A 57406-nucleotide genomic window follows, 5' to 3' on the forward strand; every position below is an offset into this window, starting at 1 on the left:
GCCTGGCCGGGACCGTGATGCGCTTCGTACCGCTCGCTGGCGGCGCCGCGCCACGGCGACGTGCGCTTCACCGGTGACGACGCCGCGCTCGTGCGGCCCATGGACGCGGTCGTGCAGGTCTCGCGCGGCCAGGGCGTCGAGGTGACCGAGCACGGCGAGCCGGGCCGGTCGCCGTTCACGGTGCACGGCCGGGGCACGCGCCCGGCGGCCGTGTCGAGGTGGACGCCTCGGACTCCAGCCAGTTCATCTCCAACGTCTTCGCTGGTCGCGGCGCGGGCGGAGACGGACCTCGAGCTCGTCCATGTCGGGAAGGAGCTCCCCTCCCTGCCCCACATCGACATGACCCTGGAGACGCGCGCCGCGCCGGGGTCGACGCCTCGCACGAGGTCGACGCCGAGGGCCGTCACTCCTGGAGAGTCGCGTGCGGCCCGATCCGTCCGCTCGAGGTCGTCGTCGAGCCGGACCTCTCCAACGCCGGGCCGTTCCTGGCGGCGGCGATGGTCACCGCCGGCACGATCGCGGTGGACGACTGGCCGGAGACCACCACCCAGCCCGGCGACGCGTACCGGGAGCCGCTGACGCAGATGGGCGCCGAGGTGTGGCGCGAGGACGAGGCGGTGGTGGTGCGCGGCACGGATGCGCCGCACGGCATCGAGGCGGACATGTCGGCCGTCGGCGAGCTCGTCCCCACCGTCGCGGCGCTGTCCGCGCTCGCGGACTCCCCGTCGCGGATCACCGGCGTCGCGCACCTGCGCGGGCACGAGACGGACCGCCTCAAGGCGCTGGCGACCGAGCTGACGAAGGTCGGCGCCCGCACCGCGGAGTCGCCCGACGGGCTCGTGATCACGCCGGGCCCGCCGCACGGCGCCGTCTTCGAGACCTACGAGGACCACCGCATGGCGACCGCCGGCGCGATCATCGGCCTGCGCGTCCCCGGCGTGCAGGTGGTCGACGTCGGCACCACGCAGAAGACCCTTCCCGACTTCGTGGGGATGTGGCTGTCGATGCTCCACCCCGAGCCGGCGGAGGACGACGCGTGAGCCTCGTGCCGCGAGGGTCGGGTGCGCCCCGGCACGGGTCGCCCTGGCACGGTGCGCCCGGGCCAGCGCGGGGCAAGGAGGGCACCTCGTGGTGAGGCGGTCCGTCCGCGACTTCGACGAGTCCGACGTGCGGGTGCGCCCGAACCGACGCGGCTCCCGCCCCCGGACGAAGGACCGTCCCAAGCACGAGGACGCGATCACGGCTCGCGTGGTGTCCGTGGACCGCGGCCGCTGGCGCACCGTCGTCGGCGAGGGCACCGAGGATCAGCGCGCGGTCACTGCGATGCGTGCCCGGGAGCTCGGCCGCTCCCCCGTTGTCCCCGGCGATCTCGTCGGCCTCGTCGGCGACACCTCGGGGCGCGAGGGGACGCTCGCCCGGATCGTGCGGATCCAGGAGCGCGGCTCCTTCCTGCGCCGCGCGCCGACGACGACGACTCGACCGAGCGGCCCCTGGTCGCGAACGTCGACGTGATGGTGATGGTGACGGCGCTGGCCGATCCCGAGCCGCGCGGCGGCATGATCGACCGCTGCCTGGTCGCCGCCTACGTCGCCGGCATCGACGCGCCGCTGGTGCTGACGAAGGCGGATCTGCGCGCCCCCGAGGAGTTCCTCGCCGCCTACGCTCCGCTCGGGCTCGAGCACGTGGTGACCCGGCGCGAGTCCCCCGCGGAGGCGGAGGATCCGGAGCACCCCGGCATCATCGGCCTCGAGCAGCCTGCGCGAGCGTCTCTCGGGTCGGATCAGCGTGCTGATCGGCCACTCCGGGGTGGGCAAGTCGACCCTGCTGAACGCCCTGGTCCCGGGCGCGGACCGCGCCACCGGCGTGGTCAACGACGTGACCGGGCGCGGCCGCCACACCTCCTCCTCGGCGCTCGCGATGCGGCTTCCCGGAGACGACGGCTGGGTGATCGACACCCCGGGCGTGCGCTCCTTCGGCCTGGGGCACGTGGACCCCGACGAGCCGCTGGACGCCTTCGACGACCTCGCCGATCTCGCCGAGCAGTGCCCGCGCGGATGCACCCACCTCGAGGACGCGCCCGACTGCGCCCTCGACGATCTCGTGGAGCGGGGCGAGGCGGGGACCGCCGGTCCCGCGCGCCTGGCCTCCTACCGGCGCCTGGCCGAAGCTCTGCGCCGCAACGACCCCTGGGACGTCTGAGCACCGCGTCGCTGCGGCCCGCCAGGGGCGCGGGACCCTATCGTGGACCCCATGTCCAGCCACTACGCCGATGACCTGCGCCTCGCCCATGTGCTCGCCGATGCCGTGGACCAGCTGACCACCTCCCGGTTCAAGGCGCAGGACCTCGAGGTCTCGACCAAGCCCGATCTCACCGAGGTCACCGATGCCGACAAGGCCGCCGAGCGGCTGGTGCGCGCCCAACTCTCCCGCTCCCGCTCGCGGGACCAGGTGATCGGCGAGGAGTTCGGCTCCACCGGCGCGTCCCCGCGCCAGTGGGTGATCGACCCGATCGACGGGACCAGCAACTTCGTGCGCGGCGTGCCCGTGTGGGGCACCCTCATCGGCCTGATCGAGGACGGCCGGCCCGTGGTCGGCCTGGTCTCCGCGCCGGCGCTGGGACGCCGCTGGTGGGGCGGCGAGGGTGCCGGCGCCTGGACCGGCTCCCGGCTCAGCAGCGCGACGCGGTCGCAGGTCTCCTCCGTGAGCACGCTCGAGGAGGCCTCCCTGTCCTACTCCTCGTTGCACGGCTGGGCGGACCACGAGCCGCTGCCCGAGATGCTGAACCTCATGCGGCGCTTCTGGCGCACCCGCGCCTACGGCGACTTCTGGTCCTACATGCTCGTGGCCGAGGGCGCCGTCGACGTCGCCTGCGAGCCCGAGCTGAAGGCGCACGACATGGCCGCGCTGGTCCCGATCGTCACCGAGGCCGGCGGCCGCTTCACCTCGCTGGACGGGGAGCCGGGACCGTTCGGCGGCAATGCGGTGGCGACGAACTCGCTGCTGCACGAGGAGGTCCTCGAGGCGCTCGCGCCCCGGGAGCGCTGATCCCCGTCCCGCCGCCCGGCGCTCCGCTGTCCACCGGGACCCGCGCGGCGTCATCCGGACCGGGCGCTCGGTACGATGGCGGGACCCAGCGTCGCGGGATCGACCCTGTCCTCCCGTGCGCCCGTTTTCGTACTCTCGGAGGTTCCGCCCTATGACCGTCAAGCGCGTCGCACTGCTCACCGCCGGGGGCTACGCCCCGTGCCTCTCCTCCGCCGTCGGCGGACTGATCGAGCGCTATACCGAGCTGTTGCCGGACGTGGAGATCATCGCCTACAAGCACGGCTACTGGGGCCTGCTCTCCGGGGAGAAGATCGTGGTCGACGACGAGGTGCGCGCGAAGGCGGGCATCCTCCACAACTACGGCGGCTCCCCCATCGGCAACTCCCGCGTGAAGCTCACCAACACGAAGGACCTCGTCAAGCGCGGCCTGATCCAGGAGGGCGAGAACGCCCTCGAGGTCGCCGCGAACAAGCTCAAGGACGACGGTGTGGACGTGCGCACACCATCGGCGGCGACGACACCAACACCACCGCCGCGGACCTCGCCGCCTACCTGCACGAGCACGGCCACGAGATGCAGGTCGTCGGTCTCCCGAAGACCATCGACAACGACATCGTCCCGATCCGCCAGTCGCTCGGCGCGAAGTCCGCCGCGGAGCAGACCAGCATCTTCGCGCAGAACATCATCGCCGAGCACGGCTCGAACCCGAGGATGCTGATCGTCCACGAGATCATGGGCCGCGCCTGCGGGTATCTCACCGCGCAGGCGGCGGAGTACTACCAGCAGTGGCACTCCCAGCAGGAGTGGGCGCCCGGCATCGGCCACTCCGCCGACCGCTGGGACGTGCACGCCGTGTTCCTGCCCGAGCTCAAGCTCGACATCGAGGCCGAGGCCGACCGTCTGCGCAAGGTCATGGACGAGACCGGTCGCGTGAACATCTTCCTCTCCGAGGGCGCGGGCATCCCCGAGATCGTCGCCGAGATGCAGGCGCGCGGCGAGGAGCCGGAGAAGGACCCCTTCGGCCACGTCAAGATCGACACGATCAACCCCGGCCAGTGGTTCGGGAAGCAGTTCGCCGAGAAGCTCGGCGCGGAGAAGGTCATGGTCCAGAAGTCGGGCTACTTCTCCCGCTCCGCGAAGGCGAACCCCGAGGACATCCGCCTGATCAAGTCGATGACGGACTACGCCGTGCAGGTCGCCCTCGAGGGCGGCTCGGGCCTCATCGGCCACGACGAGGAGCGCGGCGACGTCTTGCGCGCGGTCGAGTTCGACCGCGTCGCCGGCCACAAGGCATTCGACATCTCCCAGCCCTGGTTCGCCGAGGTCATGGAGCGCACCGGGCAGAAGATCGTCCCGGCCGAGGCGCACTGAGCCGTCGATGACCGACGGGCGGAGGATTTCGTGAGCACTCCCCGCCCGCGCGTGCGCACCTGGCGCCGCACCCTGCGCGCGCTCGCCCTGGAGGGGCGGGCGCGCGCGGCGCGTCACGGCGCCGACGAGCGTGCCCGGAACCTCGCTCGGCCAGGCATTCCGGGCGGCGACACCGGCGTGGCGGCCCACGCGATCTCCGGCGCAGACGGCGTCCTGCACCTCTCCCCCTGCCCGCACGCCACGGCGCTCGCCCTGGACCGCGGCCCGCTCGCCCCTCCGGTGCCGCTGCGCCCTCGGCAGGGACGACTCGGCGACTGCTGGCTGATGGCGCCGATGCTCGCCCTCCACGAGACCGCGCCCGAGCGGTCGCGGGCACTGATCGGCGAGGAGAGGGACGGGATCGTGAGCGTCCGCCTCCCGGGCCTGGAGGAGCGGCGCGGGTGGACCGTCGCTTCCCCGTCGATGCGCGCGGGGTGTTCCAGTACGGCAGGCGGGACGGCGCGAACCCCGGCTGGGTGGGCGTGCTCGAGAAGGCGATCGCCGGTCACATCGCCGGGGACTACGCCTTCCTGCGGCGGGGCCTGGCCCGCTACGGCTTCGCGCTCGCTGCTGGGTGAGCGGGTGCGCACGAACCTGCGCCTGCCTGATGCGGGGCAGGTCCTCGCCTGGCTGGCCGAGGGGCGCGCGCTCTGCGCCTCCACGCATCCGCTGAGCCCGCGGGTGCCGTCGGCGGCCGGTCCCCTGCCGCCGAACCATGTCTTCGCCGTCGTGGGCGCCGACGCGACGAGCGGACATCTGCATCTGCGGAACCCGGTGCGGCCGGCGGAGCTTCTCGTGCTCGATGCGCGCTCGTTCCGGCGCGGGTTCCTGTCCGTCGACGTCACCGCACCGTTGCGGTGACGGGGCGGGCCGTCCGCTCCTGATGATGGGCTCCGCGGTGATCGAGGTCGACGAGGGCGTACCCCTGCACGTCGTGCAGTGCCAGGAGTCGTTCTCGCCACCGACGCCGTGCACACTGCCCGCTCCGCGGTCGCGCCGTGGGATGGCAGACCCGATGCCACCCTCGATCCCCGCGAGCAGCGGGCGGAGCGTGTCCCGGACAGGCCGGCCCCACCGGCCGGTCGACGACTCGGCGCACCCTCCGGCTGTGACGTAGCCTGCAAGGATCCGAGGCCATGGAAGGAGATCATATGGGCGCCAGTCCGACGTCCGGGGTGAACGTCTTGCTGGTGGCCGACCCGGGCCTACCCACGGCCCGAGCGCGATCGATCCAGGATGACCTGCAGGAGCCGCTCGACGAGGCGTTCAGCCCCCGATCACTCTCAACGTCCAGACCGCGATGCTCCGTCTGCGGCCCGACAACTCCCTCGATCTCTCCGACGCCGTCGAGCTGGCACGCGAGTACGGATCACCGGAGGCTGTGCTGCTGCTCACCGAGATCCCGCGACTGGAGGATGGCCATCCCTTGATCGCAGAGATCTTCCCCGACGAGAAGATCGCCGTCGTCTCGTGCCCCACGCTCGGAGCGTTCTTCAGCCGCCGCCGCATCCTCGACACTCTGATGGCGTGCACCGTGCGGCTGAAGCCGACCAGCGAGCCCCGGGACGCCTCGAGGTTCGACCGGTCCTGGCTCCGCTGGGCCCAGAGCCCGGACGGCAACGACCATTCGACACTCAGGGCACGCCGGTTCACCGGCGGTCTCCGCACCGTCCTCGGGATGGTCGCCGGCAACGAGCCCGTGAAGACGGCGCCGCGCCTCTCGAGCGCCCTCGCAGCGGCGGCGGCCACCGGCGCATTCGGCATCTTCTACAACTCGATCTGGGTCATGTCCACCTACCTGTCGACGCCGCGGCTCATCGGCGTCGGGCTCCTCGCGATCGCGGCGATGACGGCATGGCTCATCGCCAGCAACGGGCTCTGGGATTCGCCGGAGCGGGAGAATCTCGCACGGGTGGTCCTGCTCTACAACCTCTCCACGGTGGTCACTCTGGTGCTGTGCGTCTTCGTGCTCTATGCGGCGCTGGTCCTGCTCATTCTCGCCGGAGGCCTGATCGTCATCGCTCCCGAGTACATGGAGGACGTGACCGGGCGACCTCCCGTCTTCACCCGTTACCTCGACATCGCGTGGCTCAGCGCCGCCATGGGCGTCGTGGCCGGCGCGCTCGGCTCGAGCTTTGACCAGCGCACCGACCTCAAGACGCTCACCCATGGGCAGAGGGAGCGCCAGCGGAAGTACACCGAGGAGGGCTCGTGATCGTCGGCGGTGGGTCCTTCAGCCGCTAGCAGGTGCTGGGCAGGATGCCGGCGCTGGCGGGGAGGTTCTTCTCGCCGGTGAGCGGGGAAGCGTCGTCCTGGGTCAGGTCGAGGCCTGCCTGGTGGAGGCGGCTTCGGCCGAGGTCGAGGTGCTCGGCCGCACCGACAGGATCGCTGACGAGCCCCCGGCGCTGAACACGGCAGAACACGAAGGCCCCCGATCCGCATTTCTGCTGATCGAGGGCCTTCACTTCGTAGCGGGGGCAGGATTTGAACCTACGACCTCCGGGTTATGAGCCCGGCGAGCTACCGAACTGCTCCACCCCGCGGCGACATCACTAACTCTAGGACGCCCCGTCCCCCGAGTCCAGCCGAATGCCCTCCGACGTGGGCCATGCCACGTTCACGGGCAATTCACCAACGCTCTCGTGCCTGGAAGGCCCCGCTGCGACTCTCGCGGCCCGCCTCGCGCACCACGTCCGCGGCCGCCGCCGCGCGGCTCCGCGCCCCTCCGACGACGAGGACGCCCGCCGCGCACCGGCCTCAGCCGGCGCCGCGACGGGCGTCCTCGGATCCGGGATGCTCCCGGCGGTCGAAGGCGGAGGGTCAGCCCTCCCCGCCGCCGTCGGAAGCCGCCGGCGTCCCGGACCCGCCGAGCTCCTGGTTGGCCTGGACAGCCCGGTTCAGCGCATCGGCCAGACGGTCCTGCGCATCGCCGTAGGCGGCCCAGTCCCCCTCGGCCATCGCCTTCTCGGAGTCGGCGACCGCGGTGTCCATGTCGGTCAGCGCCTGATCGAGGCGTCGCTGGGGGTGCCGTCGGCGGCGGGAGCCTGCTCGCTCACCGTCGGCGGGCGGCTCCTCTCCCTCGGCGGGGGCCTCCCCGTCTCCCTCCTCGACGGTGCCCTCGCCGGTCTCGGCGTCGGCCGTGCCGCTGGGGGCATCGGAGTCGGAGACCTCCGCATCGCCGGCGGAGGCGCCCGAGTCGCCGCCGAAGACGAGGTCGAGCGCCTCGTCCAGCGTCGGCGCGAAGCCGATCCGGTCGCCGAAGGAGACCAGCACCATCTGCAGCAGCGGGTACTGGGTGCCGCCGCCGGTCTGCGAGGACTGCAGATAGACGGGCCGCACGTACAGCAGTCCGCCGCCGACGGGCAGGGTGAGCAGGTTGCCGTTGATGACCTCGGAGGCGCCCTGCTGCAGCAGGTTCAGCGCCTGGGACACGTTCGGCTCGGCGTTGAAGGTCGCCTGGACCTGTCCGGGACCGTTGACCGGGTTGGAGGTCGGCGGCCGCAGCAGCGTCATGTCGCCGTAGCTGTCCGCCGGGTTCCCCTCGGTGCCGCCCGTCTCCGAGTCGACCGCGAGGAAGCCGGTGAGCACGTTCTGCCCCTCGGAGGGGATGAAGCTCGAGGAGAGGGTGAAGCGGGGCCGCTCCTCGTCCGGCATCTGCATGGTGAGGTACATCGGCGGTCGCGGGGCCTGCTGGCCGGCGCCGCCGTCGGGGTTGGTGGGGGCCGGGACCGTCGGGTCCGGCGGCACCTGCCAGAAGTCCTGCTGGGTGAAGAAGTCGTCCGCGTCGGTGACGTGGTACGTGGAGAGGATCTGGCGGCGCGCCTTGAAGTAGTCCGCCGGGTAGCGCAAGTGCGACATCAGCTCGCCGCTGATCTCCGAGGCGGGCTGGAGGGCGTCCGGGAACACCTCGGACCAGGACTTCAGGATCGGGTCCTCGGTGTCCCAGGTGTACAGCGTCACCGAGCCGTCGAAGGCGTTCACGGTCGCCTTCACGGAGTTGCGCATGTAGTTCGCCGAGCGCTCGCGGTTGCTCGCGGTGGCATTGGGATCGGTCTGGGAGTCGTCGACCGTCGCGTCGAGGTCGACCGACTGCGCGTAGGGGTACTCGGCCGTGGTGGTGTACCCGTCGACCACCCACACCATCTGGTCGTCCACGACGGCGGGGTACATCTGCGAGTCCAGCGACAGGAACGGCGCGACCTCGCGGACACGCCGCTGCGGGTCGCGGTCGTAGAGGATCTGCGACTCCTCGTTGAGGTAGTTCGAGATCACGATGTTCGGGTCGCGGAACTTGATCGCGTACAGCGCCTGGTTGAAGAAGGCGCCGACGGCGGGCCCGCCGTCGCCCTGGAAGGTGTTGTAGACCTGCTCGCCGCCCTGCTCGTCGTCCGTCTTCGCCCTGCTGGTAGTCGAACTCCTGGGGGTCGGCACCCTCGGGCGCTCCGACGATCGAGTAGTCCGGGGAGTGACGGCCGAAGTAGACCCGCTCCTCGTACGCGCCGAGTGCGCCCTCGCCGGGCACGCCCGACTGCAGGAAGCTCGGCTCGCCGTCGGAGTTGCGACGGTTGCCGTGCGCGGCGGCGGCGCCGTAGCCGTGGGTATAGGTGATGTGCTGGTCCACCCAGGAGCGGTCCGAGAGGCCGAACTTGTCCGGCCGCAGCTCGCGCACGCCGATCACGGTGTCCTGCGGCTGGCCGTCGATCTCGTAGCGGTCCACGCTCAGGACGTCGTCGAAGCCCCAGTAGCGACGGTTGGCCTCCTCGCGCCGCTCGAAGGTGGGCGAGATGACGTTGGGGTCCATCAGACGGATCTGCGCCGTGGTCGAGGCGTCCTCGCGCAGGGCACCCGAGGTCGCGTCCGTGCTGGCCGTGTAGGGCACCTCGGTGACGTCGTCGAGGTTGAACGCGGTGCGGGTCGCGTCGATGTTGTTCTGGATGTAGGGTCGCTCGAGCGCGCGCTCGTTGGGCTGGACCTGGAACTGCTGGATGGCCCAGGGGTAGAGGTTGCCCACGGCGAGGGTGGACAGGATCATCAGCCCGGCGCCGATCGCGGGGATGCGCCAGTCGGAGCGGAAGATCCACACCACGAACAGGGCGGCGACCACGACCGCGGCGATCGCGAGGATCGTCTGCGCGGGCAGGATCGCGTGGACGTCCGCGTAGGAGGCGCCCTCGAAGCGGGTGTGGGAGGCGGTGAGCAGGTCGTAGCGCTGGAACCAGTGCCCCGCCCCGAGGAAGAGCACGTAGATCGCGGCGAGCACGCCGAGGTGGCGACGCGCGGTGCGCGTCACCTCGAGCCCGCTCTCCTGACCCCAGCTCACGCCGCCGTAGACGAAGTGGCCGATCAGGGCGCCGACGATCGAGACGAGCGGCGACGAACTGCCCGAAGGAGACCAGCACGTCGATCACCGGCAGAGTGAAGACGTAGAAGGAGATGTCGTTGTCGAAGACCGGGTCGGTCTGCCCGAAGTCCTGCGGGTGCAGGAACAGGCGCACGTCCTGCCAGCGGCGGGACAGCGCGAGCCCGCCGAAGGCGCCGATCACGATCGGCGCGCCGTAGGTCAGGCCGCGGCGCAGCGGGTCCACCGCGGCGCGGAACTGCTCCAGCGCCTCCTGCTCCCGTGTGATCGGCGGGTAGACGGGGCGCTTGGTGTAGGCGATGCGGAGGCTGAGGAACAGCGGCACGGCGAACACCACGAAGCCGGCGGCGAACAGCGGCGCCTGGGTGATCCACCGCGTGACGAGCACGTCGGTGAACTGGAGCTGGTCCATCCACAGGTACTTCGTCCACACCTCCGAGGCGAGGACGAGGAGCGCGATGAGCACGCCGAGCGCGATCACCGTGATCATCAGCGGGGAGATCCTCCGGGGCTCGCCGGAGCCTCCATCGGGGGCCGGTCGTGGGCGCGGCCGCGGCATGTCGCCGAACTGGGCGGAGAAACTCACAGATAACCTCTGGTGCCTCGGAGTCGGAGCGCACACGGGGCCCCCGACGTCGTGGGGTCCCAGAACGCGGCCCGGGTACAGTGTGGTGCCGCCGTGCCGCACGGCGGTCACCCCATTCTGTCAGGCCGAACCTGTAAGGGACCTCTCGATCCGATGACGACTCCTGCCCAGGACCCGCTGGACGCGCCCACGGCCGCGCTCGCCGCCGCCGTGCTCGAGGTCGCCCGCCATGTCGAGGACGGCCCGCCGCCCGCTCCGCGCCTGTTCGCGCTCGCCCGCGGCGCCGAGCTGATCGCCGCCTCCCCCGCCCTCGCCGCGCCGCTGGGCGCCGAGGGCGAGGGCGCCCACGACGACCTGCACCTCACGCCGATCGACCTCGACGAGGGCGCCGCGCCCTCCGGTCCGTCCGGCGGGCAGGAGGATCCGCTCGCGGCGCTCGAGAAGGTGCAGTGGCCGGACATGGCCGCCGGCGCCGCGATCGCCTGCGATCTCGCGCCCGCGGCCTGGTCGGTCCGCGACGGGGAGCAGAGCGCCGGCGGCGCCGCGCCGCCGTCGGGGCGTGTGTCGCGCGTGGTGGTCGCGGCACTGGGAGACGGCACCACCTGGTCGGCGGTGCACCGCGGCGACGAGGACGGCTACGTCCTCGGCGCCGCGCTGCCGCCGGAGATCTCCGAGGCGCTGGTGCAGACCCTGCAGTCCGGGAACTGACCGCCTCCCCCGCCTGGATCCCCCGACGGGCCCGCTCCACGGACCGGGTCCTGTCGGCCGACCGCCTCCCCGCACCGCGGTGCGGCTCAGAAGGCCGGCGCGAGCGAGTCCTCGCCCTCCGACTCGTCCGCGTCCTCAGGGTTCGCCGAGCTCGCCTCGGTGAGGATCTCCCCGAGTTCGGGTCGACGTTCGGGACGTCCTGCGCGCGCGCGGCTTGGTGAACTGGGAGGAGCCGTAGGTGAGGTCGTGGCCGATGGACTCGGCCTGGAGGTTCAGGGAGTAGCGGGTGATGCCGTCGGTGCCCTGCCACTCCGAGGTGTTCAGCCGGCCCGTGACCAGCAGCGGCTGTCCCTTGTGGATCGAGCGCATCACGTTCTGGCCCAACCCGCGGCGGGCGAAGACGGTGACGAACTCGGTCTTGCGGTCGGCGAAGTCCTGCGTGGCGGTGTTGTAGTAGCGGCCGGTGACGGCGATCCGCGGCTTGACGCTGGTGGATCCGTCCTCCTGCCGGTGCTCGGTGGGATCGGCGGTGACGTTCCCCATCAGCGTGGTCTGGATGTCGCGCATGGCGCTGTCCTTCCTGGTCGCCGGGGAGCTCCCCGGCCTCGGCACCCTGCCGAGTGACCTCAGCGTCGCCGGGCGGTGCCGCCCGTTCCAGCGTGGGGCTGATCCTGTGGACGGCAGAGGGCTGGGGAGGAACGGTCGCGGGAAGGGACGGCACACGGAACTACAGGCCGCCAGGACGTGGGGCGACGGTCGCACGGACACGGAGCACCGCGGCGTCAGAACGCGAAGCGGCCGGCCCCTCCGAGGAGGGACCGGCCGCTCGTGTCGCCGGGGCGCGGGCCGTCCGGCCCGCCCGTCGGCGTCAGGTGCGTGAGGCTCAGGCCTGGGGCACGACGAGACCGGACGCGGAGGAGCGCGCGGCCTCGAAGCGGGCCTGCACGTCGGCCCAGTTCACGATGTTCCAGATCGCCTTGACGTAGTCCGCCTTCACGTTCTGGTAGTCCAGGTAGAAGGCGTGCTCCCACATGTCCAGCTGGAACAGCGGGATCGTCGCGACCGGCACACCGTTCTGCTGATCGTAGAACTGCTCGATCACCAGGTTCCCGCCGATCGGCTCGTAGGCGAGCACCGCCCAGCCCGAGCCCTGGATGCCCAGCGCCGCCGCGGTGAAGTGCGCACGGAAGGAGTCGAACGAGCCGAAGTACTCATCGATCGCCTGCGCGAGCTCACCGGTCGGCTTGTCGCCGCCCTCCGGGGAGAGGTTCTTCCAGAAGATCGAGTGGTTCGTGTGACCGCCGAGGTTGAACGCCAGATCCTTCGAGAACTGGTTGACCGACCCGAAGTCCCCGGCCTCGCGCGCCGCGGCGAGCTTCTCCAGCGCCGTGTTCGCGCCCTTGACGTAGGTCGCGTGGTGCTTGGAGTGGTGCGGCTCCATGATCTTCCCCGAGATCGAGGGATCCAGCGCGCCGTAGTCGTAATCGAGATCGGGAAGCGTGTACTCCGCCATATGGATCATCCCTTCGTCAGTTCTGCGCGGGACCAGCCGGTGCGGTCCCCGCCGTGTGATCCATCCTGCCACGATGCGCTGGGCAGGGGCAGGGGGCGGCCGGAAAACGGTCCCCTGGTCGGCCATCGGGCCCGGGTGTCGGGGCCGCGGTCCACAATGGTGCGATGGCCACGCCCCGCCCGCGCCTGCCCTCCTCGTTCTCCCCTGCCACGACGGCATGGTTCGAGGAGTCCTTCGAGGCGCCCACCCCGGCGCAGGCCGCGGCGTGGGAGTCGATCGCGCAGGGGCAGGACACCCTCGTGGTCGCGCCGACGGGCTCGGGCAAGACCCTCGCCGCGTTCCTCAGCGCGATCGACCGACTGGCCGGTTCTCCGACCCCGTCGTCTGCCGCGACGAGCGTTCTGTACATCTCGCCGCTGAAGGCGCTCGGCGTCGACGTCGAGCGGAACCTGACCTCGCCGCTCGTGGGCACCGCGCGCACGGCGGAGCGACTCGGCCTGCCTCGGCGCCGGCTGAGCGTGGGCGTGCGCACGGGGGACACCCCACCGGCGGAGCGCCGCCGGCTCGCGACCCATCCGCCGGACATCCTCATCACCACCCCGGAGTCGCTGTTCCTGATGCTCACCTCGCAGGCGCGGGAGACGGCGCGCGGCGTGGACACAGTGATCCTCGACGAGGTCCATGCCGTGGCGGGCACGAAGCGGGGCGTGCACCTGGCGCTGTCCCTGGCGCGGCTCGATGCGATGCTCGAGCACCCGGCGCAGCGGATCGGTCTGTCGGCGACGGTGGAGCCGGTCGACGAGGTCGCCGCCTTCCTCACCGGCTCTGCGCGAGGCCGGGACGCGGTGGTGGTGCGGCCGCCGTCGACCAAGCGCTGGGACATGCGGATCACGCCGCCGGTCCCGGACCTGCAGGCGATCGAGCCGCCCCCGATGCGGTCGACGACGAGGACGTCTCGGGGACGATCTGGCCGCACGTCGAGCGGGCGGTGCTCGAGGAGGTCCTCGCCCATCGCTCCACGATCGTGTTCACGAACTCCCGCGACCAGGCCGAGCGTCTCACCGGGAAGCTGAACCGGTCGCACGCGAGACGGGTCACGACGGCGGCGGCCGACGGTCCGGGCGGGGAGCCGGAGGAGCTCGTCGAGGTCGAGGACATCGCCCGCGCCCACCACGGCTCGATGTCCAAGGAGGTCCGGGCAGGGATCGAGGACCAGCTGAAGTCGGGGACGCGCGGCGCGTGGTGGCGACCAGCTCCCTCGAGCTCGGCATCGACATGGGCGCGGTGGACCTGGTGCCGCAGGTCGCGGCGCCGATGTCGGTCTCGAGCCTGCTGCAGCGGGTGGGCCGGGCCGGGCACGACGTCGGCGCGGTCTCCGAGGGGTCGCTGCACCCGCGCACGCGGTGGACGTCTCGCGCTCCGCGGTCGCGGTGCAGGAGGCGGTCGCCGCGCGGATCGAGCCGCTGACCGTGCCGCGCAACGCCCTGGACGTCCTCGCCCAGCACACCGTCTCCGCCGCCGCGATGGAGGACCTGCAGGTCGACGCCTGGTACGACCTGGTCCGCTCGGCGCACCCCTATCGGGCGTCGCCCCGCTCCGCCTTCGACCAGACCATCGACCTGCTCGCCGGGCGCTACCCCTCCACCGACTTCTCCGAGCCGCGGCCGCGGCTCGTCCACGATCGCGAGACCGGCACGCTCACCGCCCGGCCCGGCGCGCGGCGTCTCGCCGTCACCAGCGGCGGCACGATCCCCGACCGGGGCCTGTACCCGGTGCACCTGGTCGCCGCCGAGGGCGACTCCCAGCCGCGGCGCGTGGGCGAGCTCGACGAGGAGATGGTCTACGAGTCCCGCCGCGGGGACGTGATCACGCTCGGCACGAGCGCCTGGCGGATCGAGGAGATCAGCGCCTCCCGCGTCACGGTCTCCCCCGCCTTCGGTCTCACCGGTCGGATCCCGTTCTGGCACGGCGACGGGGACGGGCGTCCCGCGAGCCTCGGCCGGGCGATCTCCGCCGCGCAGTCCGAGCTCGCAGCCCTCCCCGCCCCGAGGCCGACGAACGCCTCACGGGGCTCGGCCTCGATGACAACGCGCGCACCGTGTCGCTCGACCTGCTCGACGAGCAGCAGCAGGTCACCGGCGCGGTGCCGGGACCGGACCAGCTCGTCGTCGAGCGCTTCCTCGACGAGCTCGGGGACTGGCGCGTGGTGCCGCACTGCGCGGCCGGGCAGCGGATCACTGGGCCGTGGGCCCTCGCCGTCGGCGCCCGGGTCGAGGAGCGCTACGGCCTGGACGGCCAGGTGATGGCCGGGGACGACGGGATCGTGTCGCGCATCCCGCACGGCGAGCGACCGCCCGGCGCGGACCTGTTCGTGTTCACGCCCGAGGAGATCGAGGAGGAGGTGCGCCGTCTCGTCGGCTCCTCCGCCCTGTTCGCCGCGAGGTTCCGGGAGTGCGCGGCCCGGGCCCTGCTGTCGCCGCGCCGCGACCCGAACCAGCGGGCGCCGCTGTGGCAGCAGCGTCAGCGCGCCGCGCACCTGCTCGAGGTGGCCAGGCCGCATCCGGACTTCCCGATCATGCTCGAGGCGGCGCGGGAGTGTCTCCAGGACGTCTACGACCTGCCGGCCCTGGTCGAGCTGATGGGGCAGGTCAGGCGGCGTCGCCTGCAGGTGCGCGAGGTCGAGACCCCCTCCCCTCCCCCTTCGCGCGCTCGCTGCTGTTCGGCTACATGGCGCAGTTCCTCTACGACACCGATGCGCCGCTGGCCGAACGCCGCACCGCCGCCCTGGCGCTGGACCAGTCGCTGCTGGCCGAGCCGCTGGGCACGGTGAGCCTGCGCGAGCCGCTGGATGCCGAGGTGATCGCCGAGGTCGAGCGCCGCCTGCAGGGACTGACCGAGGAGCGGGCGGCGCGCGGGCCCGAGCAGATCGCGGACGCACTGCGCCGCCTGGGCCCGCTCACCCCCGCCCAGCTCGCCGAGCGTGCCGTGGACGGCCTCGATCTCGACGCCGCCCGCGCCGAGCTCGAGCAGTCCCGCCGCGTGCTCACGGTGCGGATCGCCGGGGCGGAGCATCTCGCGGCGATCGAGGACGCCGGTCTCTCGCGCGCGATGCGCTCGGCACGGCGCGCGCCGCCGGGGATCCCCGAGGTGCACCTGGCCGCGGTGGACCGAGCGGTCCCCCAGCCGCTCTCCCGCTGGGCGCGCGGCCGCGGCCCCTTCCTCGCCGACGCACCGGTGCAGGCCTTCGGTCTCGCCCCGGGGGTGGCCCGCGCCGCGCTCGAGCGACTCACCGCCGAGCGGGTCCTGTCCCAGGGCGAGTTCACGCCCGGCCGCGAGGGCGAGGAATGGGTCGAGGTCGAGGTGCCGCGCCGCATCCGCCGCGCGAGCCTCGCCGCCTCCCGGCGCGAGATCGCGCCCGTCGCGGGGCCCGTCTACGCGCGCTTCCTCGGCCAGTGGCGGCACCTGGTGGGGCGCCGCACCGGCGGCCGACGGGAGCGCGGCACCTGGACCGGGCAGGACGGGTCGCTCTCGGTCGTGGACCAGCTCGCCGGGGTCTCGCTGCCGCTGTCGGCCTGGGAGTCCCAGGTGCCGCCGGCGAGGTCGCCGGAGGTGACGCCCGCCCTGCTGGACGCCGCCTTCGCGAGCGGGGAGCTGGTGTGGACGGGGCACGGCCGCCTCGGCGCCGACGACGGCTGGATCCGTCTCCACCTCGCCGATGCCCTCCCCCTGGGGCTCGACGCCGACGCGCTCGAGGAGGCCGCCGACGCACTCCCGGACGGTGCCCTCGCCAGCCGGATCCTCGCCCTGCTCGCGCACCACCCCGGGCGCGGCGCGGCACGGAGAGATCCTCACCGCGCTGGCCGACGACGGGGAGGCGGCGCGGCCGCAGGACCTGCACGAGGCGCTGTGGGACCTCGCCTTCACGGGCCTGGTCACCAACGACTCCTTCGAGGCGCGCGCTCCTACGGCCGCGGGCCGGCCAAGGCGCCGTCGGCCCGCACCACGACACGCTCGCGCGGCCTGGGACGTCGGGGCGCGGCGCGGCTCTCCGCGGCGATGATGCGCCAGAGCGCGTCCAGCCCCTCCGAGCTCGTGACCGGGCCCGTCGGCGCCGGGCGCTGGTCCGCGGTGCGGGTCGAACCGGTCGATCCTGCCGCCCGTGCCGCGGCGCTCGCGACGTCGCTGCTGGACCGCCACGGCGTGGTCACGCGCGGGGCGATGGATGTCGAGGACGTCCCCGGCGGGTTCGCCGCGGTGTACCGGGTGCTGGCCGCGCTCGAGGAGAACGGCAGCCGCCGCCGCGGCTACTTCGTCGACGGGCTCGGCGCCTCCCAGTTCGCGCCCGCCGAGGCGGTGGACCTGCTTCGCGACCGGGACCGGGAGGCCGAGGCCGGACGCGACGCCGAGGGGCCCGACGGCGGCGGGGCCGGCCCGTCGGCCGAGGCGGTCGCCGTCGCGCTCGCCGCGACCGATCCGGCGAACCCCTACGGCGCGGCGCTCCCCTGGCCGGCCCTGTCGATCACGCCGCCCGAGGGCGTCACCGCGCGGCCCGCCCGCCGCGCCGGTGCGCTCGTGCTCCTGCGCGACGGACATGTCCAGGCCTATGTCGACAAGGGCGGGAAGCACCTGCTGTGGTGGGCGGACGAGGAGGCGACGCCCGAGGCCGCCGCCCAGCTCGTCCGCGCGATCGCCGAGGACTCCCGCCTGCCGCAGGCTGCGGATCGAGCGGATCGACGGGCACGGGATCGACACCGAACCGGTCGCGGCGATCACGACCGCGCTCGCGGAGGCCGGTCGCTACCGCTCACCGCGCTCGCTGCGACTGCGGGCGGGTGATCGCTGATGCCCGAGGGTGACACCGTCGCGCGCCAGTGCCGGATCCTCCACGACGCGCTCGCCGGCGCCGTGCTCACCGTCTGCGACCTCCGGGTCCCGCGCGCGGCAACCGCAGACCTCACCGGATGGAGAGTCCACGAGGTGCGCCCGCGCGGCAAGCACCTGCTGATCCGGCTCCTCCCGCCCGAGCCCGGGACTGCGCCGATGACGCCGCACAGCCACCTGATGATGGACGGGATCTGGAACGTGGAGGGGAAGGCGCGCGCTCGAGCGACACCAGCGCCGGGCCGCGCACCCGCGACACGATCCGGATCGTGCTCGAGGCCCGGCACGAGGACGGTCACGAGGTGCGGGCGATCGCCTACGACGTGAAGCAGGTGAAGCCGCTGCGCACGGCCGACGAGGAGAAGCCGCTCGGGAACCTCGGCCCGGACCTGCTCGATCCCACGTGGGACGAGGACCCCGCCCTGCGGGAGCGGGCGCTCGCGAACCTCGCCGCCGAGCCGAAGCGGCCGATCGGCCTGGCGATCCTCGACCAGCACGTCCTGGCGGGGATCGGGAACATCTACCGCAGCGAGCTGTGCTTCCTGCGCCGGCTCCACCCCGCCGCGCCCGTCTCCGCGGAGCAGGACCCGGGCGCGCTCGTCGACCTCGCCCATCGCCTGCTCGTGCTGAACCGGGACCGTGAGGTGCGGGTGACCACCGGTGGGATGCTCGGCCGGGACGGTGACCTGTGGGTCTACGGCCGCGGAGGGAAGCAGTGCCGCCGCCGCCGCACCCGGATCCAGCGCGGCGAGCTCGCCGAACCGCGGCTCGAGGGCACCGAGGCGCGGGTGCTGTGGTTCTGCCCCCGCCGCCAGGCCGGGCCCGGCGCGCCGGGCCCGTCGGCGGCCCAGCGGCGTGGCCGACGTCGCTGAGACGGACTGCGTTCCTGGCCGTGGCGGCGTCGCAGCGTCGGTAGACTCGTGCGCCGTCAGCCTCCATAGCTCAATGGATAGAGCAACGGCCTTCTAATCCGTAGGTTGCAGGTTCGAGTCCTGCTGGGGGCGCCTGACCAGGAGGTTCGTGTACATGGCGCCGTTCGCGAACTGGCAAGTACGATTTAAGTGCGAGCTTCGGAGGGAGTCGCATCAGCGGATCACGGTCGCCACGTCGCTCACGTCGACGTTCCGATCGACGTACGCCGACCACGAGGTGGCCGGGTCGTGACCCATCACCGCCATGATCACGCGCGCATCGACGCCCGCATCCATCAGCTGGCGCTCGATCGTCCGCCGAAGGGTATGGAACGTCACCCAGGGAAAGCCAGCCCTGTCGAGGGTGCGACGGACGGCCTTCGTCGTCGTTGCGAGGTCGGGCACTCCTCCGGCGTGGGAGGGAAAGACGAACTCGCCGCCGGCGCCAGCCGCCTTCGCAACAGAGACCCGAGCTTCAAGCGCCTTTCGCTCTCTTGCTCGCAGGAGGTCGACCGCAGGAGCTGGAAGGGGGACCGCGCGTCGACTCGACTCGGTCTTCAGCCTCGGGGTCCAAGAGCGGTCCGCCCCGGCCCCGAATACTTGACCCTCGACGCTCAGATAGGGGTGCTCCTGTTCAAGGTGCACGTCAACCCAACGAAGAGAATTCGCCTCAGCAATGCGCAAACCTGTGTAGCTACCGAGAACGATCAGGTCACCGACATCGTGTCGTTGACGCGGGTGTCGTTCCTTAGACTTAACACGGAGCATTGCAAGCTGTTCTCCTGTAAGAGAATTATCACGTGGACGAGGGGAACCATTACTGTACACACGCTTACCTCGGGTCGCGCTGGTGCTTGGAATCTTCAACCCAGCAAAGAGGATCTGACGATATATGACGCTTTGCCAAGCCACGCGCTGTGGCTTTGCGCCAGATCGCCCGTAACTGCGGCGGCGATCCTCCGCCTCCTGCACTGTGGACTCGTTCCACCTCGTCAGCGAGATCTGCAGGCGTTACGCGATCAATCGGAATAGCGTAGATCGCAGATGAGTACTCGCGTGAACGCTTGAGACGCTTCTTCTTCCCGGGGCCGTCTGTCGCAGCGCTGGTTTTGAAGCCTGCCCAGCGGGTGGCAACTCCCAGGTAGGTCCGCTGGGAGTTGGACGAACGTACGCTTGAATCGCGGCCGTCTTCGATCCGGCGGACCGCCCATTCGACGAGCTCGCCAAGAGTCGGAACAGCAACTTCCTCGCCGCCAAAGAGACGACCCTCAGCCGCGATCAACTGCTCAAGCGCCGCCTGCGCCATTGCGGGCGTCTTCGCCGACCGCGATAGTTGCGTCATCGTTCCGTCGCCGAGCCGAAACCGACATCGGGCACGCCACTGCCTTCCGCGCTTGGCTCGCGACAGCGCAGGATCGGAAGGATCAGCGGAGCGCCAAGCCCCATTTTCATTACGGACATGGAAAGAAATTGCCGTGGTGGCGCCGGGCGGAGTCTTCCTGCGACTCATTGCGACTCCGTATGGAGATGAGCGGCAAAGCGCTCCGGAAAAAAGCCACGGTCGTCAATCATGAAATCGAGTGCGCGTCCACCACAGTGGCGCTTGCTCACGCACTCTTGGCCCCTGGAATGTAGGGCTGGCATCTGTAAGGTCCTCCTCAGAGATCTTGCCGGAGGGTCAGGCTCGCGACCGGACACCTCAGCGTCTCGTTCACCCCTGTGCTCGCACCAACCAGCGCGGTGGCGAATCCCATGAACGGACAATACTGCTGGGCTAGCGCTGAGCGTCGCACGGAACTACGCGCCAGACAGTCCTCTCAACCAGAGAACACAGTAGTGCGCCGATCGGGTTGCTCGCCGGCAATCCTAAGGCGATTCGGTCCCGGACGTCAGCTCGAGTCGAGGCTTGAGAGGCCCTGTCGAGTCCGGATCCCCGCCGACGCGCTTGTTGTTCGGGTACAACATTGCGGCCATCCCGATCGCCGCGATCGGTCTGCTCAACCCGCTCATCGCGGCCGGTGCGATGTCCCTCTCCTCCGTGTTCGTCGTCCACAACAGTCTCCGCCTCCAGAACGTTGCCTCGCGGCGCCCGACGGTAACCCGGGAGGACTGACGCCCTCTCAGTAGTCAGCGGGGTCACGGCGCGAGACAGTTCGCCTGGGAGTCGACACTCGGAGCCGCGGGGCGAGCGCGTGAAACGGTGCCCGAGGGACCGGTCAGGAGGAGCTCTTCACCTGCGATGAGCCACCCGGGACCAACGCGCCGACGCGAACGGCCGCGAGGTCGTCATCAGCCAGAGGCAGGGGGTCGCCCTCGTCGTCGAGGACCTCGATCCCCCTTCCCTGCTCCCGCACGCTCACGACTCTGCCCGGGAGCACGCCGTGGAGTTCCAAGGTGTGCAGACGATCCGGGTCGGCATCGGAGATCCGGACGATCCGGTACTCGCCCGGTGCAAGATCAGCCAGGAGGAGCGTTCCCTCCGGAACGTGAGTCCTCCCGTCCGGGGTGGGGATCGGATCGCCGTGGGGATCCTGCCGGGGATGCTCCAGCAGTTCGTCGATCCGCTCGATCAGCATCTGGGAGGCGGCGTGCTCGAGCCGTTCTGCCTCATCGTGCACCTGTGCCCAGGAGTACCCGAGCATCTCGACGAGGAAGGTCTCCAGCGACCGGTGGCGGCGCACCATCGCCACCGCGTACTCGTGGCCAGCGGGAGTGAGCTCGACCGGCTTATAGGGCCGGTGCTCGACCAGCCCTTGAGCGGCGAGGCGCTTGACGGTGTCGGTGACGTTCGGGGCACTGGTCCCGAAGCGCGCCGCGAGGGCGGAGGTGGTGATCGGTGCGTCCCCCCACTCGGTCGCGGACCAGATGACCTTGAGGTAGTCCTGGGCGACCGGAGTGAGCTCGGAGGGGTCCATGGCCCCCACGCTAGTCGACCCCGGGGGCGGGTCGCCCCGCGGTTCAGCCGAGCCCGAGCGCCATCAGCGCGATCAGGGCGAGGTTCAGAGCGACGATCAACACCACGATCATCCAGGACGTCAGGCGCGGCGGGAGGCGTGCGGCGAAGCGTCCCATGACGGTCCGGTCCCCTGTCAGGCGCACCAGCGGGATCAGGGCGAAGGGGATCCCGAGGCTCAGCACCACCTGGGAGAGGACGAGCGCCCGGGTGGGGTCCACGCCCGCGGCGATGATCACCAGTGCCGGGATCAGTGTGATCGCCCGCCGTGCCACCTGCGGGATGCGGCGATGCAGGAGGCCGGCCATGATCGTGGAGCCGGCGTAGCGACCCACCGAGGTGGAGGCGAGCCCGGAGGCCAGCAGGCCGATGCCGAACGCGATCCCGACGGCGGGGCCGAGCGCCTCCGTGATCGCCGCGTGGGCGCCCTCGATGGTGTCGGTACCGGGGACGCCGGCAAGATTCCCTGCGGCCAGCAGGAGCATGGCGATGTTCACCGACCCGGCCACCAGCAGCGAGAGCACCACGTCCCAGCGCGTGACCCGGAGCAATCTCGGGAGCGCGGCGGGGCTGATGTCGCTGCCGTGGCGGTCGCGGGCCAGGGCGGAGTGGGCGTAGATCGCATGCGGCATGACGGTCGCGCCGAGCATGCTCGCGGCGAGCAAGCAGGGTCTGGGTCCCCTCGAAGCGCGGCACGATCCCGGCGGCGGCCTCGGACCACGAGACCTCGCCGAGGAACAGCCCGGAGACGAAGCCGACGGTGATGATCGCGAGCGACCCGGTGATCACGAACTCGAAGGGCCGCTGCCCCCGCCAGGACTGCGGCGCCAGGAGCAACATCGAGACCGCGCCCACGATCACTCCGCCCGGCAGGAGGGGGATGCCGAAGAGGATGTGGAGTGCGATCGCCCCGCCGAGCACCTCGGCGAGGTCCGTGGCGGCGGCGACGAGCTCGGCCTGGGCCCAGTAGAGCAGGCGCCGCCGACGGGACAGACGCCGACCCAGGAGCTCGGGCAGCGAGGAGCCTGTGACGAGTCCGAGGGAGGCGGAGAGGTACTGGATGACCACGGCCATGAGGTTGGCCGCGACGAGCACCCATACGAGCAGGTACCCGTACTGCGCGCCGGCGGTGAGGTTCGCGGCAACGTTCCCGGGATCGACGTAGGCAACCGACGCGACGAAGGCCGGGCCGAGCATCCATGGCAGGGAGGCCCTGCTCTGTCCAGTCCCGTCTCGCGGCGCGCGGGCCTGCCGACGTTGGTCGGGGGCGGGCGAGTCGTCGGTGCTGGGCGGCGGGAGTGCGGGACGGATCACGAAAGTTAACCTACACGAACTTCTCTTGCGCAGCGAGCGGGCGCTCACGATGGTCACCACTTGCTGACCTATCACTGATCACTGTACAGTCATTGCATGCTGACCAAAGCCTCGCAGCTCGATGTCATGAACCGCCTCGGCCGCGCCATGGCCGACCCCACCCGGTCCCGCATCCTGCTCTCCCTCCTCGACCACCCGGGCTACCCCGCCGTCCTCGCCGACGAGCTCTCGCTGGCCCGGACCAACGTCTCCAACCACCTCTCGTGCCTGCGCGGTCGCGGGATCGTGGTCGCCACCCCCGAGGGCCGGCGCACGCGCTACGAGATCGCCGACGCGCACCTCACCCGGGCGCTGTCCGCGCTGGTCGAGACGGTGCTCGCCGTCGACGACGGCACGCCCTGCACGGATGCGGACTGCGACGTGCCCCTGTGCTGCAACGCCACCACCCCGGAGGAGATCGCCCGATGAGCGACGAGTGCTGCGGTCCCGCCCGACCCGCCACGAACGCCCGGGCCCCGCTCACCCTCACCTCCCGCCCGGCCTCTGAGGCCGACGCCTGCCGCGGCCCCGCGCCGACGCCTGCACCGATTCCGATCGAGGACGGGGACGCGTGCCGCGGGAGCACCACCCCGGCACCTCCAGGTGAACCGATCGAGCTCGAGCAGTCCACTCCGTGGTGGCGCGACCGCTCCCTCCTGCTCCCCGCCAGTGCCGGGGTCCTGTGGGTGGCCGGGCTCGCTGCTCGACTGGGCGGGCCTGGGCCTGGTCGCACTGATCGTGCACGTCCTCGCCCTCGCCGCGGGGGCCTGGACCTTCGTGCCCGGCACCCTGCGACGCCTCGTCCAGGGGCGCGGCCGTGGACGGCTCGGCGTGGGCCTGCTGATGACGATCGCCGCGACCGGGGCCGTGCCGCTCGGTCACGTCGGCGAGGCCGCGGCGCTCGCGTTCCTGTTCTCCCTCGCCGAGGCCCTCGAGGACCGTTCGATGGACCGCGCGAAGCAGGGGCGCGTGCACTGCTCGCCCTGATCCCGGAGACCGCCCGGATCCAGCGCCCCGACGGCCCGCAGACCGTGCCGGCCGCCGACGTCCGCGCCGGGGACGTGCTCCTGCTCGGCGCCGGCGACCGCGTCGCTACCGATGGCGTGATCGCGTCGGGCCGCTCCTGGGTGGACACTTCCGCGATCACCGGGGAGTCCATCCCCGTCGAGGTCGGGCCCGGGGACGAGGTCCACGCCGGCTCCGTGAACGGCTCCGGCGCGCTCTCGCTGCGCGCCACGGCCGACGGACGCGACAACTCCCTGACCCAGATCGTGCGCCTGGTCGACCAGGCCCACGCCGCCAAGGGCGAGCGAGCGCGTCTCGCCGACCGCATCGCTCGCCCGCTGGTCCCGACCGTGCTCGTCGTCGCCGCACTGGTGGCCCTCGTCGGCGTCGTCACCGGGGACCCCTCGACCTGGATCGAACGGGCACTGGTGGTACTGGTCGCCGCCTCCCCGTGTGCGCTCGCGATCGCCGTGCCGGTCACCGTGATCTCCTCGATCGGCTCCGCGAGCAAGCTCGGGGTGGTCATCAAGTCCGGTGCCGCCTTCGAGCGGCTCGGCACGATCCGCACCGTCGCCCTGGACAAGACCGGCACTCTCACCCGCAATCAGCCCCGCGTCGTGGACGTCGCGACGGTCGACGGACGCGGCGTCGAGGAGATCCTTGCGATCGCCGCCGCCCTCGAATCCGTCAGCGCCCACCCGCTCGCCGCCGCCGTCCTCGCCGCCGCAGACACCCTCCCGGAGGCCGACGAGGTCCAGGAGATCCCCGGTCACGGGATCTCCGGAACGCCGCAGGGCCGCACCGTGCGCGCCGGTAGTCCCCGCTGGATCTCCCCCGGCGCGCTCGAGAGCAAGACCCGCGGCATGGCCTCCCGGGGCATGAGCGTGATCATGGTCGAGGAGGACTCCCAGGTGATCGGCGCGATCGGGGTCCGCGACGAGCCGCGCCCCGAGGCCGCCGAGGCCGTCGCCGCCCTGCATTCCCAGGGGATCCGCACCGTCATGCTCACCGGCGACAATGAGCTGACCGCGCGGGCGATCGCCGCGGAGGCCGGCATCGACGAGGTCCATGCCGAGCGGCTTCCGGCCGACAAGGCCGCCCACATCCGCCGCCTGGCCGGGCAGTCCCCGACCGCGATGATCGGCGACGGCATCAACGACGCCCCCGCCCTCGCCTCGGCGACCGTCGGGATCGCGATGGGCGTCACCGGCACCGCCGCGGCGGTGGAATCGGCCGATGTCGCCTTCACCGGCACCGACCTGCGCCAGCTCCCCGCCGCCCTCGCCCACGCCCGCCGGGGGCGCCGGATCATGACCGGGAACATCGCCCTGGCGCTGGCGATCATCGTGGTGCTCTTCCCGCTCGCCCTGTTCGGCGTGCTCGGGCTCGCGGCCGTGGTGCTCGTGCACGAGGCCGCAGAGGTCGTCGTCATCGCCAACGGCATGCGCGCCGCCCGCACCAAGGGCCTCGCCCTACAGGGGCCGTCCAGCCCCGTCGGGCAGGATCTGCACGAGACGACCCCCACCCGAGAGGCCGCCGCATGAGCCGCAAGACGAAACTCACCATCGGACTGATCGCCGCCGCGGCACTGGTCCTCGCAGGATTCCTCCTCATCCCCGACCGCGGGCAGGACACACCGGCGGCCCCGGAGGCCTCGGACACCGCAGGCCCTCAGCTCGTGCGGGAGGACAGCCCCCGCCTCTCCGAAGGCGCAGCAGCGAGGTCGTGTTCGTGGAGTACCTCGACTTCGAGTGCGAGGCCTGCCTGTCCCTGTACCCGACCGTCGAGGAGCTCCGCGCCGAGTACGGCGACCGGGTCACGTTCGTGGTCCGCTACCTGCCGCCGCACGGCAACTCCCTCGAGGCCGCCCAGGCCGCGGAGGCCGCGAAGGACCAGGGCGAGTTCGAGGCGATGTACAAGGCCCTGTTCGACAACGCCACCGAGTGGGGGCATCAGGAGACGTCCCAGCGGGAGCTGTTCTTCTCCTATGCGGAGGAGATCGGGCTGGACATGGAACGCTTCGAGGAGGTCTACGACGACCCCGCCACCGCGAAGCGGATCGAGCAGAGCGCCGCGGACGCCCAGGCCCTCGGCGTGACCGGCACCCCCACCTTCTTCGTCGACGGGAAGCGTCTGGAGCCCACTCGCGTCGAGGACCTCACCGATCCGCTCGATGCCGCCCTCGAGGGCTGAGCGCGTGAGCACCACCCCTCCTCCCGCACCGCCGGAGAACGGCGACACCCGTGGACTCGGTGCGCTCCTCACCGCCACCGGAGCGATCGGCCTCGTCATGGCGGTCGTGCCGCTGGTCGAGAAGATCGCCCTGATCGAGGACCCCGCCTACGTCCCCTCCTGCGGCCTCAACCCGGTCCTGTCCTGCGGCTCGGTGATGGAGACCCCGCAGGCCGCGGCGTTCGGCATCCCCAACCCGATCCTCGGCATCGCCGGCTTCTCCGCCGTCCTCGCCCTCGGGTTCGCCGTCCTCGCCGGTGCGCGCATGGCGGGATGGATGAGTGTGCTGATCCAGATCGGCGTCACCTTCGCCGTGCTGTTCGTGCACTGGCTGATCGGACAGAGCCTGTACGAGATCGGGGCGCTGTGCCCGTACTGCATGGTCGTCTGGGCCGTCACGATCCCGCTGTTCTGGTTCACCACCCTCCACCATCTGCGCCTATGGACCCGCGGCGCCTCCACCTCCGCGCACCGGGCGGTGGCACTCCTGCACGAGTTCCGCCTGCCGGTGCTCGTCGCCTGGTATCTCGCGATCCTGACCCTCATCACGGTGAGGTTCTGGGACTACTGGTCCACGCTGCTCTGAGCACCGGCACCTGCGCGGCCAGCGCCTCCGACCCCACACCATCCCACTCCCGAAGGAAAGCCACCATGCCCGCCCGCTCCCGGCGACAGCTCCTCCACGTGACCGGGCTCGCCGCCGCCATCGGCCTGACCACAGCCTGCAGTAGCTCCGACACCAGCGACCGCTACGACTCCGAAAGCTCCGGATACGTCTCCGGCAACGGAGTCACCACGGAGATCGCCCCCCAGGACCGCGGCGAGCCCCTCGAGTTCTCCGGGACCACCTACGACGGCGACGCGTTCGACGCGGTCGAGCAGCCGCGGCAACGTCCTCGTCGTGAACGTCTGGTACGCCTCCTGCCCGCCCTGCCGGGTCGAAGCCCCGGACCTCCAGGCCATCCACGAGGAGTACGCCGACCAAGGAGTCGCCTTCATCGGCATCAACCTCCGCGACGGCGCAGGGCCCGCCCAGGCCTTCGAGGAGAACTACGGCATCACCTACCCGTCGATCCCCGACCAGCAGTCCGAGATCATGTACAAGCTCCGTGGAGTCGTCGCGCCCAATGCCGTTCCGACGACACTCGTCCTGGATCACGAGGGACGGGTGGCCGGCAGGATCTCCGGAGCAATCGACCCCTCGATCCTGCGGGCGATGCTCGACGGCGTTCTCGAGGAGGCGGCGTCATGACTGAGGGCGGTCTGGCGGAGACCTTCCAGTCGATCGCTCTGTCCGGATCACTCGCACTGGCCATCGCCGTGGCGGCGATCGCGGGTCTGATCGCCTTCCTCTCGCCGTGCGTGCCGCCGATCGTGCCAGGATATCTCGGGTACGTCTCCGGACTCGCCGGACAGCGCCAAGGAATACCTGCAGGAATCCGCACGAATCCAAGCGCCAACGGCCCTGATAGCCAGCGCCGGACCACCCGACAGGGAGCTGGGAGAATGCTGGCAGGCGGCGTCCTGTTCGTCGCCGGATTCGCGACCGTCTTCATGGCGCTCGGCGGATTCGCCGGCGCAGTGGGGTATCTACTGCAGGACCATGCAGTGTGGATCAACCGCATCGCAGGAATCATCGTAATATTCATGGGACTCATTTTCATGGGGCTCCTGCCGCGCTTCTCAGGAAACATCCAGGCGACGAAGAAGAAGCCCGACACCGGACTCCTGGGAGCCCCACTCTTGGGCTTCGTCTTCGGCCTGAGCTGGACCCCGTGCATCGGCCCCACCTACGCCGCGATCATCGCACTCTCCCTCGACCCGGGAGCCGGTGACTCCGGCGCGACCCGAGGCGCCGTCCTCGCCCTCGCCTACTCCCTCGGCCTGGGGATCCCCTTCGTCATCAGCGCACTCCTACTGGACAAGGCCATCGGTGTGAGCAGGGCGCTCTCGCGCCACCGACGACTCCTCGGAATCCTCTCCGGAGTCCTGCTGATCAGCATCGGCCTGCTGCTGCTCACGGGGACATGGGCCTCCTGGATGGACCAGCTCCAAGGCTCCATCGCCTCATTCCAACCCGCAGTGTGAGCGCCCGGACGGCCACCCTCACGACACATGTCCGGAATCACCGCGAGGTGAGTCGCTCAATCGGCACGGCGTCGCGTGCCAGAATGGTCCACGAGAGCCGTGACGTGAACCCCACTGGGTCACCGGGGAAGAGTAAAGAGAAGGTACGGGGCGCCGGGGAGCCGTGACCCTGGTTCAAGAGCAGGTGAAGTCCTTGACCAGGATCACCCTTCGCCGTTCCTTCTGCTCCGACCCCTGGGTACGTTAGTTGCACCGGTTACGAGGTACGAGAGTTTCTTCCCGATACTTGCGCCGCTTTTGCGTTGCCGCGACCCAATGCCCGACTCTCCCCGCACGATACGGGGATAATCACGGAGACCATTCATGGCCACGAGCAATTCCCACCGCGCGCCCGGCCGCGCAGTCACCCCCTCCGCCACAGCGGACGCGCCCTGCGCGGCACCGGCGGCGCCGCCGTTCTCGGCACCGTCTTCGCTCGGCTCCGCCTTCGCCGGCGGCGCCGCCCAGGCGCCCCCCGCCGCCCCGGCATCCGCCCCTGCCATCTCCTCGTCGACCGCCGCGCCCGCCGCCCCGGCCCCGACCGCTGCACTCCACTCCTCGGAGAAGCTCCGCTGGGGCTCCCAGGGCTCCACTGTCGAGCGGCTCCAGTCAGCGCTGAACGACGAAGGCGCCGACCTCGCCGTCGACGGCAAGTTCGGCAAGCTCACCCACGGCGCGGTGAAGGACTACCAGCGCGCCAACGGCCTCCAGATCGACGGCGTCGTGGGCCCCGAGACCCGTGGCTCCCTCAACGGCGGCGCCTCCATCGGCGGGTCCGGCACCTCCGTCCCCACCTCGGGTACATCCACCTCCAGCGGCGGCGAGGCCATCGTCGATGCCGCGCGCACCCAGATCGGCGCCTCCTACTCCTGGGGCTCCAGCAACCCCGGCGTGAGCTTCGACTGCTCCGGTCTGACCCAGTACGCCTACAAGCAGGTCGGCATCGACCTCCCCCGTACCTCCGGCCAGCAGGTTGCCGCGGGCACCCAGGTCTCGAAGTCCGAGGCACAGCCCGGCGATCTCGTCGTGTGGCCCGGCCACATGGGCATCTACGCCGGCGGCGACAAGGTCGTCGATGCGGGCCGCTCCCCCGGCGCCGTCACCGAGCGCACCATCTGGGGAAACCCCACCTTCATCTCCTTCCGCTGACACCAGCAATCACGAGCGGCGTGCACACCACCGGACGGTGGAGTGCACGCCGCTTCGGCATTCGCCAGCGGGGCGCAGGCAACACAGGTCTCCGGCACGCAGGTCAGGCGTCGCCCCGGGATCTGCGCACCCGTCACCTGATCAGGACCCGATGAACGACCGGAAGGCGCACTCGGAGCGGCACTGCTCGTCACTGTCGGGGCAGGTATCGACGTGGCCCCGTGCCTCGAGCAGCTGTCGTCGCATCTCGCTCATCGCCCGGATCTGCTGTTCGAGGGCGCTGATCTGCGCTGCGAGCAGCGGCTGAAGCGTGGCCTTGACGTCGGTGCACGTGCCGGAGTCCGCAAGATCCAGCGACTCACGGATTTCTGGCAGTTCGAGACCGAGCCGTTTGGCCGATCCGATGAACTCCAGGCGCTCGAGATGCTCCTCGCCGAAGTCCCGATACCCGTTGGCGTGTCGGTCCGCGGCGAGCACCCCGAGTCGCTCGTAGTAGCGCGCGGCGTGCTCGCCGGAACCCCGGTCCTCTCGGAAACCTCAGAGATCCTCATGTGATCGAACCTACGGTTCACCACCTTGACCTTCAACCCGGGTGCAAGGTCTAACGTCGTCGGCATGACTTACGCGATCGCTCTTCCCTGCGTGGACGTCAACGACCGCGCATGCGTGGACGAATGCCCCGTCGACTGCATCTACGAGGGCCAGCGGATGCTCTACATCCAACCCGACGAGTGCGTCGACTGCGGGGCCTGCGAGCCCGTGTGCCCCGTGGAGGCGATCTTCTACGAGGACGATCTGCCTGACCAGTGGGCCGACTTCTACCGCGTTAACGTCGAATTCTTCGACGACATCGGCTCGCCCGGCGGCGCGGCGAAGATGGGCCTCATCGACAAGGACCATCCGATCGTCACAGCCCTCCCGACTCAGAGCAGCGAGATCGACGCTTCCCGTGGCGCCAGTTGAGCGGCCCTGAGCGCCGCTGCAGACCCGCGTGACCATGCGAGACGGACCCCAGGGAGAAGACGTGCGCGTGAGCGTGAAGTGGATGGAAAGACACCAGGTGGCTCTGTACGTCGCAGGCCTAGCTGTTGCGGGTCATGACGTTGTAGTCACCGCGTAGGGGATGAAGGAACGGGCCCCGTGACCGGCACGATGGGTGGTGCTGAAGCCATTCATCTGCTGGAAGGGACCCGTTCCGTGACCCACCGTAATTCGCCGCTGACCCCTGCCGGAAGACTCCGCCTGATTGAACGTGTCGAGAACGACGGCCGGCCGATCGCCCACGTCGCTGCCGAGGCGGGGATCGCCCGCTCCACCCTGACGAAGTGGGTCCACCGCTATCGAGCCGAGGGCGTCGAGGCGCTGGAAGACCGCTCCAGCGCACCGGCTCTGCGGCCGGGCCGACCGCCGATCGAGGTGCTCGAGTTGATCGACTCCTGGCGGCGGGAGAAGAAGTGGTCGGCTCGCCGGATAGCTCTCGAGCTCGCTGATCGCGGGCACCACTACTGCGTCCGCACCATCGGCCGCTGGTTGGAGCGACTGGGGATCTCCCGCCGCAGGGACCTCGATTCGACCGGGGAGAACAACCGCGAGGCCCGCAGGATCATCGCCCGCTTCCCCGGCCACATGCTTCACCTGGACGTGAAGAAGGTCGGGAAGATCCCCGACGGCGGCGGCTGGCGAGCCCACGGCCGCGGTTCCGCGAAGGCGCTGGCCGGCAAGCGAGCGCATAGACAGCGAGTTGGTTACGCCTACCTCCACTCCGCGATCGATGGCTACTCCCGCCTGGCCTACACCGAGGTCCTCACCGACGAGACCGCCGCGACGACCATCGGGTTCTTCTCCCGGGCCAGGGCCTTCTTCGCCGCTCACGGCATCACTCGTCTGGTCCGGGTGGTCACCGACAACGGCTCCAACTACCGCGCGAAGACCTTCGTCCGGACCGTCGCCGCGCATGCGTCCAGGCACCAGCGGACTCGCCCCTATACGCCCCGTCACAACGGGAAAGTCGAGCGCTACCAGCGCATCCTGACCGAGGAATGTCTCTATGCCCGGGCATATGCCTCGGAGGACGAGCGCCGCCGAGCGATCAGCATCTGGGTCCACCACTACAACTATCATCGGCCACACACCGCCTGCGCTGATCAGCCCCCGGCCACCAGAGTCCACGAACGCGTCGACAACGTCATGACTTCATACACCTAGCTCTCGGTCTCGCCGTCGGACTCGCCGTACCCGAGCTCGCACACCCGGCCGAGCTCGCGATACACCCGGTCCTCGCCGTACTGCTCTACACGACGTTCCTCGGCATCCCGCTGAGCCGGCTCGGACAAGCATTCACGAACTGGCGATTCCTCGGCACCCTCACGGTGCTGAACTTCGTGATCGTGCCCGCGATCGTGTGGTCGCTCTCGCGCATCCTCGCCCACGACCAGGTCCTCCTCGTCGGGGTGCTCTTCGTCCTGCTGACCCCGTGCATCGACTATGTCATCGTCTTCTCGGGTCTCGCAGGTGGTGACGAGGAGCGTCTGCTCGCCGCCGCGCCGCCGCTGATGCTCGCCCAGATGCTCCTCTTCGCCCCTGTACCTATGGCTGTTCGTCGGGGCGGAGTTCGTCAGGTCCGTTGAGTACTGGCCGTTCGCTGAAGCGTTCGCGCTAATCATCGCCTTGCCGCTCATCGCGCCGCGCTCACACAGATCTTCGCTACCCGATCCCGCCTTGGCCAGAGAGCCGAGAGCGCCGCGATGGGAGCGATGGTGCCTCTCATGGTGCTCACGCTGGCCGTGGTCGTCACATCCCAAGTGGCCGCAGTTGGTCAGCGACTCAGCTCCCTGCTCGCTCGCCGCACCGGTCTACGCAATTTTCGTCGTCATCATGGTCCCAGCCGGGATCCTGGCGGGCCGCGCGGCGGAACTCGATGCACCCGGCATTCGCGCGGTCGCCTTCAGCGGCGTGACGAGGAACTCGCTTGTCGTCCTGCCGCTGGTTCTCGCTCTCCCGCCGGCATACGACCTTGCTCCGCTGGTCGTGGTCCTACAGACCTTGATCGAGCTCGTCGCGATGGTCGTGCTGGTCGAGCTGATCCCTCGCATCGTTCCCGTGGAGGTGTGATCCGGCACCAGACGGGACGCCTGGCTCGTGAGGCTCGGCGGCATTCGCGTCGCCACTGGCGCAGTGCCAGCCAGCACTCCGCACAGTGGTTGCGGGCACTCTCCCTGGCGCAAGTGATGAGCCTCCGACCCAGTGCCCATTCACGAGTGCAGACTACGCCCGGCCTCTCGTCGCTGCACCAAAGGGCTCTCGAGCTGGATAGTGGCGTGCTCGAACGCCACGGGGAAGTGGGTACTGACGCAGTCCTGGACTTCTTCCAGAATCCGGAGGGCATGCGCCGATTCGAAGCATTCCTCACCCACCACGACGTGCGCGGAGATGATCGGGAGATTGCTTCCGATCGCCGAAGCGTGCAGGTCATGGACGTCCTCCACATGCTCGAGCGCGAGGATGTGCTCCCGCACCTCATCGAGATCAACACCCTTCGGGGTGTACTCCATAAGGATGCGCAGCGTGTCGGCCATGATGCGGAAGGCCCTCGGAACGATCAGAGCAGCGATGAACAGCCCCGCCAATGCATCCGCCTGCTGGAAGCCCGTCACCTGGATCACGATCGCGGCCGTGATCACGCCCAGAGATCCCAAGGCGTCATTGAGCACCTCCAGGAACGCGGCACGCATGTTCAAGCTCGAGTCCTTACCACCGGCGAGGATGATGATCGCGACGATGTTCGCCACCAGCCCGATCACACCGAAGATCAGCGGACTGACCCGAGGGGGACCTCCGGCGGCTCCGACAGCCGCGAGATGCCCTCAACCGCCGTGTAGGTGCCGACCACGATAAGGAGTGTCGCCTGCGCCAGCGCCGCCAGCACCTCTATCCGAGCGAAGCCCCAGGTCCGGGTCTTGCTCGCGGGCCGGAGCATCATGGTCGCGGCGATCAGCGCGACGAGCGACCCCGAGGCGTCCACCAGTGCGTGCGCTGTGTCCGTGAGCGGCCGCAAGACTGCCGGTGACGACGCTTCCTACCGCCTGCGCCAGCACGATGACGGCAGTGATGGAGAATGCGATCGCCAGCCGAGTACGTGCCGAACTTGAGCTACCGCCGCCATGTGCGTGGTCATGTCCCGCGCCCATCAGAGATCAGCGTCCTCGAGCTCGGCGTGGTCATGGTGGTTCTTCAGCGATAGCGAGGCCCCGGACGCGGCAAGCAGGCTGTCCGCTGCTCCGAAGAGGTCAGCGAGCCTTCCCGGGTCGGTGAGGGAAAACCATGACGAACGCCCATCGATCCGCACGGTCACGACTCCGCAGTCGCGCAGGCAGGAGAGATGCTTACTGACCGTGGACTGCGCAAGGTGCATGTGTTCGACGAGGTCGCGCACCCGGTGCTCGCCCGTCGACAGGTGCTGGATCAGGGCCAGGCGCGTGGGCTCTGCGAGGGCGTGGAACAGCGCGGGGTGGCTGTCGTTGCCCTCGAAGATCGGTTCGTCCCGCAGATCATTCATCGTCATGCGGCGATGATATCGCTCCGCGGGGGGCCTGTCAATTCGTCTGTGTAAGCGGGGTGTTCACAGGTAGGGGGTGATCCGGTCGGGGTAGGCGGCGGCGAGTTGGGCGAGGGCTTGCTTCCAGTTCGTGACGACCTGGCCCTCGACGAGCCGGCCCTGGGCCTTCCGCTCGTTCGCGGGCTTGCCACGGTCTCGAGCTCGATCGGCGGCGCGCTTGTCCTCGATGTTGCAGATCGCGAGCCAGAGCGACTTCACGGCCGCGTCCGTCGAGGGGAAGTGTCCGCGGTTCTTCGTGACCTTCCGCGGCTGGTAGTTCAGCGACTCGATCGCGTTGGTCGTGTAGATGACCTTCCTCAGCATCGGCGGGAACTGGAGGAAAGGAACGAACCGGTCCCACGAGTTCTTCCAGGTCATCACGGTCGAGGGGTACTTCTGCCCCAGCGGCGAAGCCTCGAACTCCACCAGCGCCGCCCAAGCCGAGTCCTCGTTGGGCGCGGTGTAGATCGGCTTGAGCGCGGCGGCGACCTTCTTGCGGTCCTGGTAGGCCACGAACCGCGTCGCGGCCCGGATCAGGTGGACCACGCAGGTCTGGACCATCGAGTCCGGCCACGTCGCCTCGACTGCCTCCGGCAGGCCCTTCAGCCCGTCGCAGCACACGATCAGCACGTCCCTCACTCCGCGGTTGGCGAGGTCAGCGCAGACGTGGGCCCAGAACGCCGACCCCTCGGTGTCCTGGACCCAGATCCCCAGCACGTGCTTGACCCCGTCGAGATCCACGCCGACCGCGATATACGCGGCGCGGTTGATGACCTGGCTGTTCTCCCGGATCTTGATCCGGATCGCGTCGAGGTAGAGGACGGGATAGAACTCCTCCAGCGGCCGCGCCTGCCACGCGGCGACCTCCTCGAGCACGGCGTCGGTGACGTTCGAGATCGTCTCGTGCGACAGGTCCGTGCCGAGCGTGGAGGCCAGGTGGTGCTGGATGTCCCGGATCGTCATCCCGCCCGCGTAGAGGCTGATGATCATGTCATCGAGCCCTCCCAGGCGTCGCTGGCCCTTGGGGACAAGGCGCGGCGTGAATGAACCGGCACGATCCCTGGGGACGTCCAGCGCGATCGGCCCGACCTCGGACTGAACCGTCTTCGGCGACGTCCCGTTACGCGAGTTGGCGTGCTTCGACGCGTCCTCGGAGCCCTTCTCGTAGCCGAGATGGGGTCGCTCAGCTCCGCCTGCAGACCTCGCTCCAGCGCGGCCTTGACCAGCGCGGGCACGAACCCACCGTCCCCGGTCAGCTCTACCTGGCCGGCGTCGATCTGCTCGAACAACGCGTCCAGGCGCCCGGCGGCCTTCAACTGCTCGACCAGGTCCTGGCCCGAGGGCCCACCCGGCGTCTTCTCGTCGGTCATGGTCATGATTCTTACCGTTCCTCTCGGTACGGCTTACACAGACCATCTGACACGCCCTCCGCGGGCTCGCGGGGAAGAGGCGGAAGACCCCTGCTCGATCCTGAGAACCACCACAGTCCGGGCACGCCCTTCGCCACTAGACTCGACTCGCCCCGCAAGCGGGGCGCCAACGGCCCACGACCGGGCCACCCGACATCAAGGAGACGACGGACGTGGGACACAAAGTGGCGGCCGACAAGCCCGCATGGAGACCAGCGCGTCTTCTCCTGCTAAGCATGCTCGGGACGATCGCCTTTCTCCTTCTGCCGATCGCCGTCCCGGCACTGTTGCCGACCGCGTCAGCGCACGACACCCTCGCGTCCTCGAGCCCGGCCGACGGCGACAGCGTCGAGCAGGCACCAACGACACTCGACCTCACCTACAGCGACGACGTCCTGAACCTGTCTCCCGTCGTGCGCCTGAACGACTCAGCAGGTAACGAGATCTTCACCGAGACGCCGACCGTCACCGACAACACGGCCTCGATCGACCTGCCCCCACTGCCGGCCGATGACTACGAGATCCAGTGGCGCGTCGTATCCTCCGATGGCCATCCCATCGAGGGCACGGTGCGCTTCACCGTCACCGTCGGCGCCGAGGAGTCCGGAGCGGACGCGTCCACCGTCGAGGAGGACCCCAGCACCGCCTCGGTCGAGCCGAACACCTCCCCCACCGCGTCCGATCAGGTCGCCTCTCAGCGCCCCGAAGAGGACCGGAACAGCCCGCCGTTGAGCGTGATCCTCGGCGGTGTCGGCCTGCCTGCTGCTAGCACTCGGCCTCGTCGTCGCCATCACCCTCCGTGTGCGAGGCCGCGCCTCAGCCGACGACTGACGACCCCTCGACGCAAAGGCCAGTTGCCCATCCACGTCGACGCTCGATGCCCGATATCGTCCCAGCTCAGGCGCCCTGTACTGCCGGGACCGGACGGCTCCCCGCACCATCTCCTCCTCGCCGCTGCGCGCGGACGATAAATCCCGCATTCAGTGCGGCACACATCACCGTCAATGACAGCAGCAACCACCCACCCAAGCGCTGATCGCCGAGCGCATCGGCGCTCCACGTCCGCTCCATGACGCCGAACCAGTCCGCCTCGACGACCGGGAGCACGAACACGAGCAGCAACGCCGTCCCCGCCAGGACGACGGTGCCGACCGCCAGCGCAACCCAGCGCACCCGAGCCGAGACGGACTCCCTCCCACGGCCCTCCCTTGGACGCCGAGAGCCAGAGCAGTGCCAGCCACCAGGGCAACAGCGAGGATGATGAGGCGGCCCGGCGTCGTGTGCAGGCCCGCCCGCAGTGCTGGGGTGAGGTAGATCGATGCGAAGCACGCGGCACCCAGCAATGCGGCTCTTCAAGGTTCGTGGTGAAGGAGAGCGTCGCGTCGCTGGCGTAGAACGGCCCGTGGTCCTGCTGTGATGGGTGTTGTCAAGACATCCACACCTCAGAGGACCACGAGCCTGTGCACGAGAATACTGGTTCGCAGCGTGATGCTGCGAGCACGATCTTCAACTTGCCCGATTACCGCGTCACAGACGCGATCGACCTGCCCGACGGAGGCCGTCGAGTGGTGATCGAATCCATCGAGCCGCCGGGCTGTCCGTCCTGCGGGGTGCTCGCGACCAAGGTCCACTCCCGCCGGTCCCAGAAGGTGCGCGACGTCCCCGTGGCCGGGGCGGTGGAGGTGGTGTGGGCCAAGCGGCGCTGGTTCTGCCTCGAGCCGGCCTGCGCCCGGCGCACGTTCTGGGAAGCCACCGATCAGGTCCCTTACCGTGCGCGTTCGACGACCCGGTCGCGGGATCAGGTCGTCTCCGCGGTGCTCACCTCGGGCCGGGTCGCCTCCGAGGTCGCCCGGGCCCATGGCGTCTCGTGGTGGCTGGTCCAGGCCGCGCTGGCGGCGGCCGCAGTGGTCCTCCCCGCCGCCGAGGACGTGCGAGTGACGCGCCTGGGCATCGATGAGCACCGCTACCGGTCGGTGCGCTGGTTCCGCACCGACGACGGTGCCTGGAGACGGTTCGAGCCATGGATGACGACCCTGGTCGACCTGACCACCGGACAGGTCCTCGGCGTCGTCGACGGCCGGGACTCCACCGCCGTCGGTGACTGGCTTGCCCAGCGCTCTGAGGACTGGCGGGAGCGGATCGAGATCGTCGCGATCGATCCCTCGGCCGCGTTCCGCAAAGCACTGCGGACCTACCTGCCCCGCGCCGCGGTCTCGGTCGACAAGTTCCACCTCGTCAAGCTCGGGAACGACATGGTCACCGCCGTGCGGCAACGCCTGGCCCGCACCCATCACGGTCGCCGGGGTCGGAAGGATGACCCGGCCTGGGCGCACCGGATGCTCCTGCTGCGCGGCGCTGACACCCTCACCCCGAGGGCGTGGGAGCGGTTGGAGAGGGTGTTCCGCACCGATGACCCCACCGACGAGCTCTCCGCCGCCTGGGGCATCAAGGAGCGACTCCGTCGCCTGCTGGCCACCGACACCCTCGCCCAGGCCTGGAACGAACGGATGCGGATGGGCTACTTCGTCCAGATCGCGAACATGCCCGAGGCGACCAAGCTCTACGACACCGTCGTGACCTGGTGGGACGCGATCGAGGTCCTCATCGTCACCGGCGCGACCACCGCCCGGGTCGAGGCCGCGAACACCGGCATCAAGAACATCAAACGCATCGGCCGTGGCTTCCGCAACGCCGAGAACTACCGGATGCGTATCCGGCTCTTCAAGGTTCGTGGTGAAGGAGAGCGTCGCGTCGCTGGCGTAGAACGGCCCGTGGTCCTGCTGTGATGGGTGTTGTCAAGACATCCACACCTCAGAGGACCACGAGCCTGTGCACGAGAATACTGGTTCGCGGCGTGATGCTGCGAGCACGATCTTCAACTTGCCCGATTACCGCGTCACAGACGCGATCGACCTGCCCGACGGAGGCCGTCGAGTGGTGATCGAATCCATCGAGCCGCCGGGCTGTCCGTCCTGCGGGGTGCTCGCGACCAAGGTCCACTCCCGCCGGTCCCAGAAGGTGCGCGACGTCCCCGTGGCCGGGGCGGTGGAGGTGGTGTGGGCCAAGCGGCGCTGGTTCTGCCTCGAGCCGGCCTGCGCCCGGCGCACGTTCTGGGAAGCCACCGATCAGGTCCCTTACCGTGCGCGTTCGACGACCCGGCCGCGGGATCAGGTCGTCTCCGCGGTGCTCACCTCGGGCCGGGTCGCCTCCGAGGTCGCCCGGGCCCATGGCGTCTCGTGGTGGCTGGTCCAGGCCGCGCTGGCGGCGGCCGCAGTGGTCCTCCCCGCCGCCGAGGACGTGCGAGTGACGCGCCTGGGCATCGATGAGCACCGCTACCGGTCGGTGCGCTGGTTCCGCACCGACGACGGTGCCTGGAGACGGTTCGAGCCATGGATGACGACCCTGGTCGACCTGACCACCGGACAGGTCCTCGGCGTCGTCGACGGCCGGGACTCCACCGCCGTCGGTGACTGGCTTGCCCAGCGCTCTGAGGACTGGCGGGAGCGGATCGAGATCGTCGCGATCGATCCCTCGGCCGCGTTCCGCAAAGCACTGCGGACCTACCTGCCCCGCGCTGCGGTCTCGGTCGACAAGTTCCACCTCGTCAAGCTCGGGAACGACATGGTCACCGCCGTGCGGCAACGCCTGGCCCGCACCCATCACGGTCGCCGGGGTCGGAAGGATGACCCGGCCTGGGCGCACCGGATGCTCCCTGCGCGCGGCGCTGACACCCTCACCCCGAGGGCGTGGGAGCGGTTGGAGAGGGTGTTCCGCACCGATGACCCCACCGACGAGCTCTCCGCCGCCTGGGGCATCAAGGAGCGACTCCGTCGCCTGCTGGCCACCGACACCCTCGCCCAGGCCTGGAACGAACGGATGCGGATGGGCTACTTCGTCCAGATCGCGAACATGCCCGAGGCGACCAAGCTCTACGACACCGTCGTGACCTGGTGGGACGCGATCGAGGTCCTCATCGTCACCGGCGCGACCACCGCCCGGGTCGAGGCCGCGAACACCGGCATCAAGAACATCAAACGCATCGGCCGTGGCTTCCGCAACGCCGAGAACTACCGGATGCGTATCCTGCTGACCAGCGCCGCGAAAACCGTAGCGTGAATACCCGCCACAGCAGGGTCATTCACCACGAACCGCGAAGAGCCGCGTATCCTGCTGACCAGCGCCGCGAAAACCGTAGCGTGAATACCCGCCACAGCAGGGTCATTCACCACGAACCGCGAAGAGCCAGCAATGCTAGTGCTTCGCAGGGTTGGTGAGCCACCGCCCGAGCCGCGTACTCGGCCTCCATTCCACGATCTCCCGCAGACCCGCCGACCCGTCTGATCGGGGCGCGATCCGCTCCCGGATGAGGTCACCGAAACGACCTGCGACAAGGAGGGGCGCACAAACCAGTGCGAGCGGCGCGTACTGACCCAAGTGCGCGGAGAACTGCACCGGCGCGTAGACGCCCAGCAGACCACTCGTCAGCCAGACGATCAGGACGCATCCCGCGATCCATGCGGCGGTGCGCCGAACGGGCCATGCCCGCTCTTGAATGCCCGGCAGGGGACGGCGTGCGCGAACCCAGAGATAGAGGACGGCAAGACAGAGTGCGATCGCCAACCCGGCGACGTCCACCCTCCACGCCGTCAGCGTGGACAGTTCCGGCGGAGCCGGCAAGGGATAATCCGTGAGAGCTTGGGGCCTGACCCTTGTTCGTGGACACGCTGATTCCAGCATCTGCTGGGGAAGCGAGATCATGAACCATGGCCAGGAAGAACTACTCCGAAGAGTTTCGCCAGCAGGCGGTTGACCTGTACGAGTCGACACCGGGAGCGACGCTCCGCGGTATCGCGGAGGACCTCGGGATCGTCCGAGGCACGCCGCGACAGTGGCTCGAGACCCACGGGAGTGGGAAGAAGACCGCGGCTGACGGCACGCTGACCGACAGTCCGTTGCGGTCCGCGCCGACGCCCAGCACGGCCGATCCCAATGAGCCGCTCGAGCAACGCGTCGCTCGCCTGGAAGCAGAGAACGCCCAGTTGAGAGCGGAGACGACGAAGCTCACCACGGAGCGGGAGATCCTCCAGAAAGCCGCTAAGTATTTCGCTGGGGAGACGCGCTGGTGAGTCGCTTCCAGTTCGTCGCCGACCACCACGCCACCTACCCGGTGAAGCGACTGTGCGAGCTCGTCGAGATCGAGCGTTCCTCCTACTACGCCTGGCAGGCAGGCGCCCCGGCACGGGCCGAGAGAGCCGCCCACGATGCGGAGTCGCTGGAGCGGATCCGCATCATCCACGCCAAGGACGACGCTCAGGGTGTCCCACGGATCACGGCCGAGCTCAACGACGGTGCCGCACTCGAGGACCGCGTGAACCACAAGCGGGTCGCCCGCGTGATGCGGACCGCTGGCCTCGCCGGGTTCGTCAAGAAGCGCCGGCACCGCACGACGGTGCCGGAGCCTACCGACCGGGTCGTTCCCGACCTGCTGGGCCGGGACTTCACCGCCGAGGCGCCGAACCGGCGCTACGTCGGTGACATCACCTACCTGCCGCTGTCCGAGACCGGCGGGGGTGGGAACCTGTATCTCGCCACGGTGATCGACTGCTACAGCCGCCGCCTGGTGGGCTGGGCGATCGCGGACCACATGCGAACCGACCTCGTCGCTGATGCACTCAAGGCCGCCGCCGCGACCCGTGGATCTCTGGCAGGAGCGATCTTCCACAGCGACCACGGTTCGGTCTACACCTCGAAGGCCTACGCCGATCTCTGCGCCCGGCTCGGCGTGACCCAGTCGATGGGAGCCGTCGGCTCCAGCGCCGACAACGCGATGGCGGAATCCTTCAACGCGACGGCGAAACGCGAGGTCCTCCGCGACGCCGCGTGCTTCACCGACGAGCTCACCGCCCGCCGCACGATGTTCCGCTGGCTGACCCGCTACAACACCAAGCGCCGCCACTCCTGGTGCCGCTACCAGTCCCCGAACACCTACGAACGCACCTACACCGATAAACTCGCGCTCGCGGCGTAAACAACCCCCGTGTCCACGAACCGGGGGTAGGCCCCCTTCTGCGGTCGATGTGGCCGGCTCGGGCTCGTCCGGAACTGGAGGCGCCGAGTTCGAGAGGGGGGCGCCAAGTCCGGTCGCTGCCGTGACCAGGAACACCTCTCCCGTGACGAGCCGGAGGAAGAAGACTCTCTCCCCCGCATCACGCAGTCGTCCCAACGCGTCGCGGCGCCGCCACCATCCCGCCCCACCCAGCAGAATCAGCAAGACAGTCTTCGCCACGATCATCCACCCGTACGCCGAGGTGAACAGGTCCACCGGGCTCGAAAACCGGACCAGCGCCGACGCGATCCCGCTGAGGACAAGCGCGCCGTAGCAGGCAAGTGCCAGGGCGCTGAATCGCTCGGCCGCGCCGGCAGTTTCGCGCCGAGCCGCCCGGAGAGCAAGCACCAGCAGTGCAAGGCCGCCCAGCCACACCCCTGCAGCGACGAGGTGCACGATCATGGCGCTGGTCGCCGCTTCGTGGGACGTCTGACCCGCGGCGTGGCCGGTCATGGACTTCGTCACCAGCGCTGCGAGCATCAGGCCGAGCGAAAGCACGAGTCCCGTCCTGGAGCGGACGGCGATCAGCATCGTCGAGGCCACCGCGACGAATGCCGCACCGGCGAGCTGATACTGACCGAGCTCGAGCCTGGTCACGTACATCAGGAGGTCGGATCCGAAGCGCGGAGTGAAGGGTGCCTGACCGGCCGCTAGCGCATACCCCAACACGATGCGGACCACCAGCAAGCATCGACCACGTCGCACCGAGTCCCGTTCCGATATCCAGCGCACGCTCGAACGCCGGGTGGAAACGTCGAGTCGTCATCCCCTCATGCGAACGCGTCGGGCCCGTCGAGTCCACGCAGCGAGGCAGTACGACGAGCGCCAGCACCAGGCACGCCACGGCCCCTGCCGAGGTCAGATCACCGAGCACATCGACTATTGGCAGGCCCCACCGCACGATGGGCCCTGCATCGACCAGCTCGATCGACACCGGAGCCCCTGCCGAGGTCGCCGCGACCACTGTCCACAGCACCGCCCAGGGCGCCGCGGCACACACGACAAAGATCCTGATACGCATCGAACTCACGCGGACACCCCGAACCACGCGTCGGCCAAGGCCCAGCGGAGTGGCGGGGTGCCCACATGCACGCCACGGCGGGCTTCCGTGCCGACTGACGGGGCACCTCTCAGGAGCGCAGTGCTCACGGTCATGATGTCGTGTCTCCCATTCACCGTTACGGCGGCTACTGCGGTAGCCCCGCTCAGGCTAGCCAGGAACGGCGACGCCCCGAAATTCAGGGACTAAAAGCATGAGTAAGACCTCTACTGCCGGGCTGAAGGGGATGTATAGGTGAGTAGGCGTCACACGATCAGTCCCTCATGGGGAAGCCGACGGGAAGTGCATGTAGGCCAACCGGGTCCGTCAACGAACCGTGTCCGATCAGTTCTCGCATCGTGACCGGCCTGCTGGATCGGAGCGTTGCTATAGACCTTCGTGCCGGACAACGTTTGACTACCAGGCCAGTACTGATTGACAGTCAGAATCAGGCTTCATCACTCGTCGACACCTTCGTCCGATAATGGCTCTTACCGGACAATGAGAGTCATTCTCCCTGCTAGGAGCGTGCTCCCGACAGTTGTCGGCGGATGCTGTAGACCGAGCGCTGAACACATCACGCGCTCCATGCTGAGGCACAGCGGCCCGCTGAAACTGCGTACTGCTCGCTCTGCTGTGCATGCTGTGGGATGGTGAGCGCATGCCGATCGTTCGCAGCACCAGGCCCGACCTCGATGAGCGGCTCCCGATCGCCCTCGCCGCACGGATCGCCGACGTGGACCGCTCCTCCCTGTCCCACCTCGTCGACCACGGCCTGGTTCCGCGTCTCGACATCGACGCCGTCCGCTCCCTGGCCACGAGCGGCGAGGTGGCCGCCAAGGGCAGCGACGACCCCGGACACCTCGTCGTCCGCCTCGACGCCGACCCCGCCCTGCTCCGCGTCGTCGACATGAGCGACACAGAGCTCAGCGCAGCGGTCGAGGGACCCCACCGCGTTCCCGCGAGCTACCGCCACCGCGAGGGGCTCATCACCGTGCGCTCCTTCGTCATCGCCACCGGGCGCATCGATGCCATCGGCGACCCTGTCGCCCTGCGCACCGATCGCCGCGGCCGAGAGGTCGCCGCCCGCCCCATCACCGTCACCATCGAGCGTCGACTGAACGACCTCACCACCAGGCCACCCAAGGTCGCTGGTGAGTCACGCTGGCTCGGCCGCCGGGCACGCGTCGGCACAGGCGGTGTCGTCCTCCCGCTGACCCCGTAGTCGCGCTCTCGACGGAGACCAACAGTGACCAGACACAACGCGTCCACGAGCCCCTCCCGGTTCACCATCGAGCGATGCGACACCGGCGCGATGCTCACCCTCCTCTTCGCCCCCGGAGCCACCGTCGAGATCGACCTCAGCCACGAGGAGGTCGATGAGCTCAGAGCCCTTCTGACCTCATCCGTGCCCACCACCGCAGCCCCGAGCGCCTCCCCGAAGCCCGCACCGCCCGCGGCCGACCTCACCGCAACGTCCACCCCAGAGGAGCCGGTGTTCACCAGCACCAGCGGAGAGAACGCGGGCACGCTCCCCGCCGTACCGTCCCCACAGCAACTTCAGATCATCGACGGGGCGTCGCCGTATCTGGACCGTCTCGGCCTGACGCGCGAAGACCTCCACGCCACCCTCGATCGCCCGGACGACGAATGGGTCGACCACACAGGCCGGCGCGCCGTCGTCCTTCGCGGAGACCATGCAATCGTGCTCGGGCTCACGGACCAGGTGGTGCTCTCCATCCTGCCCGCTGCACGGGCACTGGCCACCAAGCCCCGCTCGGCGCCCCCGATCCCTCACTACAGCGGAGGCAGCGGAACCCGCTACCCCACCTCGATGCGCGAGCCGCACAACCTGCTCAGGGCCCGCGGGGTCCGCCTCGAACTGACCCCCGGCGGTCACTACCAGGCTGAGTACGAAGGTCGGCGCTACAACATGCCGCACACACCCTCGGATCACAAGTCGCTGCCCAACACCATCAAGGGGCTCGAGCGCGCTCTGCACATCGACCTCCGACGCGACGCCGCGGCCCGCTAGGAGCACCTCTGCGCACCCGCAGGTTGGAGATCGCCGCGCATCTGGGGGAACCTGGGGACACGAGAGATCGACGCCAGAGGGGGCGGGGACATGGACATCAAGCTCACAGGTAGGGGCGGGCCCTGGCGAAACGCGCCGCTGCGCGACCGGATCCTGATGCTCGGTGCCCTCCACGAGAACGGGATGAGCCGCGACCGGATCGGGGAGAAGCTCCGCGTCCTCCCGCCCCTGCTGAACAGCGCTCTCGACCAGCTCGTCACCGACGAATGGCTGAGGGCAGAGCACCCGGATGACCGCCCCACCCGCGACTCCTTCTACACGCTCAACCGTGAGCGAGAAGGTCTCCGACCCCTCATGGACTACTGGTACATCGAGTACGGGCTGAACCCCGGAGAGGCCAGCTGGCGGCCGCGGCGCGAACCCGACCGTGGCCTGTCCGATGAGCAGGTCGACCTCCTCAGCGAGGCCGTCCGCTCCGCTGATCAGGACGCCGCGCCTGTACCTTCCCGCACCTATCGCAGCTTCCGCAGCGAAGCGCTGGACCAATACCAGCGGACCAGCGAGATCGAGGCGCGCATGCAGTCGATCTACTCCGAGACGAAGTGGTCCAACGAGCGGGCTCGAGACATCGTCCACCTCCCGCCCGAACACCGGACTCGCCTGCCGGGACCTCGGACGGCGGAGGGCGGGCGGATCGCAGATCTACTGCTTCTGGCAGTCGCCTGCCGGGAAGCATCCCGCGAGGACGCCTGGAAGTTCGCCTACCTCGCTCGCTCGGCCGACGCCGCAATCCACCGTGTCCAGGCCATGTCCGCGACCCTGGGGCATGGACGCCACGCCCTCGCTCCGCTCCTCACCCCGAACAACTACCTGATCGAGGAAGCCCTCCGGGCCGGAATCACGATCGCCTCGACCAGTGAGCTCCTCGACGAACGCAAGCAGTACGCCGGCATCGACGACGTGGGGTTCGCCGGCGACGTCCTGATCGCCTACACCTACCGGGACATGGCCGCGAAGCTCGAGGACATCGCCTCTCGGATCATCGCCCTGCCAGCTGTCGCCGGTGCCGCGAGCTCCCCGCCCGGACTCGAACTGCTCGGAGACCCCGCCGCGCTGGACGTGCCCGCTTCTCGATGGCCGAACTCCCATGCGCAGGTGCTCGCGGACAGCGGCGAGCCCCTCCCCGATGACCACTTCGGAGAGGCGTTCACCCTCGACGACCCACGGCGACTGCGCACCGGAGACCGCATCGTCGGGGTCGGCACCCGAGGGCTCTCCACCTCCGTAGACGTCCACGCCGACCCCACCGAATCCGATGACGTCGAACTCACCATCCCCGACAGCCACATCACCTACGCGGTCCCCCTCGCGTTCCTCGGCGGCTACGACAAGCCGCAGATCCGACGCCCGAGGGAACCAGCAGACGAGCGGTGAGAGCCTCGGACGATCGTCCCGCCGGACGGCGACGCCGCCCACTCCTGGAGCCGCCGACACCGATTCCAGGGGAGGGCCGGTGGGAACCCGTATGTACACGCGCAGATTCCTGTCCGAGGTCACCGAGACCTACATGATCGCCGAGTCCGACCTGACCGACGAGGACCGCATCACCCTCGACGCATCTGCCGAAGTCGGGTTCGCCCAGTCTGGGGACGCAGACAAGATCCTCACCGGCTTCGACGCCGACCACGAGGAGATCACCGCCTGCGAGGATCGGCGACTCACGGTCGCCAGGATTCGCTGAGAACCGAAGGCAAGACCCCGAGGAGACGATCTCCCCGGGGTCTTGTGCATACCCTGTCTTGGCCCCATCCGCCGACGACAGGACTAGATTACCTGATTCGATCGCGGGCACACCATCGATGCAGGTCAAGGGGATCAAGAATGTCCCGCGGAACCATGGCCCCGCCCACTGGAAGATGTACGCGAACCCTCCGTGGAAGGCCCGGAAATGCCCGCTCTCGTCACCGCCATCGCCACCCAGAACCTCCCCCAGATTCGAGACCGGCTCGTCGCCGTCGCCGTCGCGCACAGCGCAGGCTCCCAGGGGCTCACCTCGAGCCGCATGCTGGTGTGCGCGATGTGGGCAGGCGTCATCTGCTCTCAGGGCGCCTCGACCGATGACGCTGCGAGCATCGCCTCGTGCATGCTCCACGACGCGCTGACCATCCCGGTCGCAGCATGATCGACCCGCGAGACGCTCCTGCCGCCCACTGATCCGGCAGAACGACCACTGCACAGGAGGGCGGACATGCCGATCACCCACTACGAGGCGCTCGGCGTCCCCCGAGACGCCTCGAAGGCCGACATCACGTCCGCCTTCCGCGCCCAGATGCGTGCGCTTCATTCCGACGCCGGCGGGGACGACGAGATGGCAAAGCGTGCCAGCTCTGCGTACAACGTCCTGTCCAACCCCACCAAGCGCGGCGCCTACGACCGCACGCTCGAGGCCGAGCCTCCCGCCACGCCTGCCTCGAGCAGACCTCCCGGCACCACCACGAAGCACCCGCACGACAGCCCTCGGCGCCGAGTGTTCCATCCCGATGATGCCGCCTTCTCCATGCTCACCGTGGACCCCTCGGCGTGGTCCTGGTACACGGCCCCCGACGATGACCCCGCCCCGACCCCGCGAGGACGCACGTTCCTGCCCCGCGCCCTGCGAGTGCTGGCGTTCCTGAGCTGGGCCCTCGCAGGCGCCGCGGCCGCGGCGACCCTGGGCATGCCCTTGGAGCGCCTGGAGCTGGTCTCCGTCCCCGTCGCTCTGCTCTGCGGTCTCGCCATCCACCTCGCATGGTCGCTGTCGCTGATCCTGCGCACGCACACCCACCGCATCGGACTCGGAGCCGCGATGCTCCTGGCCGCAGGCGCAGCGATCACCATCTACCTCGACGCAGGCACCCCGCTCCCGACACTCGGCGCGCCGCTGTGCCTGGGCTTCTCCCTCCTGACCACGTACCTCTCCTTCGGACTCTCGATGGCGGACCATGGAGACCGCGAGCAGAACGGCATCATCGACAGCTCCTTCATCACCCAGGTCGGGTCCACCTCCCTGGGAGCACGTCCCGACGACGTCGACCGCCTCGTCGGCGCCCTGGTCGGCGCCTTCGGGCACCGCACAGGGGTGCGGGTCATCCTGCTCCCGGACCGCGTCACACCTCGAGCGGGAGCCTCGCCGGTGCGATCCCAGGTGGCGGTCGTGGTCGGCAAGGCCATCCACCTGATCGCGATCCCACCGGTCGGTGGGGACGGGCTGGAGATCGCGGGATCCGACGTCATCAGCGACGGCCTGGTCCACCGCAACGTCGTCCGCGACGAAGTGCGGGCCCTCTCCGCCCGCCTCGGCCGCGGCGGGCACGTCCGCGGCTACATCGTGCCGACGTGCCTGAACCTCGACCCCGCTGCAGAGACCGAGTCCCACGGGGCGACCTTCGCGTCGCTCACCCGAGTGATCGGCACCATTGGCAACGACGCCGGCGCGGACCTCGACCAGCCTCACGTCCTGTTCCGCCACCGCGCACTGGATTCGATGGCGCCGCTGATCTGAACCTCCGAGATCGGTGCGGCATCCGCACGGTGGCGACGGGATCGACGATCGCCCCTCCCAGAGCCTCGGCTCCGCCGCGGCGAAGAGGGCACCGCGTCATCCCGCGAAGGCTCCGATGATGTCGGCGAACCAGAGGACGAATCGGGCCAGGGGCTAGCTGACCTGACCCCGCTGATCCAGCGGTCAGAGGAGGATCTGGATCAGGTTCGCCAGCGCGCGCGAACGGCACGATGGCCAGGGCGATTCTCCGAGCGGTCCGCTGCGTCCCGATGTCACGGTTCACGTCGCTGAGGATGAACACGGCGAACGCGCCGAGGACGGCGACGAGCAGCGCCCCGGCCGACTTGAAGAACTCCCCACGCACGAGCAAGAACCCGCCGTAGCCCAGGAACCCTGCAGTCAGAAGGGAGACGAGCCCGGCGCCGAACCGAGCCGCCCGCGCATCGATCTGGCGAGCGGCGCGCTCCCTCGCTGTCCTGTCCTCGGGTCCGTCGTCCATGGGGTGAATCCTCTGCTGTGGCCGGTTCGAGCGTCGATCATCTCCCATGGGGCCGACACTCGCTCAGCGGATGCGGTCTTCGATGAGGGCGGCGATCTCGGGGGCGGCGGCGGGGCGTCCCCACGCGTCCCAGCCGACGTGGATCTGCCGGGGCAGGGCCGCTTCCGTCGCTGAGACCGAATGGGTGTGCCCGTGGAGTAGCGTCGCACCCTCGTCCCGGAGCCTCCACTGGGTCTCGCGCGGGCCGTCGGTGTGATCGGCGAAGTAGGGGAAGTGCGAGAGCAGGACCCGGTGCGGCACCGATCCGTTCCGGGCGCCGAGCTCGCGAGTCGGCGGGACCTTCACCGCGGCGAACGTTCCTGCCCACTCGATGCCCAGATCGAGGGTCTCGCGCGGCGCACGGATCGAGCGCTCCCCGAACAGCGGGTGCGCACGGTCGTGGTTGCCCAGCACCAGGCGGATCCTCCCGTTCAGCCGCGGCACGATCTCGGCGAGCCTGCGCGGGGCGACCAGGGCCAGGTCGCCCAGATGCCAGACGATGTCGTGCGGCCGGACGTGCCGGTTCCAGGTGGCGATGATCGCCTCGTCGTGTGCGGCCACCTGCTCCTCGCAGACGTCGGTCGCCGAAGGGGTGCCGGGGGCGAAGCCGCGTTCGCGGGCCAGGACACGGTGGCGGAAGTGGGTATCGGAGGTGAAGTGCATGGCAGGCACGGGGTCACTCATCGTCGTGCTCCTGGTTCTGATGGGGCCCGAGGCGAATTAACGAGAGGCTCCAGGACGAGCCTCCGATCAGCTGGGTGGCCGAGATCGGCTGGAATACGCCGCGCGCCGGCTGTCCATCCTTCAACGCCACGAGGGCGAGGCGGCCGAAAGGGAGGTGGTTGATCAGGTGGTGCTTGATGCGCTTCATGCCGGGTCAGCCTCTGTTCTTGTCGCCGCAGAAGTCGCAGGAGCCGTCGCTGACGACGACGAGGTACGTGCTGTGGACGCCGTGCTCGATGCCCGGGCAGGGGAAGTCGAGGCCTGCCGTGTAGTTGTCCCAGGCGAGACAGAACGTGTCGACCTCGCCGTCCCACTTGGCGTAGGCGTCGAGGAGGGCGCTCACCGTCGCTCGCGGGAACGGACGGAGGCCGGCGACGGCCGCAGTGCCCCGCGGCGCGGTGGCCAGCTGGGCGCTGTCGGTGCGGATCACCGAGACGGCGAAGGTCCACATGTCGTCGTGGTCGAACCCGTCTGAGGTGTCGCTGTCGCCGATGTAGGCGGGCGCTCCTCGCGGGCGATCTGCTCGGGGGGCTTGAGGGTCATGCGCCGGGCTCCCATCCGGATCGTCGGGCGTCGTGGAGGCGACCGTCACACAGCCGCACGGGCGGCGTGAGCTTCGGCCAGCTCTGCGTGGCGCGCTGGTTGCACTCGTCGCACTCCTCGGCCGAAGGGGTGTCCTCCTGCAGGGCGTCGAGCAGCGGTCCGAGACGCCGGGACCACAGCAGGTTGTTGTCGCCGGTCAACAGCCGGCGGGTCGCCTCGGCCTGGTCGCGCTCGACGAGCACATGGGCGAGAGCGGCTACTAGTGGGTCGTGCTCCCGGCTCGTGTCGTCGCGGACGACCACGAGCTCGCCGTCTTCGACCTGCGAGTCGACGTGCACGACGTAGGGGCCCTTCGCGCCGTCGTCCGGGACGCCGTCGACGTGGATCACGACAACGGTCTCGCCGCACTCGTCGTCGAAGTCGACCCTGCCGAAGTTCTCCTCGGGCGTGACGCCCGTGACCTCGGTCCCGTAGGGGATCCAGGGCTTGCCCTCGCAGCGGGCTCCGGTGTCGTAGGGCGTGAGCTCCGGGGAAGTCGCGATGTCGGTCTCGATCGGGGTGAGTGCTTCGGCGATCGTGGTCGCCACGTCGTCGAGGAGGCGTGCCACGGCGGGGTCGTGGCTCAACTGCAAGAACGCGCGGAACTTCTGCCGGGCGATGGACAGAGCGATGTCGGTCGTGTTGTTCACGGACGAGTCTCCTCGCGGAGGGAGCGCTTCCACGCGGCGCGCTCGCTGCGCTTGCGGGTACGTCGCGCCATCGTGCGAGCCTTGCCCGGCGCCTGACCGCAGCACGCGCAGTCGCGGCCACCCGGGCCCTCCGCGCAACGTCGGCCGATCATCTTCTGGGTGGCGGACACGAGGGGCTCCTTCACAGCGGGGGACATCTACCCGTCCAGTGGGCGGGTGCCGTCCCTCGCAGGACCCCGTCCCGGCCTCAGCGGCTGTAGCTGTACCCGGCGAAAGCCTCGCGCGCCAGGCCGAGCACGTCCTGCAGGCGCGTGCCGAGCTCTCGGCGTGCGACCGGCTCGGTGATCTCCAGTCGCTCCACGAGCTCTGCACGCGTCGGGAACTCGCCCTCCTGATGGCGGGCGAAGTACGCGCGAGCCACGTCGGCCGCGGTCACAGGTGCTCGTCGCGGCGCGCACCGGCGCCGGCGCTCTCGGTCCTCGTCCAGAGCTTCGCAGCGCTGGATGACGGAGGTGATGAGCTGGCTTCGGTCCTCGACGTCGAGGTCCGGGTCGTCGACCGTGGTCAGATGCACGTCGTCGGCCACGTCAGGGTCGTCGAGCGGGACGACCCTCGCGGTGCTCAGGTGATCCCTGGTGATGAGAACCGACTGGCGCGCGGCATCCTTGCGCGTCGCGTGCATCCGTTCGTTGTGGAAGGCGACGAGTTCGTTGTTGGTGGCGGGGCGCTGGTACTCGAGCTCGAACAGTCGCCGGGACTTCTGAACGAGGGCATCGCGACGGCTCTGAGTGTCGCCCCCAGGGGCTCCCGCAGTGCCGTCCAGAAGGCCCTTGCGGCGGTCCTCACGCAAGTATGCTCGAGTCTCGGCCTCGAGGATCACCGGCAGGTTCGAGGAGTAGTTGAAGACGTGGCTGGCGCCCCCGCCGTTCTTGGCCAACCAGCGCTTGTCCACCATCTGCAGGAGGGCCTGTCCGAAGTAGGAGAGCGCGACGGGCCGCTCGCGCGGCTCGAGGCGGGCGACACGCTGGACACGGGCGAGAACTCGTGCAATCGAGGGCTCCTGTGCGACGAGGAAGGCTTCGATCAGCTCACGGCGCTGGTTCTGGTCGTGGGTGTGGAGGATCGCGCAGAGGTCAGCCTTCCATGGGGTGCCCACGGTGTCCGCGTCGCATTCGCATCGGCGATGGTGCTGAAGCACGTCGGGAGGGGCGAGGCGCCGGTCCATCACTGTCCTCCCCCGTGTGTGAAGACGCCCCGAGAGTCGGCCTGGTGGGAGGGGAGGTTCGGGATCATAGGAGCTCCTCCGGTGATTCCGGCGGGATCGGGGCGGGAGACACTTCGCCGCATCTCTAGGTGCGGCGAGCCTCACACACGCATCTACAGATTGCAACCCGTGGACGCGCCGTAGCTAGCGTCGCGCATCTGTAGATTGCCGAGCGCTCGATCCCAAGGTATCTTCGGGTACCGACAGGGCCAGAGAGCCGCCGACCGAAGGCCGATCAGGGATGGGAGATGGGAACGCGATGTCGAACGATCCGTCCTCGGACCACGTCCCGCACCTCGCTGAACGTCTCGACCTCCTGTTCCGAACCGTCCCGCGCGACGAGGGTGGGTCGGAGATGCACACCTCGACCAGCATCGTGGAGGCTCTGCGGAGCGAGGGGATCTCCGTGACCCCGAATCACATCCGCGCCATGAGGGCGGGGCGCCGGTCCAACCCGTCGTTCCGCCTTCTCGCCGGCCTCGCAGAGATTTTCCGGGTCCCACTGGACTACTTCGTCGACGACTCCGTCGCCGCCGAGATCGAGGAGTCGCTCCAGGCGCTGGTAGCCATGCGCGACACTGGAGTCCAGCAGATCATGATGCGAGCGCATGGGGTGTCATCCGACAGCCTCGGATCGGTGCTCGCGCTACTCGATCAGATCAGACGTATTGAAGGGCTCGACAGCGGTGGTGACCAGCAAGACCGAAATGCGTGAGCGCCGCTCGAGCTTGAGCGTGCTCTCGCGCTTGATGCCTACCATCATGCGCCTGCGACGCTCGAACAAGGATCACCTCACTCGAGACCACGTCCGTCGATACCTCGATCGAACAACGCGGCATCCGCGACCCCTCAGCGCCCCCTTCTCGACTGGCCAAGGGCGTCACCCTCACCTCGAGAGAGGTCCACGGGTGGGATGTCCACACGGTTTCTCCCTCTGGGGCCTCGTCTCGAGGGGCCGTCATCTACCTCCATGGAGGAGGATGGATGAACGAGGCCGCTCCGCAGCACTGGTCCCTGGTGCAAAGAGGTGGCGCGCGAAGCGTCGGTGGATGTCGTGCCGCCGGTGTACCCATTGGTCCAGACCGGCGGTAGCGCAGAGACCGTGACCCCCATCGTCGCAGAGCTGGCGCGAGATGCCGCGCGTCCACTCGTGCTCATGGGGGACTCCGCGGGAGGCACGATCGCGCTCTCCACCAGCTTGCTCCTGAAGGATCAGGGCTCCCCTGCGGACCTCACCGTGCTCATCTCCCCGGCGCTCGACATGCGGATGGAGAACCCCGAGATCGACGAGGTTCAGCCGTTCGATCCCTGGCTCGTGAAGAATGGCCAGTCGCTTCTCACCGAGATGTGGATCGGGGAGCATCGCGAGGATCCGATACTGAACCCGTTCCTCGGCGACCCTCGAGGAGCCGGTGAGCTGATCATCTTCAGCGGCACCCGCGACTTGCTGAACCCCGATACCCGACTCTTCGTCGACGCGGCCCGTGCCAAGGGGGCGAATGTTACGTACTACGAACAGGCAGGGAGCCTGCACGTCTACCCGATCCTCCCGACCCGAGAGGGACGTGAGGCGCGGCGCGCTATCGTTGAAGCGATCCGAAGAGTCGTCACGGTGCACTAGGGGGCGGCGATGCTTCGAGGACGCTACTCGCGACAGGTCAGGAGCGCGCTGAGGAAGGCCGACCAGATCATGCCTCCCAGCGGCGACATCTCCGACCTGCTCTCCGCGATGTCCGAGCTCCGAGGGCGAGAGATGCGACTGTTGCACGCCCCCTTGGAGTCGGCGCTCTCTGGTCTGCTGATCTCCACCGAGCAGGCCGACTACATTGCCGTCGCCGAGAAAGCCTCACCGGAGCGCCTGGCGGCGATCGTCTGTCACGAGATCGCTCACGCACTCCTCGGGCATGACCATGAAGGCTCCCTCGGACAGGAGCTCCTGGAGACTGGCCTCCTGAGCGGGCTCGATGCCCGCCTGGCAGACTCGGTCGTCGCCGCACGTCAGGCTTACGCGCAGACCGCCGAGACCGATGCGGAAACGGTCGCGACCCACATCTCCATCGAGTTGCGGCGCCGCCTGATGCGCGGCGGGCACACCTACTACGACGAACGCTGGCGGTGATCGGCGGATGAACTGGCCCTTCATTGCCATCTCAGTGGTCGCGACCGGCATCACCGCAGGGCGCCTCTGGAGCCAACGGGATAGGTCGGCGACTACGACGCACAAGGCAATTCTTGTCTCGCTCTTCTCGATCGTCATCGGGGCGATGGCGTACGGGACACGTTCCGCTGTCGACCACCTCCTGCTGATCGGAGATGTCCTGTGGCATATATGCGCGTGCACCCTCATCGGGGCGCTCGAGATCATCTCGATGATCTTCGCGAGACGAGCAGGTCGCTCCCAGGAAAGCGCGGCGTCACAATTAGGACATCGGCAATAATCATTCTCATGATCGTCGCGTGGCCCGCCTACCTTGAGAACCCCGCCGCAACTACCGGCGTGCCTAGCATGCAGGACCACGATCTTGCATCATTCACCTACCTGATTGCCTTCCCCGTGTTCTGCATCTGGGGGTTGTTCCGCATCGCCACCGTCGGATGGGGGCGGATACTGACCGACCTCCGGCGGAGGCCAATCAATACCATTGCCATGGCGGTGATCTCTGCCGGACTCTTCGGGTTCATCTGGGTCAATGTCACGCTGATGATCTACCTGAACACAGGGCAATCGGCAGAACTGTCGAACGTCCTGAAATGGTCTCCCTTATTCCTGTCCGTGAGCGTTACTGGGACGGCAGTCCTCGTATTCGGTGAGCGGGTCTACGATGAGATTGTCGCCTGGTACGAACTCCGGCGACTGACGCCCTTGTGGCGACGTCTCATCGAGCTGTCCGAACACGATCTGCATATGTCGGTCAATAACCTCGCCACGCCCGTCAAGTTGCAACGCGCATACGTCGAAATATCGGATGCAATCTGCACAGTCCGACCTCTCGTCGACGGGCCCTGCACGGTTGACTCCACTGTGGAAGCGCTTCGCGAAGGAGCGGTCAGCGACGACCCTCAGACGCCGACCCTGTCCCAGGCGTTCCCCGAGCGGAAGACCCGACGCGAGGATCTCGAGCTGATCAGCCGGCTGGCGAGCGAGTACCGCGCAGGGGCACCTGAAAGAGCGGTCAGGGTGTGATCGCCGCGGAAGCTCTGCTCCGAACCATGCAGGGTGCACGCCTCCTCTCACGGGTGCGCGGAGCCTGAGTGTCAGAGCGCGCGCCTGCGCCAGGACGCTCCCCGCGGCTCCGATCCTCCTCGAGGATGGTGGCCAGCGCCCCGGCCACGGCATCGTCGCTGCGGGCGAGGTATGCATCGATCATCTCCTCGATCTGCTCGTCGGTCAGCTCGCGACAGATGCGGCTGATCGGCCAGCCGGCGGCGTGCAGGACGTCGTGGTCGTCGGCGAGCTCTGCGATGTTGGCGTGCGACCTCATGGGTCCTCCTTCGAGATCTCGGGGTCGTCTGGGCAGTGGGCGCTCGGAGCGGTTCACGGGACCTTGGCCGGCGGCGGGGCATCCCGCGGCGCCATCGGAAGGTGGAAGGAGCTCGCCGGGAGGTCGGCACGGATACTCAGAGCAGTGCGCTCGAGCTCGTCCCAGGACAGCCGGGTGTGATGCCCGCACAGGTACACGGGACCGGTGACGTAGCGAGCCTTCACCTTGGCGGCCGCGGAGCCGCAGCGGTCGCATCCCTCGAGCTCGGAGGCGACGGTCGGAGATGCTCCGAAGAGAGTGTCGGCCAGTGGCCGGTTGGTCGCGGCGGGGGCGGAGTTCTGAGTGGCCACAGGGGTTTTCATGTCGAGACAGTGGGCGGTCGGCTCACGCGGCGGGACGCGGTCAGCCGGTCGCGGCGACGACCTCTCCCCTGGCGACATAGCCCTCGGCCTCCACGCGGGCGTACTGGTCGATGATCACGTTGTCTTCGAGCACCGCTCCGTCTCCCAGGGTCGCGCCGTGCCCAAGCTCTGCTCCGTGGCCCACCCGGGAGCCATCGCCGACCTCAGCGCCGTTGACGATGGCATCATCCCCAATAGTGGCATTGTCACCGATGGTGGTGGACGGGCCGGTAGTCACCCGCATCCCGACCTCACTCCCTGTCCCCACCAGGTTCTTCTCCCCCAGCTGGGCGCCGCGGCGGACCTTCACCCGGTCGTAGAGGACCGTGCCCTCGCCGACCGTGATGGGTCGGGCCTCCATCCTGGGGCGGTCGGACTCGAGCACCGCGCCCTCTCCGAGTTCCACCTGAGGTCCGATCTCGATCGCGCCGCGGAGAGAGGCTCCCGAGCCGATGTACACCGGGCCGTCGATCACGATCTCGTCGGAGACGCCGTTCAGCTGCGCTCCCTCGGCGATGCTGATCTCGCCCTTGATGACCGTCCGCTCGACTCGGACGTCGTCGTCGATGCTCGCCTCGTCGATGAGAGAGCGGTGGTCCGTCTGCACCTGCACCTTGTCCCCGATGCGCGCGGCCCGACCCCAGGTGGAGCCGCCCAGGATGCGGGAGCGGTCCCCGATCTTGGTGTCAGCGCCGAAGGTGCCGTGGACTCGGCTCCGATCGCCCACGGTTGTGCCGTCGCCGAGGACGCCGCCGGCCTCGATCTCCGTCCGTGTGCCGATCTCGCTGTTGTCGCCGACCGTCACGGAATGCCGGATGACCGCGTGGTCCTCGATCCTCACCTCGTCCTCGACCGTCGAGTCCTGGTCGATCGCGGTGCTCGCCCAGACCTGGACGTGCGAGCCGATGGTGGTCCCCCGGCCGATGCGAGCCGAGCCCCCGATACCGGTGACCTCTCCGACCTGCACCCCGTGCTCGAGAGCGACCATCCCGCCGACGGTGGTGCGCTCTCCGAGAGAGACGCCGTAGCCGAGCACCGCATCCGGTCCGATTTCCACGTCCTCGCCGAGCACCGAGCTCTTGCCGACCCTCGCACCGTCGGCGATCCGCACGCCGTCGCCCACGATGGCTCCGGGGCCGATGTGGGTACCCCGACCGATCCGCACGCCGTCGCCGATGCGCGCCCCCTCGCCGAGTTCTGCGGTGGGGTCGATCTCGGTGTCCTCGCCGATGACGGGGTCGCCATGCGGAGGTTCAGGGCAGACCTCCACGACCGCGTCGGATCGGGACACCGTCCCGAACTCGCCGGGGTTGCCCTGCTCGCCGGTGTCCTTCTTGCGGATCTTCGTGGTGGCCATGGACGGTTCCTCCCTCGCGGTGGTCTCGATGGAGGAAGTGGGCGGGGCCGTCCCGTCGCAGGACCCTTGCCTGGTGCGCCTCGGCCGAGCGTCCAGTCTGGTCTCGGACGTCGTGCCCGTCGCGTGGGAGCGGGGAGTCAGCTGTGCCAGGCGCCCTTTTCGCACATCCCGCGGCCGCGGATGGGGATGACGAACTCGACGTCGGAGCGCTCCAAGGGCTCAACAGGAAGTCCGGTGTCTTGGCGCTCGATGAGGCCGGCGTGGGGGTGGAAGGGGATCGGTCCGCGGTCGACGTTGCCCCACTCGTCGTACATCTCGTCCCCGCACTCGTGGTCGTCGACGTTCTCGGAGGTTCCGTCCGATCGCACCCAGACCAAGCCGCGCAGGGAATCTTCAGGGCGCTCGGGCTCGTCATCGGGGAAGGAGGCGACCCCGACCGCGACGGCATCTGCC

52 protein-coding genes, 2 tRNA genes and 10 pseudogenes (2 of these 64 running past the window's edge) are annotated in these 57406 nt (G+C 69.4%); 42 read left to right on the forward strand and 22 right to left on the reverse strand.

Annotation, left to right across the window (positions count from 1 at the left end):
- The 8 genes and pseudogenes from WKH84_RS04085 to WKH84_RS04120 all read left to right on the forward strand — a co-directional run.
- Nucleotides 1-309 (forward strand): annotated as a pseudogene (locus WKH84_RS04085) (3-phosphoshikimate 1-carboxyvinyltransferase) (its annotated part extends 189 nt beyond the left edge of the window); the annotation flags it as partial.
- Entirely contained in the window at nt 219-1040 is an 822-nt protein-coding gene (locus WKH84_RS04090) for a hypothetical protein (protein ID WP_341855693.1), read from the forward strand. The pseudogene WKH84_RS04085 and the gene WKH84_RS04090, both read left to right, overlap by 91 nt.
- 88 nt (nt 1041-1128) lie before the next feature.
- A pseudogene (gene rsgA, locus WKH84_RS04095) lies at nt 1129-2199 on the forward strand (ribosome small subunit-dependent GTPase A).
- 51 nt (nt 2200-2250) lie between these two features.
- Nucleotides 2251-3045, forward strand: coding sequence for a histidinol-phosphatase (hisN, locus tag WKH84_RS04100; RefSeq protein ID WP_341855694.1), 795 nt, complete (start codon nt 2251-2253; stop codon nt 3043-3045).
- A 151-nt stretch (nt 3046-3196) separates the two neighbouring features.
- Nucleotides 3197-4416, forward strand: a pseudogene (locus WKH84_RS04105) (pyrophosphate--fructose-6-phosphate 1-phosphotransferase).
- Between the two features lie 440 nt (nt 4417-4856).
- Nucleotides 4857-5033 (forward strand): hypothetical protein, encoded by a 177-nt coding sequence (locus WKH84_RS04110; protein ID WP_341855695.1) that lies wholly within the window; start codon nt 4857-4859, stop codon nt 5031-5033.
- 4 nt (nt 5034-5037) lie between these two features.
- On the forward strand, nt 5038-5316 hold the full coding sequence (locus WKH84_RS04115) for a hypothetical protein (protein ID WP_341855696.1): 279 nt from the start codon (nt 5038-5040) through the stop codon (nt 5314-5316).
- A 439-nt stretch (nt 5317-5755) separates the two neighbouring features.
- On the forward strand, nt 5756-6670 hold the full coding sequence (locus tag WKH84_RS04120) for a hypothetical protein (RefSeq protein ID WP_341855697.1): 915 nt from the start codon (nt 5756-5758) through the stop codon (nt 6668-6670).
- A gap of 25 nt (nt 6671-6695) precedes the next feature.
- Here the strand turns inward: WKH84_RS04120 and WKH84_RS04125 are convergent, their stop codons facing one another.
- From WKH84_RS04125 to WKH84_RS04135, 3 genes and pseudogenes are all read right to left on the reverse strand, one after another.
- The gene (locus tag WKH84_RS04125) at nt 6696-6920 is read right to left on the reverse strand and encodes a hypothetical protein (protein ID WP_341855698.1); all 225 of its coding nucleotides are present in this window, start codon (nt 6918-6920) and stop codon (nt 6696-6698) included.
- A gap of 4 nt (nt 6921-6924) precedes the next feature.
- Nucleotides 6925-6998, reverse strand: a tRNA-Met gene (locus tag WKH84_RS04130).
- 277 nt (nt 6999-7275) lie between these two features.
- A pseudogene (locus WKH84_RS04135) lies at nt 7276-10373 on the reverse strand (UPF0182 family protein).
- Nucleotides 10374-10553: 180 nt separating this feature from the next.
- Here WKH84_RS04135 and WKH84_RS04140 point away from each other — a divergent pair.
- On the forward strand, nt 10554-11108 hold the full coding sequence (locus WKH84_RS04140; RefSeq protein ID WP_341855699.1) for a PPA1309 family protein: 555 nt from the start codon (nt 10554-10556) through the stop codon (nt 11106-11108).
- A 135-nt stretch (nt 11109-11243) separates the two neighbouring features.
- Here WKH84_RS04140 and WKH84_RS04145 read toward each other — a convergent pair whose 3' ends face one another.
- Both WKH84_RS04145 and WKH84_RS04150 read right to left on the reverse strand, forming a co-directional pair.
- Nucleotides 11244-11675 carry a single-stranded DNA-binding protein gene (locus WKH84_RS04145; RefSeq protein WP_341855700.1) on the reverse strand — a complete coding sequence of 144 codons (432 nt, stop codon included), beginning with the start codon at nt 11673-11675 and terminating at the stop codon, nt 11244-11246.
- A 316-nt stretch (nt 11676-11991) separates the two neighbouring features.
- On the reverse strand, nt 11992-12621 hold the full coding sequence (locus WKH84_RS04150; RefSeq protein WP_341856771.1) for a superoxide dismutase: 630 nt from the start codon (nt 12619-12621) through the stop codon (nt 11992-11994).
- 164 nt (nt 12622-12785) lie between these two features.
- Between WKH84_RS04150 and WKH84_RS04155 the strand changes: the two genes are divergently transcribed.
- The 8 genes from WKH84_RS04155 to WKH84_RS04190 all read left to right on the forward strand — a co-directional run bounded on the left by WKH84_RS04155 (nt 12786) and on the right by WKH84_RS04190 (nt 18506).
- Nucleotides 12786-13694 carry a DEAD/DEAH box helicase gene (locus WKH84_RS04155; RefSeq protein ID WP_341855701.1) on the forward strand — a complete coding sequence of 303 codons (909 nt, stop codon included), beginning with the start codon at nt 12786-12788 and terminating at the stop codon, nt 13692-13694.
- 166 nt (nt 13695-13860) lie between these two features.
- On the forward strand, nt 13861-14088 hold the full coding sequence (locus WKH84_RS04160; RefSeq protein WP_341855702.1) for a helicase-related protein: 228 nt from the start codon (nt 13861-13863) through the stop codon (nt 14086-14088).
- A complete protein-coding gene (locus WKH84_RS04165) occupies nt 14025-14924 on the forward strand; it encodes a hypothetical protein (protein ID WP_341855703.1) in 900 nt (299 codons plus the stop codon). The genes WKH84_RS04160 and WKH84_RS04165 overlap by 64 nt, the downstream gene beginning before the upstream one ends.
- Entirely contained in the window at nt 14825-15451 is a 627-nt protein-coding gene (locus WKH84_RS04170; RefSeq protein WP_341855704.1) for a hypothetical protein, read from the forward strand. The genes WKH84_RS04165 and WKH84_RS04170 overlap by 100 nt, the downstream gene beginning before the upstream one ends.
- Complete coding sequence (locus WKH84_RS04175) at nt 15349-17457, forward strand: hypothetical protein (protein ID WP_341855705.1); 2109 nt, start codon at nt 15349-15351, stop codon at nt 17455-17457. The genes WKH84_RS04170 and WKH84_RS04175 overlap by 103 nt, the downstream gene beginning before the upstream one ends.
- A gap of 6 nt (nt 17458-17463) precedes the next feature.
- Nucleotides 17464-17829, forward strand: coding sequence for a DNA-formamidopyrimidine glycosylase family protein (locus WKH84_RS04180; RefSeq protein ID WP_341855706.1), 366 nt, complete (start codon nt 17464-17466; stop codon nt 17827-17829).
- Entirely contained in the window at nt 17772-18374 is a 603-nt protein-coding gene (locus WKH84_RS04185) for a hypothetical protein (RefSeq protein WP_341855707.1), read from the forward strand. The genes WKH84_RS04180 and WKH84_RS04185 overlap by 58 nt, the downstream gene beginning before the upstream one ends.
- A 59-nt stretch (nt 18375-18433) precedes the next feature.
- Nucleotides 18434-18506: transfer RNA gene (locus tag WKH84_RS04190), tRNA-Arg, on the forward strand.
- Between the two features lie 81 nt (nt 18507-18587).
- Here the strand turns inward: WKH84_RS04190 and WKH84_RS04195 are convergent.
- The 3 genes and pseudogenes from WKH84_RS04195 to WKH84_RS04205 form a co-directional block, all read right to left on the reverse strand.
- Nucleotides 18588-19181, reverse strand: coding sequence for a tyrosine-type recombinase/integrase (locus WKH84_RS04195; protein WP_341855708.1), 594 nt, complete (start codon nt 19179-19181; stop codon nt 18588-18590).
- A 1448-nt stretch (nt 19182-20629) separates the two neighbouring features.
- Nucleotides 20630-21328 carry a metal-dependent transcriptional regulator gene (locus tag WKH84_RS04200; protein WP_341855709.1) on the reverse strand — a complete coding sequence of 233 codons (699 nt, stop codon included), beginning with the start codon at nt 21326-21328 and terminating at the stop codon, nt 20630-20632.
- A gap of 43 nt (nt 21329-21371) precedes the next feature.
- Nucleotides 21372-22563: pseudogene (locus WKH84_RS04205) on the reverse strand (Nramp family divalent metal transporter).
- 213 nt (nt 22564-22776) lie between these two features.
- Between WKH84_RS04205 and WKH84_RS04210 the strand changes: the two are divergent.
- The 7 genes and pseudogenes from WKH84_RS04210 (at nt 22777) to WKH84_RS04240 (ending at nt 29232) form a co-directional block, all read left to right on the forward strand.
- On the forward strand, nt 22777-23148 hold the full coding sequence (locus WKH84_RS04210) for a winged helix-turn-helix domain-containing protein (RefSeq protein ID WP_341855710.1): 372 nt from the start codon (nt 22777-22779) through the stop codon (nt 23146-23148).
- 182 nt (nt 23149-23330) lie between these two features.
- A pseudogene (locus WKH84_RS04215) lies at nt 23331-25268 on the forward strand (cation-translocating P-type ATPase).
- A 181-nt stretch (nt 25269-25449) separates the two neighbouring features.
- Nucleotides 25450-25917 carry a thioredoxin domain-containing protein gene (locus WKH84_RS04220; protein WP_341855711.1) on the forward strand — a complete coding sequence of 156 codons (468 nt, stop codon included), beginning with the start codon at nt 25450-25452 and terminating at the stop codon, nt 25915-25917.
- A gap of 4 nt (nt 25918-25921) precedes the next feature.
- Nucleotides 25922-26542: a vitamin K epoxide reductase family protein gene (locus WKH84_RS04225; protein ID WP_341855712.1), complete on the forward strand. Its 621-nt coding sequence runs from the start codon at nt 25922-25924 to the stop codon at nt 26540-26542.
- 65 nt (nt 26543-26607) lie between these two features.
- Nucleotides 26608-27208, forward strand: a pseudogene (locus WKH84_RS04230) (TlpA disulfide reductase family protein).
- Nucleotides 27205-28044, forward strand: a complete 840-nt coding sequence (locus tag WKH84_RS04235; RefSeq protein ID WP_341855713.1) for a cytochrome c biogenesis protein CcdA — start codon at nt 27205-27207, stop codon at nt 28042-28044. Before WKH84_RS04230 ends, WKH84_RS04235 begins: the two are co-directional and overlap by 4 nt.
- A gap of 363 nt (nt 28045-28407) precedes the next feature.
- Nucleotides 28408-29232, forward strand: coding sequence for an NlpC/P60 family protein (locus tag WKH84_RS04240; protein ID WP_341855714.1), 825 nt, complete (start codon nt 28408-28410; stop codon nt 29230-29232).
- Between the two features lie 141 nt (nt 29233-29373).
- On the opposite strand, the gene WKH84_RS04245 is transcribed toward WKH84_RS04240, so the two are convergent.
- On the reverse strand, nt 29374-29709 hold the full coding sequence (locus tag WKH84_RS04245; RefSeq protein WP_341855715.1) for a MerR family DNA-binding protein: 336 nt from the start codon (nt 29707-29709) through the stop codon (nt 29374-29376).
- 138 nt (nt 29710-29847) lie between these two features.
- Here WKH84_RS04245 and fdxA point away from each other — a divergent pair, with 138 nt between their 5' ends.
- The 4 genes from fdxA (at nt 29848) to WKH84_RS04265 (ending at nt 32343) form a co-directional block, all read left to right on the forward strand.
- Nucleotides 29848-30195, forward strand: coding sequence for a ferredoxin (gene fdxA, locus WKH84_RS04250; protein ID WP_259882333.1), 348 nt, complete (start codon nt 29848-29850; stop codon nt 30193-30195).
- Nucleotides 30196-30429: 234 nt separating this feature from the next.
- On the forward strand, nt 30430-31437 hold the full coding sequence (locus WKH84_RS04255) for an IS481 family transposase (protein WP_341855716.1): 1008 nt from the start codon (nt 30430-30432) through the stop codon (nt 31435-31437).
- On the forward strand, nt 31428-31859 hold the full coding sequence (locus tag WKH84_RS04260; RefSeq protein WP_341856772.1) for a bile acid:sodium symporter: 432 nt from the start codon (nt 31428-31430) through the stop codon (nt 31857-31859). Before WKH84_RS04255 ends, WKH84_RS04260 begins: the two co-directional genes overlap by 10 nt.
- A gap of 184 nt (nt 31860-32043) precedes the next feature.
- Nucleotides 32044-32343: a hypothetical protein gene (locus tag WKH84_RS04265; RefSeq protein ID WP_341855717.1), complete on the forward strand. Its 300-nt coding sequence runs from the start codon at nt 32044-32046 to the stop codon at nt 32341-32343.
- 140 nt (nt 32344-32483) lie between these two features.
- Here the strand turns inward: WKH84_RS04265 and WKH84_RS04270 are convergent.
- From WKH84_RS04270 to WKH84_RS04280, 3 genes and pseudogenes are all read right to left on the reverse strand, one after another.
- Nucleotides 32484-33419: pseudogene (locus tag WKH84_RS04270) on the reverse strand (cation diffusion facilitator family transporter).
- Nucleotides 33419-33793 carry a metalloregulator ArsR/SmtB family transcription factor gene (locus WKH84_RS04275; protein ID WP_259882329.1) on the reverse strand — a complete coding sequence of 125 codons (375 nt, stop codon included), beginning with the start codon at nt 33791-33793 and terminating at the stop codon, nt 33419-33421. The pseudogene WKH84_RS04270 and the gene WKH84_RS04275 overlap by 1 nt, the downstream one beginning before the upstream one ends.
- 57 nt (nt 33794-33850) lie before the next feature.
- A pseudogene (locus WKH84_RS04280) lies at nt 33851-35196 on the reverse strand (IS256 family transposase).
- Nucleotides 35197-35408: 212 nt separating this feature from the next.
- Between WKH84_RS04280 and WKH84_RS04285 the strand changes: the two are divergent.
- The 10 genes from WKH84_RS04285 to WKH84_RS04330 all read left to right on the forward strand — a co-directional run bounded on the left by WKH84_RS04285 (nt 35409) and on the right by WKH84_RS04330 (nt 47956).
- Nucleotides 35409-36206, forward strand: a complete 798-nt coding sequence (locus WKH84_RS04285) for a copper resistance CopC family protein (protein WP_341855718.1) — start codon at nt 35409-35411, stop codon at nt 36204-36206.
- Between the two features lie 540 nt (nt 36207-36746).
- Nucleotides 36747-38021, forward strand: a complete 1275-nt coding sequence (locus WKH84_RS04290) for an ISL3 family transposase (protein ID WP_341855719.1) — start codon at nt 36747-36749, stop codon at nt 38019-38021.
- 94 nt (nt 38022-38115) lie between these two features.
- Nucleotides 38116-39351: an ISL3 family transposase gene (locus WKH84_RS04295; protein WP_341855720.1), complete on the forward strand. Its 1236-nt coding sequence runs from the start codon at nt 38116-38118 to the stop codon at nt 39349-39351.
- 647 nt (nt 39352-39998) lie between these two features.
- Nucleotides 39999-41263, forward strand: a protein-coding gene (locus WKH84_RS04300) for an IS3 family transposase (RefSeq protein WP_341855721.1) whose coding sequence is annotated in 2 segments (ribosomal slippage) — nt 39999-40347 and nt 40347-41263 — 1266 coding nt in all. Because the reading frame shifts where the segments join, the coding sequence is not laid out codon by codon here.
- Nucleotides 41264-43041: 1778 nt separating this feature from the next.
- Nucleotides 43042-43605, forward strand: a complete 564-nt coding sequence (locus WKH84_RS04305) for a hypothetical protein (protein WP_341855722.1) — start codon at nt 43042-43044, stop codon at nt 43603-43605.
- A 24-nt stretch (nt 43606-43629) separates the two neighbouring features.
- Nucleotides 43630-44415: a hypothetical protein gene (locus WKH84_RS04310; protein ID WP_341855723.1), complete on the forward strand. Its 786-nt coding sequence runs from the start codon at nt 43630-43632 to the stop codon at nt 44413-44415.
- A gap of 90 nt (nt 44416-44505) precedes the next feature.
- Nucleotides 44506-45849: a hypothetical protein gene (locus WKH84_RS04315; RefSeq protein WP_341855724.1), complete on the forward strand. Its 1344-nt coding sequence runs from the start codon at nt 44506-44508 to the stop codon at nt 45847-45849.
- Nucleotides 45850-45928: 79 nt separating this feature from the next.
- On the forward strand, nt 45929-46156 hold the full coding sequence (locus tag WKH84_RS04320; RefSeq protein WP_341855725.1) for a hypothetical protein: 228 nt from the start codon (nt 45929-45931) through the stop codon (nt 46154-46156).
- Nucleotides 46157-46363: 207 nt separating this feature from the next.
- Nucleotides 46364-46597: a hypothetical protein gene (locus WKH84_RS04325; RefSeq protein WP_341855726.1), complete on the forward strand. Its 234-nt coding sequence runs from the start codon at nt 46364-46366 to the stop codon at nt 46595-46597.
- Nucleotides 46598-46663: 66 nt separating this feature from the next.
- The gene (locus tag WKH84_RS04330) at nt 46664-47956 is read left to right on the forward strand and encodes a J domain-containing protein (protein ID WP_341855727.1); all 1293 of its coding nucleotides are present in this window, start codon (nt 46664-46666) and stop codon (nt 47954-47956) included.
- Nucleotides 47957-48518: 562 nt separating this feature from the next.
- Here WKH84_RS04330 and WKH84_RS04335 read toward each other — a convergent pair.
- The 6 genes from WKH84_RS04335 to WKH84_RS04360 form a co-directional block, all read right to left on the reverse strand.
- Entirely contained in the window at nt 48519-49178 is a 660-nt protein-coding gene (locus WKH84_RS04335; RefSeq protein ID WP_341855728.1) for a metallophosphoesterase, read from the reverse strand.
- Nucleotides 49171-49365, reverse strand: a complete 195-nt coding sequence (locus tag WKH84_RS04340; RefSeq protein ID WP_341855729.1) for a hypothetical protein — start codon at nt 49363-49365, stop codon at nt 49171-49173. Before WKH84_RS04340 ends, WKH84_RS04335 begins: the two co-directional genes overlap by 8 nt.
- Before the next feature lie 6 nt (nt 49366-49371).
- A complete protein-coding gene (locus tag WKH84_RS04345; protein ID WP_341855730.1) occupies nt 49372-49668 on the reverse strand; it encodes a hypothetical protein in 297 nt (98 codons plus the stop codon).
- A gap of 88 nt (nt 49669-49756) precedes the next feature.
- Nucleotides 49757-50449, reverse strand: a complete 693-nt coding sequence (locus WKH84_RS04350) for a hypothetical protein (protein WP_341855731.1) — start codon at nt 50447-50449, stop codon at nt 49757-49759.
- Nucleotides 50446-50619, reverse strand: a complete 174-nt coding sequence (locus WKH84_RS04355; RefSeq protein WP_341855732.1) for a hypothetical protein — start codon at nt 50617-50619, stop codon at nt 50446-50448. The genes WKH84_RS04350 and WKH84_RS04355 overlap by 4 nt, the downstream gene beginning before the upstream one ends.
- 77 nt (nt 50620-50696) lie before the next feature.
- A complete protein-coding gene (locus WKH84_RS04360; protein ID WP_341855733.1) occupies nt 50697-51605 on the reverse strand; it encodes a hypothetical protein in 909 nt (302 codons plus the stop codon).
- 367 nt (nt 51606-51972) lie between these two features.
- Between WKH84_RS04360 and WKH84_RS04365 the strand changes: the two genes are divergently transcribed.
- The 4 genes and pseudogenes from WKH84_RS04365 to WKH84_RS04380 all read left to right on the forward strand — a co-directional run bounded on the left by WKH84_RS04365 (nt 51973) and on the right by WKH84_RS04380 (nt 54897).
- Nucleotides 51973-52428, forward strand: a complete 456-nt coding sequence (locus tag WKH84_RS04365) for a helix-turn-helix domain-containing protein (RefSeq protein ID WP_341855734.1) — start codon at nt 51973-51975, stop codon at nt 52426-52428.
- A 309-nt stretch (nt 52429-52737) separates the two neighbouring features.
- Nucleotides 52738-53334 (forward strand): annotated as a pseudogene (locus WKH84_RS04370) (alpha/beta hydrolase); the annotation flags it as partial.
- A 153-nt stretch (nt 53335-53487) separates the two neighbouring features.
- The gene (locus tag WKH84_RS04375) at nt 53488-53832 is read left to right on the forward strand and encodes a hypothetical protein (protein WP_341855735.1); all 345 of its coding nucleotides are present in this window, start codon (nt 53488-53490) and stop codon (nt 53830-53832) included.
- Nucleotides 53833-54159: 327 nt separating this feature from the next.
- Nucleotides 54160-54897, forward strand: a complete 738-nt coding sequence (locus tag WKH84_RS04380) for a DUF6545 domain-containing protein (protein ID WP_341855736.1) — start codon at nt 54160-54162, stop codon at nt 54895-54897.
- Here the strand turns inward: WKH84_RS04380 and WKH84_RS04385 are convergent.
- The 4 genes from WKH84_RS04385 to WKH84_RS04400 all read right to left on the reverse strand — a co-directional run.
- A complete protein-coding gene (locus WKH84_RS04385) occupies nt 54887-55195 on the reverse strand; it encodes a hypothetical protein (RefSeq protein WP_341855737.1) in 309 nt (102 codons plus the stop codon). The two genes, WKH84_RS04380 and WKH84_RS04385, sit on opposite strands and share 11 nt — an antisense overlap.
- Before the next feature lie 53 nt (nt 55196-55248).
- On the reverse strand, nt 55249-55545 hold the full coding sequence (locus tag WKH84_RS04390; RefSeq protein ID WP_341855738.1) for a hypothetical protein: 297 nt from the start codon (nt 55543-55545) through the stop codon (nt 55249-55251).
- A gap of 52 nt (nt 55546-55597) precedes the next feature.
- Nucleotides 55598-56953 (reverse strand): DapH/DapD/GlmU-related protein, encoded by a 1356-nt coding sequence (locus WKH84_RS04395; protein WP_341855739.1) that lies wholly within the window; start codon nt 56951-56953, stop codon nt 55598-55600.
- A gap of 137 nt (nt 56954-57090) precedes the next feature.
- A protein-coding gene (locus WKH84_RS04400; RefSeq protein WP_341855740.1) for a hypothetical protein crosses the window boundary here: on the reverse strand, nt 57091-57406 show its 3' portion. 242 nt of this gene lie beyond the right edge of the window; 316 of the gene's 558 nt are visible here — the last part of the coding sequence; the start codon falls outside the window, past its right edge; it ends in the stop codon at nt 57091-57093.

Origin of the sequence: Brachybacterium sp. GPGPB12 (assembly GCF_038396325.1) — a bacterium.
Lineage (GTDB): Bacteria > Actinomycetota > Actinomycetes > Actinomycetales > Dermabacteraceae > Brachybacterium > Brachybacterium conglomeratum.

What these genes read in the sequence shown, in the direction of transcription:
- WKH84_RS04200 (WP_341855709.1), bottom strand. Translation starts at nt 21,328, where the DNA reads ATGGACCCCTCCGAGCTCACTCCGGTCGCCCAGGACTACCTCAAGGTC.
- WKH84_RS04395 (WP_341855739.1), bottom strand. Translation starts at nt 56,953, where the DNA reads ATGGCCACCACGAAGATCCGCAAGAAGGACACCGGCGAGCAGGGCAAC.
- WKH84_RS04325 (WP_341855726.1), top strand. Translation starts at nt 46,364, where the DNA reads ATGCCCGCTCTCGTCACCGCCATCGCCACCCAGAACCTCCCCCAGATT.
- WKH84_RS04120 (WP_341855697.1), top strand. Translation starts at nt 5,756, where the DNA reads ATGCTCCGTCTGCGGCCCGACAACTCCCTCGATCTCTCCGACGCCGTC.
- WKH84_RS04385 (WP_341855737.1), bottom strand. Translation starts at nt 55,195, where the DNA reads ATGAGGTCGCACGCCAACATCGCAGAGCTCGCCGACGACCACGACGTC.
- WKH84_RS04150 (WP_341856771.1), bottom strand. Translation starts at nt 12,621, where the DNA reads ATGGCGGAGTACACGCTTCCCGATCTCGATTACGACTACGGCGCGCTG.
- WKH84_RS04305 (WP_341855722.1), top strand. Translation starts at nt 43,042, where the DNA reads ATGCCGATCGTTCGCAGCACCAGGCCCGACCTCGATGAGCGGCTCCCG.
- WKH84_RS04145 (WP_341855700.1), bottom strand. Translation starts at nt 11,675, where the DNA reads ATGCGCGACATCCAGACCACGCTGATGGGGAACGTCACCGCCGATCCC.
- WKH84_RS04155 (WP_341855701.1), top strand. Translation starts at nt 12,786, where the DNA reads ATGGCCACGCCCCGCCCGCGCCTGCCCTCCTCGTTCTCCCCTGCCACG.
- hisN (WP_341855694.1), top strand. Translation starts at nt 2,251, where the DNA reads ATGTCCAGCCACTACGCCGATGACCTGCGCCTCGCCCATGTGCTCGCC.
- WKH84_RS04140 (WP_341855699.1), top strand. Translation starts at nt 10,554, where the DNA reads ATGACGACTCCTGCCCAGGACCCGCTGGACGCGCCCACGGCCGCGCTC.
- WKH84_RS04315 (WP_341855724.1), top strand. Translation starts at nt 44,506, where the DNA reads ATGGACATCAAGCTCACAGGTAGGGGCGGGCCCTGGCGAAACGCGCCG.
- WKH84_RS04175 (WP_341855705.1), top strand. Translation starts at nt 15,349, where the DNA reads ATGGCGCAGTTCCTCTACGACACCGATGCGCCGCTGGCCGAACGCCGC.
- fdxA (WP_259882333.1), top strand. Translation starts at nt 29,848, where the DNA reads ATGACTTACGCGATCGCTCTTCCCTGCGTGGACGTCAACGACCGCGCA.
- WKH84_RS04235 (WP_341855713.1), top strand. Translation starts at nt 27,205, where the DNA reads ATGACTGAGGGCGGTCTGGCGGAGACCTTCCAGTCGATCGCTCTGTCC.
- WKH84_RS04195 (WP_341855708.1), bottom strand. Translation starts at nt 19,181, where the DNA reads ATGCTCCGTGTTAAGTCTAAGGAACGACACCCGCGTCAACGACACGAT.
- WKH84_RS04340 (WP_341855729.1), bottom strand. Translation starts at nt 49,365, where the DNA reads ATGAAGCGCATCAAGCACCACCTGATCAACCACCTCCCTTTCGGCCGC.
- WKH84_RS04180 (WP_341855706.1), top strand. Translation starts at nt 17,464, where the DNA reads ATGCCCGAGGGTGACACCGTCGCGCGCCAGTGCCGGATCCTCCACGAC.
- WKH84_RS04335 (WP_341855728.1), bottom strand. Translation starts at nt 49,178, where the DNA reads ATGAGTGACCCCGTGCCTGCCATGCACTTCACCTCCGATACCCACTTC.
- WKH84_RS04365 (WP_341855734.1), top strand. Translation starts at nt 51,973, where the DNA reads ATGTCGAACGATCCGTCCTCGGACCACGTCCCGCACCTCGCTGAACGT.
- WKH84_RS04345 (WP_341855730.1), bottom strand. Translation starts at nt 49,668, where the DNA reads ATGTGGACCTTCGCCGTCTCGGTGATCCGCACCGACAGCGCCCAGCTG.
- WKH84_RS04330 (WP_341855727.1), top strand. Translation starts at nt 46,664, where the DNA reads ATGCCGATCACCCACTACGAGGCGCTCGGCGTCCCCCGAGACGCCTCG.
- WKH84_RS04210 (WP_341855710.1), top strand. Translation starts at nt 22,777, where the DNA reads ATGCTGACCAAAGCCTCGCAGCTCGATGTCATGAACCGCCTCGGCCGC.
- WKH84_RS04275 (WP_259882329.1), bottom strand. Translation starts at nt 33,793, where the DNA reads ATGACGATGAATGATCTGCGGGACGAACCGATCTTCGAGGGCAACGAC.
- WKH84_RS04380 (WP_341855736.1), top strand. Translation starts at nt 54,160, where the DNA reads ATGATCGTCGCGTGGCCCGCCTACCTTGAGAACCCCGCCGCAACTACC.
- WKH84_RS04240 (WP_341855714.1), top strand. Translation starts at nt 28,408, where the DNA reads ATGGCCACGAGCAATTCCCACCGCGCGCCCGGCCGCGCAGTCACCCCC.